The following is a 51,334-nucleotide window of genomic DNA, read 5'->3' on the forward strand; positions in this document are numbered from 1 at the left end:
TGGGCCATGTCCGACCGCGCCATCCCGCGCAGCCTGCGGATGATGGAAGGCTTCGGCGTGCATACCTTCCGCCTGATCAATGCCCAGGGCGTGGCGAGTTTCGTCAAGTTCCACTGGAAGCCGCGCCAGGGTGTGCACTCGCTTTTGTGGGACGAGGCTCAGAAACTTGCAGGCAAAGACACCGATTTTCAGCGCCGGGACCTGTGGGAAGCCATCGAGACGGGCGATTATCCGGAATGGGAACTGGGCGTGCAGATCGTGCCCGAGGCGGATGAACACAAGTTCGACTTCGACCTGCTCGACCCGACCAAGATCATTCCCGAAGAGCTGGTGCCGGTTACGCCGCTGGGCAAGATGGTGCTCAACCGTAACCCGGACAACTTCTTCGCTGAGGTGGAGCAGGTTGCCTTCTGCCCAGGCCATATCGTGCCGGGAGTCGATTTCACCAATGACCCGTTGCTGCAGGGACGGCTGTTCTCTTACACCGACACCCAGATCAGCCGTCTTGGTGGGCCGAATTTCCACCAGATCCCGATCAACCAGCCAGTTGCGCCAAACCACAACAATCAGCGCGATGCGCTGCATCAGCATGTGGTGCACAAGGGGCGAGCTTCCTATGAGCCTAATTCGATCGATGGCGGCTGGCCGAAAGAAACGTCACCGGCTGCCCAGGATGGGGGCTTCGAGAGCTACCAGGAACGCATCGACGCGCACAAGATCCGCCAGCGCAGCGAGTCGTTCGGGGATCACTTCTCCCAGGCGCGGTTGTTCTTCCAGAGCATGAGTCCGACCGAGCAGCAGCACATCATCAAGGCCTACAGCTTCGAGCTGGGCAAGGTGGAGCGTGAGCACATTCGCGCGCGCCAGGTGAATGAGATCCTTGCCAACATCGACCTGAAGCTGGCCGCCGCCGTCGCTGCCAACCTTGGCTTGCCGGCTCCCAAGGCCGGTACGGTGCAGGTCAAGGGTAGCCAGCTTGCGAAATCGCCGGCCTTGAGCCAGATGAACCACCCTGGCGTGGTCGGCATCAAGGGGCGCAAGATCGCGGTGCTGGTAGCCGATGGCGTAGACGGCGCAAGCGTCGACAAGCTGGTCAAGGCGCTGGAGGCCGAAAGCGCTCGGCCGAAGCTGCTGGGGCCAACTTCGGCGCCGGTCAAGACCGCGGATGGCAAGCAGTTACCCGTAGATGCATCAATGGAGGGGATGCCGTCGATCATGTTCGACGGGATTGTCGTGCCCAAGGGGGTGGACAAGGCCTTGGCTTCCAGTGGGCTGGCGAAGCACTTTCTGCTGGAGGGCTACAAGCATCTGAAGGCGATGGTGCTGACCAAGGACTTGATGAACAGTCTGGGGCTCAAGGAAGACAAGGGTTTGCTGCTTGGGGACGAGCAGAAGGTGGTCGATGCCTTTGTCAAAGCAGTTGAAGGGCATCGGGTGTGGGAGCGGGAAGCCGCTGCTGAGGCTGTGCCGGCCTAGGGGCTGCTTTGCAGCCCGTTCGCGACGCAAGGCCGCTCCTACAGGAAACCGCAAGCGCTTGTAGGAGCGGCCTTGCCGGGGCACCGGACCGGTCGGAAAGGGGCGCGTTGCGCCCCCGGATTCTCAACGCTGCTGCGGGACCAGTACCACCTGGGCCGGCATCGAGCGCTGAATCTCATGCTTCTGCTTCAGCTTGAACCCGCTGTCGAGCTTGTGCACGCGCTTCTCCAGCAGGTTCTTCAACCAAGGTGCATCCTGGGTGCGCGGCACCTGGAACACCACCTCGCACTGGTAATTGACCACGTCCTTGGCAATCTCGTCGAGCTGGCGACGCATTGCCCGAATGTCGGTGGTCTTCAACGCAATCACGGTGCTCGGCGCCGTAGGATCGATCACCCGTGCCTGGGGCTTGGATTCGGCTGCCTTCAAGGCCGCTTCTGCTTTCTCCAGCTCGGCCTTGCGCGCCTGGGTCACGGCATCGCCACCGGTCACTGCCGGTGCCTGCGGCATCAGCGCCCGGGCCCGGGCCAGCGCGGTGGCGGCGGCATTGACGTCGCCCTTCTGCAGCACGATCTGGCTGCGTTTCAGGTAGGCCTCTGCCAACTGGCGCTGGTTTTGCTCCAGGCGTGCGTCATCAGGCGCCTGCGCCTGCAGGGCAGCCAACTGGTCTTCGGCGGTGGCCAGCTCGTTGCTGGCGATACTCTGTTGCAGCTGCTGCCAGGCATCGGCTTGGGCAGGTGCATCGGCCTGCTCGACCGGCGCGCTGGAACACGCTGCCAGGAACAGGGAAAACGCGGCAACAAGCAGATAACGGGATGCGAACGGCTTCATTCCTGCGACTCTCTATTTGCGCAAAAAGCGAGCAAGTCTACACCCAGGTGCGCACGCTCGAAAATAAGTCTTACAGACCCTTTACCCGCTAAAAGGTTGCAGGGTGCACCGGCATGCACCCCGTTTTTCAGCGTTTTGGCAGAGCCAGGCTCAGCAAGAATAGCACCGCCGCGCAGACCACGATCGATGGCCCGGCCGGGGTGTCCTTGAACCAGGACATGGCCAGGCCGCCGCACACCGAGGTGATGCCGATCAGTGTGGCGGCCGCTGCCATCTGCTCTGGCGAGCGGGCGTGACGCTGTGCCGCCGCGGCGGGAATGATCAGCAGCGAGGTGATCAGCAGCACGCCGACGATCTTCATGGCCACGGCGATCACCACTGCGATCAGCAGCATCAGCGCCATGCGCAGGCCCGCCACCGGCAGCCCTTCGACCATGGCCAGTTCCTCGTGCACGGTGATCGCCAGCAACGGCCGCCACAGCGCGGCGAGCAGCAGCAGGACCAGCGCGCTGCCGCCCAGGATCCAGGCCAGGTCGCTGGTGCTGATGGCCAGCAGGTCGCCGAACAGGTAGGCCATCAGGTCGATGCGCACGTCGTGCATGAAACTCAGCACCACCAGGCCCAGCGACAGGGTGCTGGGGGCAAGGATGCCGAGCAGGGTATCGGACGCCAGTGGCTGGCGTTGCTGCAAGGTCACCAGCAGGATCGCCAGCAGCAGGCAGCCCACGGTTACCGCCAGGGCCGGGCTGACATCCAGCACAAAGCCCATGGCCACGCCCAGTAGCGCGGCGTGGGACAGGGTGTCACCAAAGTAGGCCATGCGCCGCCACACCACGAACGAGCCGAGCGGGCCCGCCACCACTGCCAGGGAAAGACCCGCAAGCAAGGCGTAGAGAAGAAAATCAGCCATGCTTGCAGTGCTCTCCGTGAACATGGGCGCCAGGGGCGACGACCGAGCCGTGCAGGTCGTGGCTGTGGTCGTGATGATGGTGGTAGACAGCCAGGCTTGGGGCGTTCTGGCCGAACAGCTCGACAAAGGCCGGGTCGTTGCTGACCTGCTCGGGGTGGCCCGAGCAGCACACGTGGCGGTTCAGGCAGACCACCTGGTCGGTGGCGCTCATGACCAGGTGCAGGTCGTGAGAGACCATCAGCACGCCGCAGCCGTGGCGGTCGCGCAAACGGGTGATGAGGTTGTACAGCTCGGTCTGGCCGACCACGTCGACACCTTGAACCGGCTCGTCGAGCACCAGCAGCTGCGGCTCGCGCAGCAGCGCCCGGGCCAGCAGCACGCGCTGCATCTCGCCGCCGGAAATGGTCTGGATCGGGCTGTCGATGACCTGTTCGGCGCCCACTTCCTGCAATGCCGACAAGGCAGCCGCACGGTCTACGCCGGGCACCAGGCGCAAGAAACGCAGCACCGACAGCGGCAGCGTGGCGTCCACCTGGATCTTTTGCGGCATGTAGCCGATACGCAGCTTCGGCTTGCGCCAGACCTTGCCGCGGTGTGGCTTGAGCAGCCCCAGCACGGCGCGTACCAAGGTGGTCTTGCCGGCGCCGTTGGGGCCGATCAGGGTGACGATCTGGCCGGGCGCCACCGACAGGTCGATGCTGTCGAGCACGGCCTCGCCGGCGAAGCTGACACCGACCTGCTCAAGGCGGATCAGGGCGTCGCTCATGCTGCGCTCCGGCAGTTGGCGCACAGGCCGACGATTTCCACTGTCTGGGTTTCGACGCTGAAGCCGACGCCCTTGGCGCTGTTGATGATGGCGTCGCTGATGCTGTCCTGCTCCAGCTCGATGGCCACATGGCAGGCACGGCAGATCAGGAACTGGCCCTGGTGCGCGTGCTCCGGGTGGCTGCAGCCGATGAAGGCGTTGAGCGAGGCGATGCGGTGCACCAGGCCGTTTTCCAGGAGGAAGTCCAGGGCGCGGTACACGGTCGGCGGCGCGGCGCGACGGCCATCCTGCTCGCTGAGCACGGCGAGGATGTCATAGGCACCCAGCGGCTTGTGGCTCTGCCATACCAGCTCCAGCACACGCCGGCGCAGTGCGGTCAGGCGCAGGCCCTGGCGCGTGCACAGGGCATCGGCTTCGGACAAGGCGCTGTGCACGCAATGGGAATGATCGTGGGGACGGTGAGCCAGCGGCGTGATGGACATGGGCAGCGACGGTTCTGGATGGAGACGTTATTATGTTACCTGTTTCTGACGAGTCGAGTATTCATCGTGTCCCGATTCCTTGTGCTTTTTGTCGCTTTCATCGCCTGCTCGGCACAGGCCGACGTGCGGGTGCTGACCAGTATCAAACCGCTGCAGCAGATTGCCGCCGCCGTCCAGGATGGCGTGGGCAGCCCTGACGTGTTGTTGCCGCCTGGCGCTTCGCCGCACCACTATGCCCTGCGCCCCTCCGATGTGCGCAAGGTCGGCGATGCCGACCTGCTGTACTGGATCGGCCCGGACATGGAGAACTTCCTGCCCCAGGTGCTGGGCAGCCGCAGCAAGCCGACCGTGGCCGTGCAGTCGCTGGCGGGCATGAAGCTGCGCCACTTTGGCGAAGACAGCCATTCCCATGAAGAGGCGGATCAGGACGACCACGACCATGATCACCGCCCGGGCAACCTGGATGCGCACCTGTGGCTGTCGTCGGTCAACGCCCGGGTGATTGCGGCGAAGATGGCGGCTGACCTGGCGACGGCCGACCCGGCCAACGCCGCGCGTTACCAGAGCAACCTGAAGGCCTTCGACGAGCGCATGGATGCCCTCGATGCACGGATCAAGGCGCGTGTGGCGGGTATCGCCGGCAAGCCCTATTTCGTGTTCCACGAGGCGTTCGACTACTTCGAGTCGGCCTATGGTTTGCAGCACACTGGCGTGTTCAGTGTGGCGTCCGAGGTGCAGCCGGGCGCGCAGCATGTGGCCGCGATGCGCAAGCGCCTGCAGGAAGTGGGCAAGACCTGTGTGTTCAGTGAGCCACCGCTGCGGCCGCGCCTGGCCGAGACACTGACGGCCGGGCTGCCGGTTCGCCTGGCGGAGCTGGATGCCCTGGGTGGTGCCGACCCGGTGGATGCCAAGGGCTATGAGCGCTTGCTCGAAAAGCTGGGTGGTGACCTGGCTGGGTGCCTGGAACAGTTGTAAGCCGGCACCTGCCTCTTCGCGGGCAAGCCCGCTCCCACAGGGACAGCACTAGCTTCGCTGTGGGAGCGGGCTTGCCCGCGAAGAGGCAGGCGCGGTTCAGAGGGCGAACGGCAGGTGCAGGGCGACTTGCTGGCGCTGCGCCAGGCGCACCTCGAACTCGCTCGGGTCATGGATCATCACATCCATCCCGGCAAACGATTCTGCGGCAATCAGGCGCGACAGCCAGAAGCGCACGCAGCCTACCCGCAACATTTCCGGCCACAGCTCGGCTTCGGCAGCGGTAAACGGCCGCAGCGCCGCATAGGCCGCCAGCAGCGCCTGGGCCCGTGGCATATCGATCGCGCCGTGCTCATCCAGGCACCAGTCGTTCACGGTGATGGCGATGTCATACAGCATCGGCCCGGAACAGGCGTTGTAGAAATCGATGACACCGGTCAGGTGGGTCCCTTCGAACATCACGTTGTCGCGGAACAGGTCGGCATGCAGGTTGGCCCGCGGCAAGGCCAGGATCTGCGCCTTGTGCGCGGTGATCTCGTCCAGCGCAGGCTGCAACAGGCTTGCCTGCTCGGCGCTCAGGCGCGGCAGCAGTTTGGCACCGGATGCCAGCATCCAGTCCAGGCCGCGGTCGGTGCGGCGCTCGATGATGCGTTCGCGGGTGGCCAGGTGAATGTGCGCCAGCAGCTCGCCAACCTGGGCGCAGTGCTGGGCGTTCGGTGCCTTGATGTGCTTGCCCGACAGCCGTGGCTGCAGCAAGGCCGGCTTGCCGCACAGCTCGCGCAGGGCATTGCCGTCACGGTCACGCAGGGCGTAGGGCACCGGCATGTCGGCGCCGTGCAGCACGTCGAGCAGTTCGATGAAGAACGGCATGTCCTCGACCGGGCCGCGTTCGACCAGCGTCAGGACGAACTCCCCCTGTTCGAGGCTGACGAAGAAGTTGCTGTTCTCGGTACCGGCGGCAATGCCCTGGAAGTCGAGCAGACGGCCCAGCTCGTACGGCGCCAGAAAGGTTTCCAGCTCAGGCCGGGTCACGGGGGTGAAGACTGACATGATGAAAAAAAGCCCATACGGGCACTTCCGCCGGGAAGTGCCGGGTTGATGTGAACGGTGCGCGCGTCAGATTACCACTCGAAGATCTTCCAGGACGGGATCAGCATGTCCGGTTGGTCGGAACGAATGAAATTGGCATCAGTGCCATCGGCGCGGACCAGGAAATACGGCTTGCCGTTTTTCGGCGTGATCTTGATCGCATACAGGAAGCCGTTCTGCCGGTATTCCTGGATGGTTTTATCGCCTTCCGTGCGAATGGTCACCTCGGGATCGGCCGAGGGGGCGTCTTCCGCCGCCAGGGTGACGACCGGCATGGTTGCCAACAGGCCGAGCAGTAACAGGCGATTGAGTGTACGCATGATAACCTAGTCCCTTTGTCGTCATTGATCCGGCTATTCTAGCTCCGGACCCGCCGAAAAGGTTGATTCTGCTCATGAGCCAAGCGCCCCTCGTCCTGGTGGACGGTTCCTCCTACCTCTACCGCGCCTTCCATGCGCTGCCGCCGCTGACCACTTCCAAAGGCATGCCGACCGGCGCGGTCAAGGGTGTGCTGAACATGCTCAAGAGCCTGCGCAAGCAATACCCCGACAGCCTGTTCGCCGTGGTCTTCGACGCCAAGGGCGGGACCTTCCGCGATGCCATGTTCGCCGAGTACAAGGCCAACCGCCCGAGCATGCCTGATGACCTGCGCGTGCAGGTCGAGCCGCTGCACGCCAGCGTCCGGGCGCTGGGCTACCCCTTGCTGTGCGTCGAAGGCGTCGAGGCCGATGACGTGATCGGCACCCTCGCCCGCAGCAGCGCGACCCAGGGCCGGCCGGTGATCATCTCGACCGGCGACAAGGATATGGCGCAGCTGGTGGACGGCCACGTGACACTGGTCAACACCATGACCGGCAGTGTGCTGGACGTGGCCGGCGTGCACGAAAAGTTCGGCGTTGGTCCGGAACACATCATCGACTTCCTTGCCCTGATGGGTGACAAGGTCGACAACATCCCGGGCGTGCCGGGCGTCGGCGAAAAAACCGCTGTTGGCCTGCTGACCGGAATCGGCGGCGGCCTGAGCGACCTGTACGCCAACCTCGACAAGGTTCCGGCCCTGGCCATCCGTGGTGCCAAGACCCTGCCCGCCAAGCTTGAAGAGCACCGCGACGCGGCGTTCCTGTCCTATGAGCTGGCCACCATCAAGTGCGATGTGCCGCTGGATGTGGAAGTCGAAGCGCTGGTCTGCGGCGAGCCTGACCGCGAGGCGCTGCTGGCGCTGTACACCGAGATGGAGTTCAAGAGCTGGATCGCCGACGTGCAGCGCGATGCAGCCAAGGTCGGCGATGCCGTCGCCGCGGTCGAAGTGCCGGCCGCCACGGTCGAGCCCAAGTACGAGACCATCCTCGACCAGGCGCGCTTCGACGCCTGGCTGGATAAGCTGCGCCAGGCGCCGCTGTTCGCCTTCGACACCGAAACCACCAGCCTGGACGCCCAGCAGGCGCAGCTGGTTGGCCTGTCGTTCGCCGTCGAGCCCCATGAAGCGGCCTATGTACCGCTGGCCCACGACTACGAAGGCGCGCCGGCCCAGCTGGACCGCGAGGCGGTGCTGCTGGCGTTGAAACCGCTGCTGGAGGACCCGGCCAAGGCCAAGGTCGGGCAGAACGCCAAGTACGACATCAACATCCTCGCCAACACCTCGCCCGCCATCGAGATGCGCGGCGTGGCCTACGACACCATGCTCGAGTCCTACGTGCTCAATTCCACCGCCACCCGTCATGACATGGACAGCCTGGCGCTGAAATACCTCGACCACACCACCATCGCCTTCGAGGACATCGCCGGCAAGGGTGCCAAGCAGCTGACCTTCAACCAGATCAACCTGGACAAGGCCGGCCCTTACGCCGCCGAGGATGCCGACATCACCCTGCGCCTGCACCACGCGCTGCAGGCGCGCCTGGCGCAGACGCCAAGCGTGCAGCCGGTGCTGATGGACATCGAGATGCCGCTGGTGCCGGTACTGGCCAAGATCGAGCGCCAGGGCGCATTGGTCGATGCGGCGTTGCTGCAGGTGCAAAGCGGCGAGCTGGGCGTGAAGATGGCCGAACTGGAGCAGCGCGCCTACGCGCTGGCCGGCGAGGAATTCAACCTTGGCTCGCCCAAGCAGCTGGGGGCGATCCTCTACGACAAGCTGGGCATGCCAGTGTTGAGCAAGACCGCCAAGGGCCAGCCATCCACCGCCGAAGCGGTGCTCGACGAGCTGGCCGAGCAAGGTTATCCGCTGCCTGAGGTGCTGATGCAGTACCGCAGCCTGAGCAAGCTCAAGAGCACCTACACCGACAAGCTGCCGGGGCAGATCAACCCGCGCACCGGGCGCATCCACACCTCCTACCAGCAGGCCGTGGCCGCCACCGGGCGCCTGTCGTCCAGCGACCCGAACCTGCAGAACATCCCGATCCGCACCGCCGAAGGCCGGCGCATTCGCCAGGCCTTCGTTGCCAGCCCCGGCTACAAGCTGGTGGCGGCGGACTATTCGCAGATCGAACTGCGCATCATGGCCCACCTGGCCAAGGACGAAGGCTTGCTGCACGCCTTCCGCAACGATCTGGACGTGCACCGCGCCACCGCCGCTGAAGTGTTCGGCGTGGCGCTGGAAGAGGTCACCACCGACCAGCGCCGCAGCGCCAAGGCCATCAACTTCGGCCTGATCTACGGCATGAGTGCGTTCGGCCTGGCCAAGCAGATTGGCGTCGACCGCAAACAGTCGCAGGATTACATCGACCGCTACTTCGCCCGCTACCCCGGCGTGCTGGCCTACATGGAGCGCACCCGCGCCCAGGCGGCTGAGCAAGGCTTCGTCGAAACCCTGTTTGGCCGCCGCCTGTACCTGCCGGACATCAACGCCAAGAACCCGGCCTTGCGCAAGGGGGCCGAGCGCACGGCGATCAACGCGCCGATGCAGGGCACTGCCGCCGACATCATCAAGCGCGCCATGGTCAACGTCGACAACTGGCTGAGCGCCAGCGGCCTGGACGCACGCGTGATCCTGCAAGTGCACGACGAACTGGTGCTGGAAGTGCGTGAGGACCTGGTCGAGCAGGTGAAAGATGAAATTCGCACGCACATGAGCAGCGCCGCACAGCTGGATGTTCCGCTGGTGGTCGAGGCAGGTGTTGGTTCGAATTGGGACGAAGCTCACTAATTGAGCAGGGAAAGGTGTGTAGGATCTGCGACGTAGCGACGCGGATCCTGGCATGGCTCGATGCCATTAGTTCGGGAGATTCATGAAACTATCGCAAATAGTTTTGAGGGCTCCGGAACTAAACCGGTGAAGCGGAACTCAGAGTAACTGAATGGCTGGTGAAGCCTTTCGATGCTCCTATGTTGTGTTAAGTGTTGGCAGATACCTGGACCCCGCCCTAGCGGTCCAGACTTGAACCCCGAACTTCCCCCTCCCCATACGAAGTCCGGGGTTTTTTTTGCCCGGAATTTGACCTGTGGCCTGTAGGCAACCTCTGTGGGAGCGGGTTTACCCGCGAATGCGATGTTGAATGTGCCGTCGCATTCGCGGGTAAATCCGCTCCCACAGTGTGTGACGCCAGTCATCAAACAGCTGGCTTGTCTTCCAGTTCCATCCAGTCCGCCAGCACCCGGTAGGCCTCTTCCAGGCCCAGGCGCTTGGGCGCCGAGAACAGCTGGATGGTTACGCCATCACCCCAGCCCTTGCGGATTTCCGACTGGACTTTGAGCAGGGTGTTCTTGCCCGCACCGTGGGTCAGCTTGTCGGCCTTGGTCAGCAGGATGTGCATCGGCATGCCGCTGGCCTTGGCCCAGTCGAGCATCATCTTGTCGAAATCGGTCATCGGGTGGCGCGTGTCCATCATCAGGATCACCCCACGCAGGCACTCGCGGCTGCCGAGGTACGCCTCCAGGTGTTTCTGCCAGTGCTGCTTGAGCGGAATCGGGACTTTTGCATATCCGTAGCCCGGCAGGTCGACCAAACGCCGTTCATCGTCCAGACTGAAGAAATTCAACAGCTGGGTGCGCCCTGGGGTTTTCGAGGTACGCGCCAGGCTGGCATGAGTCAGGGTATTGAGGGCGCTGGATTTGCCGGCGTTGGAACGGCCGGCGAAAGCCACCTCGTAACCCTGGTCGTCCGGGCATTGTTCGACCTTGGCAGCGCTGAGGGCGAATTTGGCTTTCTGGCAGAGGCCGAGGATGGGGTTCTTGACTTGCATGGGATATCCGATGTGGGTGTTGCCAAAGCCTAGGCCGGCAAGCGGTGTCGTTTCCGTTTGGATGGCGGAAGTATATAATGCCCCAGTTTTTGTGTGCTCATTCTTCCAGCGAAGGGGAATGCGCATGGGGTGTCGAACAATAGCTCGCGCATCAGAACGCAGCGCGTCCCCCAACCCTGTCAGGTCGTTTCGCATGGCGAAATGGCTGCTAGCTGTCGGTATGTTCCTGCCGTTTTTCAGCGCACAGGCTACACAGGATCCCGAGGCGTTGTACAACCGCACGTGTGCGGCCTGTCACGCCGGGCAGTTGCCACAGGCACCCAAGAAGGGTGACCCGGCAGCTTGGGAGCCAAGGCTGGCGCAAGGCATGGAGCAACTGGTGGTGCATGTTACCCAGGGTTTCAAGGCTATGCCGCCGCGTGGATTGTGCATGGACTGCAGTGCCGAGGACTACCGTTTGGTCATCCTTTGGATGAGCGGCAGTCCCGATACATAACATTTCACCCTTAGCCGTGTTGGATTAGCTGATGAACAAACTAGTCGTGAGTCTGCTGTTGACCCTGGGTGTCGCAGGTGCGGCCACTGCTGCAGAACCCATCAAAGGCGATGCCGCCGCCGGCCAGGCCAAGACTGCCGTCTGTGGTGCCTGCCACAACCCTGACGGCAACAGCCTGGCGCCGAACTTCCCGAAACTGGCCGGCCAGGGCCAGCGCTATCTGGAAAAACAACTGCACGACATCAAGTCGGGCAAGCGCACCGTGCTGGAAATGACCGGCATGCTGGCCAATTTCAGTGACCAGGACCTGGCCGACATCGCCGCCTGGTTCTCCAGCCAGAAGGGCAGCGTCGGTGCCGCCGATCCCAAGCTGGTCGAACGCGGCCGCGCGCTGTTCAATGGCGGCAACCTGGAAAAAGGCATGCCGGCCTGTACCGGCTGCCACTCGCCCAACGGCGCGGGTATCGCCCTCGCCGGCTTCCCGCACCTGGGCGGCCAGCATTCGCAGTACGTGACCAAGCAGCTCACCGACTTCCGTGAGGGCAACCGCACCAACGACGGCGATGCGATGACCATGCGCACCATCGCCGGCAAGTTGAGCAATCACGAGATCGAAGCACTGGCCAGCTACATCCAGGGCCTGCATTAACATTCGGTTAATGCTGCAACGCTAAAGATGAAAGGGCGGCGCGGACCGCCCTTTTTTCTGTCCGCAGCCGTTACACTACAGAACTCGGGCCCTTCGCCACCGGTCTCAGCACAGGTCGCGTCGAGGCGACCAATGAATGCTCAGGAGTAAAGCATGCGTAAACTGATTCTCAGCGCCGCGCTGGTCGCTGCCAGCGTCTTCGGTATGACTGCCGTCCAGGCCGCCGAGCCTGCCACCGCCGGCAAGGAATACATCGAGCTGAGCAACCCTGTTCCGGTGTCGCAGCCAGGCAAGATCGAAGTGGTCGAGCTGTTCTGGTACGGCTGCCCCCACTGCTACCACTTCGAGCCGACCATCAACCCGTGGATCGACAAGCTGCCCAAGGACGTCAACTTCAAGCGCGTACCGGCCATGTTCGGTGGCCCGTGGGACGCTCACGGCCAGATGTTCCTGACCCTCGAAGCCATGGGCGTCGAGCACAAGGTTCATGCTGCTGTCTTCGACGCCATCCAGAACCAGCACAAGCGCTTGGTCAAGCCTGAGGAAATGGCCGACTTCCTCGCCACCCAAGGCGTAGACAAGGACAAGTTCCTCGCCACCTTCAACTCGTTTGCCATCAAGGGCCAGGTCAACCAGGCCAAGGAACTGGCGAAGAAGTACGAAATCACCGGCGTACCGAGCATGGTGGTCAACGGCAAGTACCGCTTCGACCTGGGTACCGCTGGCGGGCCGGAAGGCGTGCTGAACGTCGCCGACCAACTGATCGACAAGGAGCGCGCCGCTAAGTAAGCGGCGTACCCCATGCGCCGCTTCAGAACCGCGCGTGGCATTGGCCTGCACCAGCCGCAGGTCAACGAGCATCACTTGCAGGCCCCAGGCCTGCCCGAGGATGGTCGTCTGCGGCTGCTCAGCTTCAACATCCAGGTGGGTATCAGTACCGAGCGCTACCGGCATTACCTGACGCGCAGCTGGCAGCACCTGCTGCCGCACACGGGTCGGGCCGGTAACCTGCAGAAAATCGGGCAACTGCTCAGTGATTTCGACCTGGTGGCCCTGCAGGAGGCCGATGGCGGCAGCCTGCGCTCAGGCTACGTCAACCAGGTGGAGCACCTGGCTCAGCTGGGAGCCTTCCCTTACTGGTACCAGCAGCTCAATCGCAACCTCGGGCGTTTCGCTCAGCACAGCAATGGCGTGCTCAGCCGCCTCAAGCCGCAACTGCTCGAAGATCACCCGCTGCCTGGACCCGCCGGCCGTGGTGCGATCCTGGTGCGTTTCGGTGAGGGGGAAGACGCGCTGATCGTGGTCATGATGCACCTGGCCCTGGGGGCCAAGACGCGTGCTCTGCAACTGGCCTACATCCGAGAGCTGATTGGTGGTTACCGCCATCAGGTGTTGATGGGTGACATGAACACCCACGCCAGCGACCTGCTTGAACACTCGCCCCTGCGTGATCTGGGCCTGATCGCCCCCCAGGTCGAAGCCACCTTCCCCAGCTGGCGCCCGCAGCGCTGTCTGGATCACATCCTGCTCAGCCCGAGCCTGACCCTGGAGCGGGTCGAAGTGCTGGCACAGCCAATATCAGACCACCTTCCCGTTGCGGTAGAGATCCGATTGCCTGATGCACTGACTGTGGATACGCTGCCGGTCTTGAGCTAAATCAGCTAAAGCGCGGCAAGCCCTCAAGTGTTCGCGGGGCGCGCCGACAGCGTGTCATTACAGCCCACAGATGCATTACCCGTCGCGGATCCAGGCATGACCGAAGAAGCCGAGCGCTGGAAAGAAAAATACCTAAAAAGCATCGAACAGCAGGAAAAGCTCGAGCGCCGCTGGAATGCGCGCCTCGACCTGCTACGCCGTGGCCTGGTGCGCAGTACCCTGGCGGCCGAAGGCAGCGACAAGGTCGTCGACCAGTGCATGAAGGAAATGCGCGAGGTCATCCGCAGCGACAACATGGACGCCGGCCTCGCCGGGCTGATCCCGCGCCTGGAAAAGGCCGTGCTGGACTCCGAGCAGCGCCGGGAAACCCGCATGAATCAGGTCAGTGATGCCCTGAACGCGTTGGTTACCCAGCTTCAGGGCTTGCCGTTGCCCGGTGAGGTTGCCCGGCCGCTGAAAAAACTGGCAAAGAAGCTCGATGGTGGTGTCGCCCAGTCACGTGAACTGCCACCCCTGCTGGGTGAGCTCAGTGGCCTGCAAGGCCGCGCCCTTTCCTCCTTGAGCAAGGCGGATGACGAGGCCAGGCCGGGCTTCCTGCAGCGCCTGTTCGGCAACCGCGATAATGAGCCGCAGGCAGAGAGCGCACAGGCAGCGCAGCCTCAGTCGGAAATCGCCCCGGCCGCCGCTCAGCCGCAGCCGGATGGGCCTGTGCTGGTTGACTTGCTGCCGCGTGATGCGGACGAGCTGCAACCGTTAGAGGCGGCAGCCCCTGCTCAGCTGCCTGAGGAGGCGCCTGATGCAGCCGAGGCGCAAGCGCTCGCAGAGTCGCATGCGGTTGAACAAGAGGTCGTGGCCCCAGCCGAACCCGTGATCCAGGCAGACGAGCCTGGCGACGTGCAAGCGCAGCCAGAGCAACTGGCGGCCCCGGTGCCGGCGACACTCGAAGAAATGTTCGGTGAGGACGGCCCCTACTCCCTTCCCGATGCGGTTGAGCCGCCCTACAGCCAGGTCGCTGCGCATATAGAACAGACGCTGATCGGCCTGCTGGACGACCTCAGCCTACCGGAACGCCACAAGGCTCAGGCCCTTGAGATGCGTGAGCGGGTGGCACGCGGGCTGAACTGGTATGAACTGATCCCGGTCCTCGATGACCTGGCCGTGCTCATGCTGGCGATCACCGACAGCGGGCAGCACGAATTCGAGACATACCTGCAGCAACTCAACGAACGCCTCGACAGCTTCCAGAGCCATCTTCACGAAGCCAGTGCCGGCCATGCCGACAACAGTTCCGCCGCGCGTGAACTGGACAGCCAGCTGCGCGAACAGGTCGATGGCCTGCAAAGCAGTGTGCAGGGCGCAGTGGATGTGGACAGCCTCAAGCACATCCTGGAAAGCCGTCTGGAAGGACTGCTTGGCACCATGGACGAGCACCAGCTCGAGCGTGATCGCCGCGAGCAGGAGCTTGCCGGGCGCCTGCAGGGCCTGGCCGAGCGCGTCGCCAGCATGGAGCAGGAAGCGCTTGGCTATCGCGAACACCTGGAAGAGCAGCGGCAGAAGGCGCTGATCGACCCGCTGACGGGGTTGCCCAATCGCGCGGCCTGGACCGAGCAGGTGGAGCGCGAAATGCTCGACTGGCAGGAAAACGGCGGCCACCTGGCCATGGCCATCCTTGACCTGGACCACTTCAAGCGGATCAACGACAGCTATGGCCACCTGGCCGGCGACAAAGTGCTGAAGATCGTTGCCGACCAGTTGCGCAAACGCCTGCGCCCGCGTGATTTCATCGCCCGGTTCGGCGGCGAAGAATTCGTGCTCTTGCTACCGCAGACGTCTCCGGCAGCCGCTGCCCAGGTTGCCGAAGTACTGCGTGCAGCGATCGAGGCCTGCCCGTTCCATTTCAAGGGCGAACGTGTGGTCATCACCACCTCGATCGGTTTGAGTACCTTCCGTTCCGGCGAGCGTGGCGACCAGGTGCTCAAGCGCGCCGATGCCGCGTTGTACCGCGCAAAGGACCAAGGCCGAAACCGCGTGCTGTCGGCGTAAATAGATACCCCATTCAGCCCCTGTCTGATTCTGACAATGACGCCCCGCCTACCTGATAGTCAGGCCGGCGAAGTCGTTCAGACCGGAGTAGAAAAATGAAGATGAGTAATGGGCTCGTGATGCTCGCCTTGGGCGCGACTTTCCAGGGCGCCGCCTTCGCCAATGATGACCTGTTGACGGCTCATGTGTCGGCAGATGGCAAGGTGCTCAGGCAGTGGCCGCAGTGGATAACCGAAGTCGATTACCAGCCGAAGGAAAATTACTTCAGCCAGTATGCGCTGAAGCTGAACACGCGAATCGTGCATAAGGACCCGGGCTTTTGCAGTGTTTCGCCGATCGATGCCAGTACTTATGCGCGGCAATTGCACGGGCAGGCGAAGGTGATTGGCAAGCCTTTGGCCGAGAAGGTCGATGTGATGACCCAATTGGTCGACAAGCAGGGGGCGAGCGGTGACAACTCGCTGGAGTTCCTGGTGATGTGCAGCCGTTGACATAACGGCGGTAGAAGCACCGAAACCGGAGGAGCACGTTATACTGTAGCGCTGTCGTCAATGACCCTACCTATGTGTTCCTCTCCCATGAAAACGCTTTTTGCCGGGCTTTTGTTTCTCATTCTTGCCGGTTGCTCGACCGGCCTGCGCATCGACCGCAGCCACCCTTCCGCCAACCAGGACAACCGTATCCAGTTCGTTGTCCTGCACTACACCAACGCCTCGCTGGAGCGTTCGCTGGCCTTGCTCACCCACGGCGAAGTCAGTGCCCACTACCTGATTGGCGACGGCCCCGGCACTGTCTACCAGCTGGTCGACGAGAACCGCCGAGCCTGGCATGCCGGTGACAGCCAATGGCAGGGGCGCACCTGGCTCAATTCCAGCTCCATCGGCATCGAAATCGTCAATCCCGGGTTCGACGAAACGGCCAATGGCCGGGTCTGGTACCCGTACAGCGAGGCGCAGATCCAGTCGTTGATCGCTTTGCTCAAGGACATCGTCAAGCGCAACAACATCGAGCCGCGGCACATCATCGGCCACAGCGACATTGCTCCATCGCGCAAGCTTGACCCAGGCCCGTTGTTCCCCTGGAAGCGCCTTGCCGATGCAGGCCTCGGCGTGTGGCCCGAGCCCAATGCCGTGGCCCGCCAGCAGGCTTACTTCAACGTCAACCCACCGACCATCGGCTGGTACCAGCAGGAGCTGGCGCGCTTTGGATATGCCATCGAGCAGACCGGGCAGCTCGATGTGAACACGCGGCATGTCATCGCCGCCTTCCAGATGCACTTCCGCCCGCAGCGTTTCGATGGCATGCCGGACGCGCAGACCGCAGCCATGCTGTCGGTGCTCAACCGCATGCGTTAAAGCGAATTGCATTCGGGCGCCAAACGGCAGAGCCGATTCTCATTCCAGTTGCTATACCTTGTTAATCAACTGGATGCTGCCCATGTCTGCCCTGATTTCTGCGTTGCGCCAATTTTTTTACCGCCCCTGGATGCTGGCCTCCCTGGCAGCATTGGCCAGCGCCGCAGTATTGCTGACCGCCAGCATCGGTATCGCGCTGCAGCAGATGAAGGAAAGCGAGAGCGCGCAGATGAATGCCCAGGGCGAGCGCTTTCTCGACCGCCTGGAGCAGGTGTTCGGCCAACTGCGCGAGGGCGTCGACGAACTGCAGGCGCAGTCGCTGCGCGGCTGCAGCCCGGCAATGATCTCGGTGTTGCAACAGGTCGGCCTGGGTTCGCGCTTCATTTATGAGGCGGCCTATGTCGATGCCAATGTCGCTTGCTCCAACCGGGGTGGGGCAAGGGCCTTCGTGCCAACGCGAGCACCGGATATCCAGGGCCCCACCTATAGCTACTGGCTCAATACAACCACTGAACCCAACGAAAACCTCGCCGCCCTTATGCTCGCTCGGGGTAATTTTCTGGTCTCCACTTCACGCGGGCACTTGACCGATGTAGTCGACCTGCCACCGGGCGGCAGCTTGCTGGTGGTGCTGGATAACGGCACCCGCGCAATCCCTGTGCTGGGCCCGCCCCAGGCCTGGCCGCCGACCAGTGGCTGGCCACCGCCCAGCCAGAAGTCCCTGTTCGAGCTCCGCGATCGGTTGGTCTATCGCATGCCGACCAAGTCGCCGGACTATCAGTTGGTGCTGATCGCGCCGCGGGCCAGTCTGCCGTTGCGCATGAACGGCATGCTCTGGCTGTTGTTCCCGGGCAGTGTGCTGGCAGCCTGCTGCATTGGCTGGCTGGTGCTGCAGTTGATCCTGCAGCGGCGCTCGATGAGCTCCGAACTGCAGAATGCCCTGCGTCGGGGCGAGCTGCAGGTGTTGTATCAGCCGATCATCGAACTCGACAGCCGCCGCTGTGTCGGTGCAGAGGCCCTGGTGCGTTGGCGCCGCCCGGACGGTTCGCTGACCAGCCCGGACCTGTTCATACCCCTGGCGGAAAACACCGGGCAGATCCGGCAGATCACCGATTTTGTACTGCAACGCGTGCTGGAGCAGTTGGGGCAGCTGCTGCGCTCCCATCGCAACCTTTATATCTCGGTGAACCTGGCGGCCTGCGATGTGATGGTGCCGCGCATTGGTCGGGTGGCGGCGCGGCTGCTGGCGCTGCACCGTGTGGCAGCCAGCCAGATTGCCTTTGAAGTCACCGAGCGTGGCCTGATCGATGTGGTTGTGGCGCGGGATAACCTGCAAGCCCTGCGTGCGGTCGGGCACCAGGTGCTGATCGACGATTTCGGCACGGGCTATTGCAGCCTGGCCTACCTGCAGACCTTGCCGGTGGACTGCCTGAAGATCGACAAGGCGTTCATCGATGCACTGGGGCACGATGCCGCCAGCAGCGGCGTGGCGCCGCACATCATCCGCATGGCCCATGACCTGCATTTGCGGGTGATTGCCGAGGGCATCGAGTGCGAGGCGCAGGCGGTGCTGCTCAACAGCGAGGGGGTCAACTATGGCCAGGGATGGTTGTTCGCCCACCCGCTGAACGCCCGGCAGTTTGCCGAACTCGTGACCCGCGGCCGGCAGCCGCGGCGGGCAAGGATTGACGATGAGCCCTGAGTAGTCCTGCACCGGCCCTTTCGCGGGGCAAGCCCGCTCCCACAGTATCGCGCCACTTTGAATGTTGTGCGCATCCTGTGGGAGCGGGCTTGTCCCGCGAAAGGGCCGGTTCGGGAGAATGCTAGACCGGCAAGGCCATGTAGAACTGTGTGCCCTGCCCTGGCCGGGAAAACACCCCCATGCGCCCGCCATGCAATTGCACAATCTCCTTGCACAGTGCCAGTCCCAACCCGGCGCCACCTTTCTTGCGCCCCACCTGTACGAACGGTTCGAAGATCCGCCCCTGCTGCCCGTAGGCAATGCCCTCACCATTATCCTCGACACTGATGATCACCCGCTCCGCATGCCGCCGCGCATGCAGGCGGATGCGCCCGCCGCTGGCGGTATGGCGAATGGCGTTGTGCAGCAGGTTGTCCAGTACCCGGTCGAGTTGCGCCACGTCGGCCTGAATACGTGGCAGCGGTGGCTCCAGGGCTTTGATCAGCTCGATCTGCTTGTTTGCGGCCTGCTCGCCGAAGCGTGCTTGCGCCCTGTCGAGCAGTTCGTCGATGGCGCATGGGGCAAGCTCAAGCTTCTGCAAGCCGCTCTGGTAGCGCGAGAAATTGAGCAGGTCGTTGATCAGTTGGGTCAGGCGCTGCATTTCTTCGCCGATAGTCTCCAGCAGATCGTTCTCGCGTGCCTCGGGTGGGAACTTCAACCGTTCACGCAACAGGCCGAAAGCCATGTGCATGCCCGTCACCGGAGTGCGCAGTTCATGGGAAGCACGGAGTACGAACTCGCTGCGTACGCGCTCGAAGGCGCGTTGCTCGGTGACATCGTGCAACACCATGACCGCGCCCAGGATCGGCCCTTGCGGATGGCTGACCGGGGTCAGGCTGTAGGTCAGCAGGCGGGATTCTTCATCGACCTCGATGCTCAGGTCGTCCGGTGGGCGATCCAGGCTGCCGCCACGCAGCACCTGGCGCAGCTGTTGCTCCAGCTCCGGGCGCTGCAGGGCTTCGGCCAGGCCACTGCCGACGCGACTGTTGTTCCAGCCCAGCTGCCGCTGTGCAACCGGGTTGAGGTGCTCCAGCTGCCCTTGGCGGTCGATGATCAGCAAGCCGTCGTCGATACTGTCGAGTACGGCCTGCAGGCGCTGCTGGCCAGCCAGCAGTTCGTCGACATTGGTTTCCTGATGCTTGCGCAGGGCCTCGGCCATCAGCCCGAAGCGGCGGGTCAGCTGGTTGAGTTCGATGGCTTGGGTGACCGGCAGGGTGATTTCGAAATCCCCTTGGCCGAGCTGGTCGGCAGCCTTGGCCAGGGCTTCGATCGGCTGGCCGAAGCGGCGGGCGATATTGTGTGCGGTGACGAAACCGAGCACCAGCACCACCAGCCCCATCAGGCCCAGCACACCGCTGACCAGCAAGGCGCGGTCACGGGTGTGCTCTTCGCTGCGGGTGATGTAATCGAGGGCCTGTTTGTGCGAATCGACCAGGTCGCTGCGCACTTGGTTGAACGCTGCCCCCAGTGGCTGATCAATACCCATGCTGCGGGCCGGTGCCGGGCTGTCGCGGTAAGCCTGCAGGAAGGCCTGGTAGTTGCTGCTGGCCTTGCTGAAACCGGTGCGTTCGCCGCCTTGCGTCAGGCCCTGGTTGAGCAGTTGCTGAAAGTCGTCCTGCAGGGTTCGCAGGTTTTCCGGGGCAGTGTCCTCGTCCAGCAGCAATATCAGTTGCTCGCCGAGGTTCTGCCGCAGTTTCAAGCCCACTTCCAGCGCATGGGTGGTTTCGCGCACCGACTGCTGCTGCACCGTGGCCATCTGCAGCACGCTCACCAAGCCCAGCAACAGGCCCAGCAGGGCCACGGTCACCAGGGCAGAGATGCTGAGAAAGAGCCGCGTGCGCAGCTTCATCGGCAGCCTCATAGGTTGTACTGCTTGCGTTTGCGGTAGAGCGTGGAGGCGTCGATGCCGAGGGTCTTGGCAGCCTGGTCGAGGGTGTCGCTGGCGGCAAGTACCGCGCCGATGTGCGCCCGTTCCAGTTCATCCAGGCTCATGGCCGCGCCTACCCGGGGCGCATTGCCTGCGGGCTGTTCGCCCATGCCGAGGTGGACGATTTCGACGCGCTCCTGCGGGCAGATGATGCTGGCACGTTCGATGACGTTGCGCAGTTCGCGGATGTTACCCGGCCAGCGGTAGTTGAGCAGCGCACTGCGCGCTTCGTCGCTGAAGCCACGGGCCGGGCGGGAGTACTCCTTGACGAAGCGGGCCAGGAAGCGGTCGGCCAGGGTCAGGATGTCCTCGCTGCGCTCGCGCAGCGGCGGCAGGTGCAAGGTAATGACGTTGAGGCGGTACAGCAGGTCTTCACGGAAGCGGTTCTCGCGCACCATGTCGTCCAGGTTGAGGTTGGTCGCCGCGAGAATGCGCACGTCGGCGCGTCGGGTGACCGGGTCGCCGACCCGCTCGTACTCCTTGTCCTGGATGAAACGCAGCAGCTTGGGCTGCAAGGTCAGGGGGAAATCGCCGATTTCATCGAGAAACAGTGTACCGCCGTCCGCCTGGCTGACCCGGCCCAGCGTGCTTTCGCTGGCGCCGGTAAAGGCCCCGCGGGTATGGCCGAACAGTTCGCTCTCCATCAGTTCGGCATTCAGCGACGGGCAGTTGATGGTCACGCAGGCCTTGCGCGCCCGCTTGCTCCAGCCGTGGATGGCGCGGGCCAGTTCGCCCTTGCCGGTACCCGATTCGCCGAGGATGAGGATGTTGGCATCGGTGGTGGCCACCTGGCGGGCGGTTTCCAGTACCGCCATCATCGCCGGGCTGTGCGAGTCGAGGCCGTCCTTGGGCTTGCGCACTTCGCCTTCGAGGGCTTCCAGGCGCGCCGAAAGCTGGCGGACTTCCAGCTGCTTGGCGGTGGCCAGGCGCAGTTGGTCGGGGCTGCAGGGTTTGACCAGGTAATCGGCGGCACCGGCCTGGATGGCATCGACTGCGGTGTCGATCGCCGAATGAGCGGTGACGATCACCACCCGCATCCACGGTGCCTGAATACGCATTTGCGCCAGTACGTCGAGGCCATTGTCCTCGCCCAGTCGCAGGTCGAGGAAACACAGGTCGAACACCTGGCGCTGGAGCAAGGCCTCAGCCTGTGCGGCGCTGTTGGCGGTGGCCACGCTGTAGCCTTCGTCTTCCAGGCAGTAGCGGAAGGTGCGCAGGATCGCGGACTCGTCATCCACCAGCAGAATGCGGCCTTGGTTGTCCTGGGCTGATTCCATTTCCTGCGCTCCTTCGGGTAGGTCTTCAATTAGTGTGGGGAAAATCGGGCAAGTTGCACGGTCAATTGTGAAGGAATCGGTCCTTTGCATGCTAGCCAATGGCCAAGCCTTACCGTGACGCCGGATATCTCGATGATTTCCTTAGAGCAGCGCGCTGGCACATTGGTTGCGATGATTTTCTGCTTTTGCCAACTAAAAGGAGGTACAGCCGTGTCCCATGCCATCCGAATGGCCGTGTTGGCGGCCACCCTGCTGTCCGTTTGCACACCAGCGTCGGCAGACCCTGTTCAGGAAGCTCGCCTGGAGGGGGCGCTGCAAACCGCGTTGGCCCTCAACCCGATGCTTAACCCATTCAGCATCAAAGTCGAGGTCGATGGCCAGCGGGCTCACCTTACCGGGGAGGTCGAGAACGATGTCGAGCGGCAGCTGGCCGAACATGTAGCCCTGGCCACACGGGGCATCGAGCAGGTCGACAACCAGTTGCGGGTCAACGCCGAACTGGTCGAGCGCCCACTGGAGCTGCGTGCTTACGCCCAGCGCCTGGAAGATGCGACCTTGGCGGCCGTGATCCGGGCGCGCCTGCTGTGGAGCCGGGCCACGGAAAAGGCGCCCATCGAAGTGCAGAGCAGCGATGGCGTGGTCACCCTGCGTGGCAAGGTCGACAGTGCCGAGGCCAAGGAGCTGGCGGGCGTGGTGGCACGCACCACCGACGGCGTGCACCTGGTCAACAACCTGGTCAGCCTGGATAGCGCAGCCATGGCCAAGGCAAGGGAGAACCCTGCAGGCGCGGCGAGCGGGCCGCAGCCGAGCGACAGCTGGGTAGTCGACAAGATTCAGACCAGTTACCGCTTCAGCCGCAATCTGGACGGCCTGAATATCAAGGTGGCCAGTGAACATGGCATGGTCAGGCTGACCGGCGAGGTGGTCAGCAGCGAGCAGAAGACCATTGCCGTGGATATCGCTCGTCAGATCATCGGCGTACGGGGGGTCGATGCCGATCTGCTCAAAGTGGCAACCAAGGTCGAGGGCTGAATCGTGCAATTCGCACGACGCCTGAAGGGGCATCGTGCAGGATACGTCCTCAGTGACAATGCGCATTGATTGTATCTTATTGATTTATAAGGGTTTTTATTGATTTGCCGGGCTGGCATGCAGGCTGCAATTACCTGTTCAGGTTTGAACAAAAAAATTACAGCAGGAGAAGCCGGCATGAACCGCCAATCCGTCCACCGCTCGCTGAATGCCGCACTCCCCGTGCGCCAGTTCCTGTTCTTTGGGATGGCTGTGCTGCTGAGCTTGGCCGCTGGCCTCTTCTACTACAGCTGGCAGACCGCGCGACTGGCTGATCAGGTCGCGGCGCAAACCGCGCTGATATCGCAGATCCAGGCGACCCGTGCCAATACCTTGGTGAAGGCGGCCGAACCCGCCGGGCAGCAGCCTGCCGCCAATACCTCGCCGGCCACTGTAGACAACGTCGTGCCCCAGCAGCGCTGGGTGTTCTGAGGCGCTGGCTGGACCCATTTCAAAAAAGAAAGGAGAAGCATCATGCTGAGTTGGGCTATCACTTTCCTCATCATCGCCATTGTCGCTGCTGTGCTTGGCTTCGGTGGTATCGCTGGCGCCGCTACGGGTATCGCGAAGATCCTGTTCATTGTCTTCCTGGTCCTGTTCGTAGCCTCCTTCTTCTTTGGACGTGGCCGAGGTTGACGATGAGCAGGAAGCTATCCACAGCCCTGGCTGCTGCTGCCCTGATGTTGGGCAGCAGTGCAGCGGTGCTGGCGGCCAATGATGGCCAGGTCCGGGTCGAGCAGTTGCTCGGCTCGGACCCTGAATACCGGGAAACCTGGCAAGACACGATCAAAGGCGAGGAACGCTTGCCCGATTGGGTGATCAACCTGAGCGGCAGCGGCCAGGAGCAGATGTCTGCCGTGACTGAAGACGGCGACAAATATCTGGTCGGCCCGCTGTGCGAGTCGCCGCAGAACTGCACCTACAAGCGCCTGATCGTGGCGTTCAGCTGGGACAAGGACGACGCCTACGGGATGCTGGTGGAAGTGCCCGAGGGCTTGCCGAGTGACAAGTCGCCAACCCGCCATGCGCAGTACCGCTGGCTGGGTGATCCGGACGACGGCATGAAGGCGATGTTGCAGGAGCAACTCAAGCGCGATCCGAAGTGGTACTGACCAGCGGTCGCGCGCTGTCATCTAATGGAAGCGGAACCTTTTTATCTTTCTCGCTTCTATGATGCGCCGCCCCGAGGAGGGGTAGCGCATGACCAAGGGGCCGGGCTGTTCTGATTGTTGCAGGATCGGAGTGGCCTAGGGGTACAGGGAGTACCTCCAGCACTGGGCCGGGTCAGGCAAAGGCAGAATCGGAAGCTTCAGGTCAGGCGTGTCGAAAAACACGTGCACCCGGCCTGGCTTCCGAGGCGCCATCCCGCCGTTTTGCTAAATCCTTTCAGGATTTCTCTCTTGAGACACATTTTGTCTTAACCGTACGTCAAATTTTTTTCGCTCAATACGGGTGCCGCGCAAGTGTCATTTCGGCCATTCGGATTGTCGAACAAGCCGTTTTTATCCCTGCCAATACACCGCCAAAACTGCCTAAATATGGCGGTTTGGTCTTGTTCGGATTTCCGAACGTTATAAATCAATGACTTACGTGCGGCGTATTTTGACTCCGATGTCTATGCCGTATCGGCATGGGGTATGCGTTTCCGGCATTAGATTTCAGCCTTCCCCGTCGCAATAGTTGCCGCCTTTTTCGCTGGCCCGAGCGCCCTGTCGCTCGCTCGCGGTGTCCTTACATGAGGTCTCCGGACGGAAGCCAAAAGCTCCCCGTGACGTTGCCAACGGCTTTGTTACGCGCTTTTCCGGTCGGTGCCCGTGACCACTACAACAAAGGGTAAAGACATGAAGAAGGCAAAACTGAGCCTCGCCTGGCAGATCGTCATCGGTCTGGTCCTGGGCGTTGCAGTCGGCGCGCTGCTGAACCACTTCAGCGCGGAAAAGGCCTGGTGGATCAGCAACGTCCTCCAGCCCGCCGGTGACATCTTCATTCGCCTGATCAAGATGATCGTTGTCCCGATCGTGATTTCGTCGCTGATCGTGGGTATCGCCGGGGTTGGCGATGCGAAGAAACTCGGCAGCATCGGTCTGAAGACCATCCTCTACTTCGAGGTGGTGACCACCATCGCCATCGTTGTCGGCCTGGTGTTGGCCAACTTGTTCCACCCGGGCGCCGGCATCGACATGAGCACCCTGGGTACCGTCGACATCTCCAAGTACCAGGCCACTGCGGCTGAAGTGCAGCATGAGCACGCGTTCATCGAGACCCTGCTCAACCTGATCCCGTCGAACATCTTCGCGGCGCTGATGCGTGGTGAAATGCTGCCGATCATCTTCTTCTCGGTCATGTTCGGCCTTGGCCTGTCGAGCCTGCAGGCCGACCTGCGCGAGCCGCTGGTGCGTACCTTCCAGGCCGTGTCGGAGACCATGTTCAAGGTCACCCACATGATCATGAACTACGCCCCGATCGGTGTGTTCGCCCTGATTGCCGTGACTGTTGCCAACTTCGGTTTCAGCTCGCTGCTGCCGCTGGCCAAGCTGGTGCTGCTGGTGTACTTCGCCATCGCCTTCTTCGCCTTCATGGTGCTGGGCCTGGTCGCGCGCCTGTTCGGCTTCTCGGTGATCAAGATCATGCGCATCATGAAAGATGAGCTGATCCTCGCCTACTCCACTTCCAGCTCCGAAACCGTGCTGCCGCGCGTGATCGAGAAGATGGAGAAGTACGGTGCGCCGAAGTCGATCTGCTCGTTCGTGGTACCGACCGGCTACTCGTTCAACCTCGACGGTTCGACCCTGTACCAGAGCATCGCGGCCATCTTCATCGCCCAGCTGTACGGCATCGACCTGTCCTGGAGCCAGCAGTTGCTGCTGGTGCTGACCCTGATGGTCACCTCCAAAGGTATCGCCGGGGTACCGGGCGTATCCTTCGTGGTACTGCTGGCGACCCTGGGCAGCGTGGGCATCCCGCTGGAAGGCCTGGCCTTCATCGCCGGTGTCGACCGCATCATGGACATGGCGCGTACCGCCCTGAACGTGATCGGCAACGCCCTCGCAGCCCTGGTCATTGCGCGTTGGGAAGGCATGTACGACGCCGCCAAGGGCGAGCAGTACTACGCCTCGCTGATGGCGGACAAACAGCAGGCTGCAGTCATTGGCGAAGCTGCCAAGCGCTGAGCCTGATGTGCTGAACCTGAAAGCCCCGACTCGTCGGGGCTTTTTGTTGTCTGTGGTTTTATCCGGTCTGCTGGCAGTTCGGCGATCTCTGTGGGAGCGGGCTTGCCCGCGAACACGGGCGAAGCCCGTGCCATCCACCGCGTTGTCTGCTTCGCGGGCAAGCCCGCTCCCACAGGGTTCAGCGTCAGCCGAGAGTTCTCCAGTCACAGGCCCCGATACGCTATCATTCGAGCATTTTTCAGGGGGAACACACGGATGCTCAACGGCCTTTGGCTCGGCTTTTTCCTGGTGGCGGCCGTCTCCGCCCTGGCCCAATGGCTGGTCGGTGGCAACGCTGGCATTTTCGCCGCGATGGTCGAGAGCATCTTCGCCATGGCCAAGCTGTCGGTGGAGGTCATGGTCCTGCTGTTCGGTACCCTGACCCTCTGGCTGGGTTTCCTCAAGATCGCCGAAAAGGCCGGCATCGTCGAATGGCTGGCCAAGGTGCTGGGGCCGCTGTTCGCCCGCCTGATGCCGGAGGTGCCACCCGGCCACCCGGCCCTGGGCCTGATCACCATGAACTTCGCCGCCAATGGCCTGGGCCTGGATAACGCCGCAACGCCGATCGGCCTCAAGGCCATGCGCGCGCTGCAGGAGCTCAACCCCAGCAGCACCACGGCCAGCAATGCGCAGATCTTGTTCCTGGTGCTGAACGCCTCGTCGCTGACCCTGCTGCCGGTGACTATCTTCATGTACCGCGCCCAGCAAGGTGCCACCGACCCCACCCTGGTGTTCCTGCCAATTCTGCTGGCCACCAGTGCCTCAACGCTGATCGGCCTGCTGTCAGTGGCAGTGATGCAGCGCCTGCGCCTGTGGGACCCGGTGGTGCTCGCCTACCTGATCCCTGGCGCGCTGCTGCTGGGCGGTTTCATGGCCTTCCTGGGCACCTTGTCGGCCGCTGCGCTAGCCAGCCTGTCGTCGATCCTAGGCAACCTGACGCTGTTTGGGGTGATCATCCTGTTCCTGGTAATCGGCGCGTTGAAGCGGGTGCAGGTGTATGAAGCCTTTGTCGAAGGCGCCAAGGAAGGTTTCGACGTAGCCAAGAGCCTGCTGCCGTATCTGGTGGCGATGCTGGTAGCGGTCGGTGTACTGCGCGCCTCTGGGGCGCTGGAGCTGGCGCTGGACGGCATTCGCCACGCGGTCAACTGGATGGGCCTGGATACCCGCTTCGTCGAGGGCCTGCCCACCGCGCTGGTGAAGCCGTTCTCTGGCAGTGCCGCGCGGGCCATGCTGATCGAGACCATGCAGACCCACGGTGTCGACAGCTTCCCGGCGCTGGTCGCGGCAACCATTCAGGGCAGCACCGAAACCACCTTCTACGTGCTGGCGGTGTATTTCGGCGCCGTGGGCATCCAGCGGGTGCGCCACGCCGTCGGCTGCGCCCTGCTGGCCGAGCTGTCCGGTGTGATTGCGGCCATCTGCGTCTGCTACTGGTTCTTTGCCTGAGCCTGATTCTGAGCCTGGGCGCTTTGCGCCACGGTCCAGTTCACCACCAACCCGGCCAGCTGATCGCTGGCCGCGCCAAAACCGGCGACCACGGCTGATACCTGGGTGTCGGTCAGCGGCTGGCGCACTTCGAAGCGCTTGCTGCTGAGGATGCGCTGGCTGCGGCCTTGCACCAGGCGTGCGTCGTAGCGGATTACCACTTCCACCTTGCCGCCCGGCTGATATTCGCTCTGGAACGCCTGCAGCTCGCCGCTCAGCTCGTAGTCGGCTTGCAGGTTGCTGTCGTCTGCGCTCAGGCGTTGCACCCGGCCGTCGCGCTGGAAGCCATCGAGCAGGCGGTTGCGCACCAGCAAAGGCACCGGGTCGCTCCAGCGGGCGCCCTTGTAGCTGCTGATCACATCCCCTTGAGGGATCACGGCGATGCGTGGCCCGGCCAGTACTTCGCTGGCCAGCGGCTTGTTCAGGCGCAGTGACCAGTCCACCGGGGTATTGCTGTGGCTGGCCTGGTTGACCGGCAGGCGGTAGATATCCACAGGTTCGCTCTGCGGCAGGATCGAGCAGGCGCCGGCCAGGCTCAGGGCGGCCGCCAGGGCCAGCAGGCGCAGCGAAGGGATCATGGCTGGAACTCCTTGTTGTTGTCGCGGCCCAGCAGGTAGCCGCTCGGGTCGGCCTCCAGGCGCCGGGATATGCCCTTGAGCGAGTTGAGGGTTTCGCGCAGTTCGCGGATGGCCGGGGTCAGCTGGTTGAGCCCCTGGGCGCCGTCATCGATGGACTGGCGGTTGTCCTGCAGCAGGTTGTTGATGGTCGCAGCGCTTTGCGCCAGCGACTGCATGGCCTGCTCGGCACTGCCAACGGCCTGTTTACCCTGGGTGCCAAGCAGGCCGTTGGCGTTGCGCATCAGCGCCTGGGTTTCGGCCAGGGTGGCGTTGGCCTGCTTGCCGACCTGGGCCAATTGCTCGATGGCGTCGCTGATACCGCCCTTCTGGTTGGCGAAGGCGCCAGTGGTCTGCTCCAGGTTGGCCAAGGTGTTGCTCAGGCGGTCGATGTTGCTTTCCGAGAACATCTGGTTGGCGTTGTGCAGCAACAGGTTGATGTTGGTCACCAGGTCGCTGCTGTCGTTGAGCAGGCGGGAGATCGGCGAGGGGGAGGCGACGATCACCGGCAGCTTGCCGTCCTTGCCCCTGAGTTCCGGGCTGTGCGGCGTGCCGCCGCTGAGCTGGATGAACGAGTTGCCGGTGACCCCGGCCAGGGTCAGTTTGGCCTGGGTGTCTTCCTTGACCGGGGTGTCGCCGCTCAGGCGCACCCGGGCCAGCACCCGGCGCGGGTCTTTCGGGTCCAGGCGCAGGCTGGTGACATCGCCGACCTTGATGCCGTTGTACTGCACCGGGCTGCCACGGGACAGGCCCGAGACGGCTTCGTTGAAGATGACTTCGTAATCCTTGAAGGCGTCGTCGACGCTGGACTTGGTCAGCCACAGGCCGAACAGCATGGCGCCAGCCACCACCAGGACGGTGACCAGGCCAATCAGGACGTGATGAGCTCGGGTTTCCATTGTTCAGCGCTCCTGCCCGGCGTTGGCGGCGGCGTGTTCGGCCGCGCGCCCGCGTGGGCCGTGAAAGTATTCGTGGATCCAGGGGTCGTTGGTCTGTTCGACCTCGGCCAGGGGGCCGGCGACCAGCACCTTCTTCTGTGACAACACGGCGATGCGATCGGTGATGGTGTAGAGGGTGTCGAGATCGTGGGTGATCAGGAACACGCTCAGGCCCAGGGCATCGCGCAAGGTCAGGATCAACTGATCGAAGGCAGCGGCGCCGATCGGGTCGAGGCCGGCGGTGGGCTCGTCGAGGAACAGGATGTCCGGGTCCAGCGCCAGGGCGCGAGCCAGGGCCGCGCGCTTGATCATGCCGCCGGAGAGCGACGAGGGGTATTTGTCGGCGGCGGAAATCGGCAGGCCGGCCAGCGCCAGCTTGACCCCAGCCAGGTGCTCGGCATCGGCGCGCGACAGGCCGGCATGCTCGATCAACGGCAGGGCGACGTTTTCGGTGACGGTCAGGGATGAAAACAGTGCGCCCTTCTGAAACAGCACGCCGAAGCGGCGTTCGACCAGCGAACGCTGTTCCTCGCGCAAACCGGCCAAGTCTTCGCCGAATACCTTGACCTGCCCCTCGTTGGGGCGCCGCAGGCCGATGATGCTGCGCAGCAATACCGACTTGCCGCTACCCGAACCGCCGACCACCGCGAGGATTTCGCCGCGGTACAGGTCCAGGTCGAGGTCCTTGTGTACCACCTGGCTGCCAAAGCGATTGCAGATGCCCCGCGCTTCGATCACCGCTTCCCGGCCATTCACCAGCCCATCTCCATGCAGAACAGTGCCGCCACCGCATCCAGCACGATGACCACGAAAATCGATTGCACCACGCTGGAGGTGGTGTGGGCGCCGACCGATTCGGCGCTGCCGCTGACCTTGAAGCCTTCGAGGCAGCCGATGGCGGCGATCAGGAAGGCAAAAATCGGCGCCTTGGCCAGGCCGACGAGGAAGTGCTGCACGCCGATGTCGGTTTGCAGCAGCGACAGGAACATCGCCGGCGAAATGCCCAGTGACAGGGCGCAGACCACCGCACCACCGACGATGCCGCAGATCATCGCGACGAAGGTCAGCAGTGGCAGTGAGATCAGCAGCGCCAGTACCCGTGGCACCACCAGCAGCTCGATCGGGTTGAGGCCCAGGGTGCGGATGGCGTCGACCTCTTCATTGGCCTTCATCGAGCCGATCTGCGCGGTGAAGGCGCTGGCGGTGCGCCCGGCCATCAGGATGGCAGTCAGCAGCACGGCGAATTCGCGCAGGAACGAGAAGGCCACCAGGTCGACGGTGAAGACCGTGGCGCCAAAATCGGCCAGTACCGTGGCCCCGAGGAAGGCCACCACGGCGCCCACCAGGAAAGTCAGCAAGGCGACGATGGGGGCAGCGTCCAGCCCGGTCTGCTCGATGTGCGCGATGACCGGAGTGACGCGCCAGCGGTGTGGCTGCAGCAGGCGACGCAGCAGGGTCTCGATGATCAGGCCAAGAAAGCCGAGCAGCTGCATGGTGTCTTGCCACAGCGTGCCGACCGCGCAACCGATACGCTCCAGGAGCACCAGCAGCACGTTGCGCTCCGGCTCCTTGACCGGGATGCAGTAGTCCTGCACCGAACAGTAGACATTCTTGAGCAGGGCGCGGCTGGCTTCGGGCAGGTCGTTGGTGCAGTGCGACAGGCGCTCGGAGCCGAGCAGCTCGGCCAACAGCGAGGCACCGGCAGTGTCCAGGCGGCCCAGCTGGCTGAGGTCGGCAATGGTGTCGGCGCCATACTGCGTGCGCAGGCGCTCGCTGTCACGTTTGAGGCTGGCGTAGTGGGCCAGGGTCCAGTCACCGGCGATCCGCAGGCAGGCTGGCTGGCAGCTGGTGTCCAGGGTGGCGCTGGGGGTGGTCATAGGCTCCATGCATCCGACTGGGCTAGAGGCTGATCATAGCGCAGCGGGCATGGAGCGGTTTGTTGAATATGTGCTGTCCTGCGCCGATGTCACGGCGCAGGCAAGTCGTCCACTACCTTGAAGCGCAGCACGCCGATCACCTGGCCATCCTCGGTCAGCACCCGCACCTGCCACTTGCCCACCGGGTTGGGCGGGAAGTTCTGCTTGTGGGTCCAGGCGCGGTAGCCTTCCTTGCGCCCGCCGTGGATGTCCAGGGCAATGCGATCGACCTCCTGGCCGTCCTTCTGCCACACGTGGTAGATGCGCTCGTCCAGGCCTCGCGGTGCGTTGATCGCGGTATAGGCGTAAAGGCCATTGCTGCGAATGCGGCTGGCGGCAATTTCCTCGAGCGATTCGCCGGGCTGGCGATTGAGTACTTCGGTGCTCACCGCCACGTCCGTCATCCACAGCGTTGCCGGTGGCACCCACGAGCGCAGCAGCCAGCCGCCAGCGCCTACGGCCAGCGTAACCACCACCAGTGCCACGCCGCGGCGCCAGGTATTGACCGGGAAACTGCTGACCAGGCTTGGGAACGACAGTGCCATGGCAGCGATCAACGCCAGCTTGAAGCTCTGTGCGGTAGTCAGGTGCAGGATGATCGGCAGCGCGGTGAGCAGCGCGGCGAACAGCGTCAGGGTGTGCAGCGCGAGGAACAGCCAGCGCCGGGGCGCCAGCCACTTGTAGTAGAGCGGATCGATGATCGAGATGAGCCCGGCGGCGCCAAGCAGGCCGGTGAACACCAGCTGGCCGCTGTTCCAGGTGGTGGTGATGAAGAAGAACGGCAAGACGAAGAACAGGCTTTCCTGGTGGATCATCTGTGTCGCATAGCGCAGCAGCGGCTGCGGGATCTCGCGGTTGAAGGTGCGCGCGAACAGGCCGGTGAGGGTGTTTTCCAGCATTAGCCAGACCCAGCTGACCAGCATGAGGATGGCGATCCAGCTGGCCAGGCTGGCCTGGCGGTCGACCAGAATGAAGCTGCCGATGCCGGAGAGGAAACCACCGAGCGCAATGACGCCGGGGTAGCGTTTGAGCAGCTCGATGACGCGCTGGACGAAATGGGGTATTGGGGGCATGGGTCTACAACAGGAGTTTGAGGTGGCTGTGCCGGCCTTTTCGCGGGTAAACCCGCTCCCACAGGTCGTGCACTGATCATGAAACCTGTGCGGTTCCTGTGGGAGCGGGTTTACCCGCGAAAGGGCCGGTACTGGCAAAAGGATACCGCCGATTCACTACTGCCGTGTAGCACCACTGGGTCGTTCCGGCTTCTGTCGCCGCCAGCGCAACAGCCCAAGCGCCAATATCAGCCCCAGCAGCAAGGCCACCAGCCCATAAAGCTCGTCATACCCCAGCAACGGCTTCTCGATCCGCAGGTAACCCTCATCCTTGAGCAATTCCTTCAAGGCCGCATTGGCCTCTTCCAGCGTCACCTGGCGCAACTTGCGCGCCGGGTCGGCAAAGCGACCGTTGTTGTAATCGTTCAGCGCCCCCCAGTAGTAATCGGCCAGCGCACTGTTGCCCTGGGTGCTCCAGCTTTCCTTGGCCACGGCGGCATCCTTGATGCGGGCGAAGGTATCCGGGTCGAGGCCTTCCTTGCGCAGGTGGTCGAACAGCTGCTGCATCACCTTCACAGCCTGGTCGACATCTTCGCGCTCGAGGTCGGCATTGAGGCTGAGCATGCCGCTGTCGCCAAAGCTCTCGCGTTGAACGGACGGCCCGTACGACAGGCCGTTGCGCAGGCGCAGCTGGTCATACACCGCCCAGTCGAGGTAGCGCGACAGCAGGTCGAGGGTTTGCTGATGGTCACTGTCCAGGACCGGTTCGATGAACAGCCAGTGCAACTTGACGCTGTCGCCCAGCAGGCCCCGGGTCAGGTCGCGGCGCTGTTCGGCCTGTTGGCTGATGCTTTCGAGGGTGCGCCGCTCTTCCGGCTCGGTGGCCGGCAGCTCACCAAAGGTGCGTTCCAGATAGGCTGGCAACAGGCGATCCAGGCCGCCCACCACGATCAGGGTCATGTTGTTGGCGGCGTACCAGTGCTCACGCAGGGTTTTCACCTGCTCCAGGGTCATGTCCGCGACGTTGGAGCGTTCAGCGCATTTCAGGCCCAGCTCGGTGGCCAGCTGGTCGCTGGCCGGGTGGCCGATGTCCTGGCGGTCGAGCCAGCGCTGCAGGTGGCCATAGTGGCCGCCATCCTCGCGTTCGATGATGTGCTTGGCCGTGGCCAGGGCCTTGGCGTCGATGCGGGTGTCGCGGACGATTGCCAGCAACAGGTCGAGGACCTTGCGCTGGTTGCGTGCCGGTGCCTCGATGACGAAGGTGGTGTCGGCGCTGCTGGTATAGGCATTCCATTCGCCGCCCAGGCTCTGCAGGCGCTCCTCCAGGCCGCCTTCACCGGTCTCGTCGATGCCGGTGAACAGCAGGTGTTCAAGCAGGTGCGGCAATTCTTTCTGCTCGCAGCCAAAGTCATCCAGGCCAACCCCCACCACCAGGCGGATCGCCACATGGTCGCGTTCGTAACCGGATTTCAGGATCACCTGCAGGCCATTGGGCAACAGGTAACCCTCGACCCGCGAGCGGTCGAGGGCAAATGAGGGCAGGCTGCAGATCAGCAGGCAAACGAACATCAGGCAACGCATGGGCGAGCGACGGTCTCCAGGTGTGCGAGATCAGGACAGGTGGGCATCTTCCGGGACGCTGTCGAGCAGCAGCCCGCCGGTGTCCGAGCCACCCAGTACCACATAGGCACTGCTGCAGAACAAAGAGTTCAACCGCTTCATATCGGCAATCAGCTCCAAGTGTAGCGAACTGGTCTCGATACTTTGCACGACCTTACGCTGCAAACGGCTGACGTGGGCGTGCGCCAGGCGCCGTTCCTGGGCGCGGAAACGGCGTTTTTCGCGCAGCAGCAGGCGTGCGCTCTCCGGATCGGCGCTGAGGAACACCGACAGGCCCAGGCGCAGGTTGGCCAGCAACTGCTCCTGCAGCCCGGTGAGTTCTTCAAGGCCGACCTGGGAAAACTCCCGGCGCTGGCTGGTTTTCTGCTGCTGCACCTTGCGCAGCATGCGTTCGATCAGGTCGCAGGCCAGCTTCAGGTTGATCGCCAACTCGATGACTTCTGCCCAGCGCCGGTTGTCCTGATCGCTGAGGTCTTCCCGCGGCATCTGCGCCAGGTACAGTTTGATCGCACTGTAGAGTGCCTCGGCATCTTCGCCCAAGGCCCGTACCTGCTGGGGGATGGCAGTGTGGGTACCGCGCAGGGCGCCAAGCATGGCTTCCAGCAGGCTGTCGACGATGTCGCCCAGGCGCAGGGTTTCCCGCGCGGCATTGGCCAGGGCCAGGCTGGGCGTGGTCAAGGCCGAGGCATCGAGATGGCGCGGGCGTATCTGGCCGTTGGTGGTCTCGCGTTCGGGCAGCAGCGCATTGCACAGGCGGCCCATGGGTTTGACCGTTGGCAGCATGATCAGGCAGCGCAGCGTGTTGTAGAGCAGGTGGAAACCGATCACAAGCTCCTGAGGGCTGAAGCTCAGGCTGTCCATCCACTCCACCAGTGGGTGCAGCACAGGGATGATCAGCAGCAGGCCGATCAGCTTGTACAGCAGGCTACCCAGAGCCACGCGGCGGCCGGCGGCGTTCTGCATGCTGGTGCTGATGAAGGCCAGCAGGCCGCTGCCGATGTTGGCGCCGACGACCAGGCCGATGGCCACCGGCAGGCTGATCACCTCAGCGCCGGCCAGGGTGGCGGTGAGTAGCACGGCAGCCAGGCTGGAATACGAGACCATGGCGAACAGTGCGCCAACCAGGGCGTCGAGCAGGATATCGCCAGTCAGCGAGGCGAACAGCACCTTCACCCCTTGCGCATGGGTAATCGGCGCCGCGGCCTGCACGATCAGCTGCAGGGCCAGGATGATCAAGCCCAGGCCGATTGCCACGCGGCCCAGCTGGCCCACACGGGTCTGCTTGCGCGAGAGGAAGAAGATCACCCCGAGGAACACCAGCAGCGGCGACAGCCACGACAGGTCGAAGGTCAGTACCCGGGCCATCAGCGCGGTCCCGACATCGGCGCCGAGCATGATCGCCAGCGCCGGGGTCATGGCCATCAGGCCCTGGCCGACGAAGGACGTGACCAGCATGGCAGTGGCGTTGCTGCTCTGCACCACGGCAGTGACCACGATGCCGGCAATGAACGCCAGCGGTCGGCGGTTCATGTTCTGGCTGAGCACGCGGCGCAGGTTGGAGCCGAACACCCTGAGGATGCCGGTACGGACGATATGCGTGCCCCACACCAGCAAGGCCACGGCGGAGAGCAGGTTGAGCAGGGTCAGCATGGTCGAGCCCCCCTTTGTTATCGGGCTCCAGTGGCGGAGCCAAAATGGATGAAGCTGTAAGCCTGGCCCGGGGGTGGGTGTTTTGATCCAGTGCTTACTCAAGCTTTAGTTGTTTTGCGAAGCTCGCGCCAGCTTGGCACGCTCTGCAAGCATTTGAAATGTTTGTGTGATGAAAGCCTGTACATGAAAAAGGGCCCCGGAGGGCCCTTTACACTGCGTCGGATCTTATTGACCCGGAATGTCCTTGCGCAGTTTCACCGGCTCATGCTCCTTGCCCTGCTTGCGCGCCAAGGCAGTACGCATGCGGATGTTGATCGCCTCCACGGCCAGCGAGAAGGCCATGGCGAAGTAGACGTAGCCCTTCGGCACGTGAACATCGAAAGATTCGGCGATCAGCACGGTACCGACGACGATCAGGAAGGAAAGTGCAAGCATCTTCAGCGAAGGGTGTTTGTCGATGAAGTCGCTGATGGCGCCGGCGCAGGCCATCATCACCAGCACCGCGACGACGATTGCGGCAATCATTACCGGCACGTGCGAGACCATGCCGACGGCAGTGATCACCGAGTCCAGCGAAAACACGATGTCGATGATGGCGATCTGAATGATGGTGTACAGGAACTTGCCGCCAGCCCCCTTGGGTTCGTCGGCGCTCTCTTCCTCGCCTTCCAGGCCGTGGTAGATCTCTTGCGAGCTTTTCCACAGCAGGAACAGGCCGCCGCAGAACAGGATCAGGTCACGCCCGGAAATGCCCTGGCCGAATACCACGAACAGGTCGGTGGTCAGGCGCATGACCCAGGTGATCGACAGCAGCAGCATGATGCGGGTGACCATGGCCAGGGCCAGGCCGAAGATCCGGGTGCGCGGCTGCATGTGCTTGGGCATGCGGCTGACCAGGATCGAGATCATGATGATGTTGTCGATCCCGAGGACGATCTCAAGTGCCGTCAGGGTAAAAAAGGCAACCCAGATTTCCGGGCTGGTCAGCCATTCCATGTGTATTCCTTCAAACGATAAAGGCGATGCACCCCGACCGGGGGCATCGCGTTGGGTGATGCGTGTTAATTAAAGACTACTGAACAGCGGGAAAATGCCCATCAGCAGCGCGGCGAACATTATGCATAGGCACACCAGCACTGCCCACTTGAGTGTGAAGCGCTGGTGGTCGCCGAACTCGATACCGGCCAGGGCCACCAGCAGGTAGGTCGAAGGCACCAGCGGGCTGAGCAGGTGTACCGGCTGCCCGACGATCGAGGCACGGGCCATTTCCACCGGGCTGATGCCGTAGTGGCTGGCCGCTTCCGACAGCACCGGCAGCACGCCGTAGTAGAAGGCGTCGTTGGACATGAAGAAGGTGAACGGCATGCTCACGATCGCGGTGATCACTGCCAGGTAGGGGCCCAATGCTTCAGGGATGACCGCCAGCAGGCTCTTGGACATGGCCTCGACCATGCCGGTACCCGACAGGATGCCGGTGAAGATGCCGGCGGCGAAGATCAACCCGGTCACGGCCAGCACGCTGCCGGCGTGGGCGGCGATGCGGTCTTTCTGCTGCTGCAGGCACGGGTAGTTGACGATCATGGCGATACTGAAGGCGATCATGAACAGCACCGGCAGCGGCAGCACGCCGGCGATCAGCGCGACCATCAGGGCGGCGGTCAGGGCACCGTTGAAGTAGATCAGCTTGGGGCGGCGCGCTTCAGGGAACTGCGACACGCTGATTTCGCTGTGGTCGATGTCATCGGTCGGAAGGTGCAGCTCACCCAGGCGGGCACGTTCGCGCTTGCCGTACAGGTAGGCGATGGCAAGGATCGCCAGCACACCGAAGAGCATGGCCGGGATCATCGGCACGAAGATGTCCGACGGGTCTACATGCAGGGCACTGGCGGCGCGGGCGGTGGGGCCGCCCCACGGGGTCATGTTCATCACACCGCCGGCGAGGATGATCAGGCCGGCCATGATCCGAGGGCTCATGCCCAGGCGGCTGTAAAGCGGCAGCATGGCGGCGCAGCAGATCATGTAGGTGGTGGCACCGTCACCGTCGAGTGAGACCACCAGGGCCAGCACGGCGGTGCCGACCGAGACTTTCAGCGGGTCGCCCTTGACCAGCTTGAGGATCTTGCGCACGGCCGGGTCGAACAGGCCGGAGTCGATCATCAGGGCGAAGTAGAGGATGGCGAACATCAGCATCACGCCGGTGGGCGCGAGCTTGCTGATGCCTTCGAGCATCATTGGGCCGATCTTGGCGGAAAAACCGCCGAACAGGGCGAACAGGATCGGTACCAGGATCAGCGCGATCAAGGCCGACAGGCGCTTGGTCATGATCAGGTACATGAAGGTGATGACCATGGCAAAGCCGAGGAAGGTCAACATGGCAATACTCCAGGCGTGGCGCGGCGAAAGGACGGTCGATTCGGGCGGATCAGCGCTTTTGGCGCTGCGCGGGGAGCATGCGGAGGGGTAGGACGCAAAGGCGGGCGCAGGAATACATCAGAATCACCATTGTTGTTGTTGATGGGCCGGGCGCGGAATGTTCCGGATGCCCTGGCTGACCGGTCTTGTGCCGGTAGTGGGGGCTATCCTAGGGGGGCAAGCTTTCAGCCAGCTTTCGCCGAGAAAACGGCGACGGGAGGTAGGTGATGCAGGATTTTACTGAGGGTGGCTGCCATTGCGGCGCCTTGCGTTATCGGCTGCAGGGTGACCTGACGGATGTTGCCCATTGCCATTGTTCGATCTGCCGGCGCGTAAGCGGCGGTTTGGTGGTGACCTGGGTCACCCTGCCCCGTTCGGGTTTCCGCTGGTTGGCGGGGCGGCCCCAGTGCTATGTGGCACCGGCCAGTTGCAAGCGGTATTTCTGTGGGGAATGCGGGGCGCATTTGGCGTTGGTCACGGAGCATAGTCCGGGAAGCATCGATGTGACGGTGGCGACGCTGGACCATCCGGAGCTGGCGCCAGCCAAGAGGCATATCTGGGCTAAAAGCCGGTTGCCCTGGCTGCATCTGGATGAGGGGTTGCCCTCGGAATCTGAGGAGAGGCTGTAGCCTTGGGCTGCCTTTGCCGGCCATTTCGCGGGGCAAGCCCGATCCCACAGGTTCGAGGCTTGCGCTGGACCTGTGGGAGCGGGCTTGCCCGCGAAGAGGCCGGTACAGGATTCAGGGTAGCTGCAGGCCGCCAGCTGCCTTGTGCAATGCCCGCAAATGCTCGCCGATCTGCTTCACATTGGCCTCGACCGCAGCAATTTCCTTCGCCCGAGAAGGCTGCAGCAGCGCCCTCACCTCTTTGTCCAGGTCGCTGCTCAGGCGCAACAGCTTGGCCTGCCGCTCGGTACTGACCTGCTCCAGTTGCTTGCGCTCTTCCGGCTGCGGCAACCCATAGCCCTTGGCATCCAGCAACTCGGCCGGGCGGCTCAGGAAGCCGCTGTTGGCGAGCATCTGCTTCAGGGTTTCGTCGGCCTTGTTGATGCTGCCGTCCTTCAGCGCTGCAGCGTTCAGGTACCGCTGTTTCACTTCGTCCTGAGCCAGCAGCAATTGCCGGCGCAGGCTGGCCTGCTCGAGCAGCAGCAAGGCCGCACTGGTGCGCAGATCTGCCTTGTCGAACCACGGGCGCCTTTGTTCTGCATCCTGGGCCAGCCAATCCTCGACCTCGGTCTGCTTGATCGGCAGCTGCTTCCTCAGCACATCGAACATGGCCTGGTAGCGGTCGCGATAGGAGTCGAAGCGATAACCCAGGCGCAGGGCTTCACGGGGGTCATCAAGCACGCTGGTATCGGCCAGCCCCCTCCCCTTCAGCACAGCCAGCAGGCCATTTGGCATGATGTTGTCGAGGTCGTTGAGGCGTGGGTTGGCAGTACCGCTGCGCAGCAGCTTCAACGACTCCACGGCGCAGTTGTTGGACAGGAACCAATAGTTGCCGTCGTAGCTCCAGTGCATCTCGGCGGCCTGGCGTACCAGGTTTTCGATCTCGTCGCGGTTGAGCTTGAGCGGTACCGAGGCCAGGCTGCGCAGTTCAGTCTTGGTGTATTCGTCGATCACCTGGCCCAGCGGCAGCACGAACAGCCGTGAGGGATAGACGCCGACCAGGCCGTCCCAGCTGGATAGCTGCACATCGTTGACGAATGCACGGTAAGACAGCACCAGGCTCTGGTCGAGGTCCAGGCGGCAGTCCGGGCCACGCGGGCGACCGGGTTTGCAGATCACCAGGCGCAGCATGCTGTGGCCCCAGCGGCTGACCAGGTTCTGGTTGGCTTCAGCCAGCAGGAAGTCGACCTGGTAGACCCGTTCTGGGTCGATCTCGCCCAGCGGCTGACGGGCGAAGTCACTGCCGGCATTGATGAACGGCAGGCCCTTGGCGCAGGTGTTCTGCTGTGGCGCCCAGTCAAAGTGGTCACGCAGGTACTGGTTGAGCGCCGGGCGACGGCAGCCGTAGCTCGGGTCCAGGAGGAAATACTCCATGTTGACCGCGATGTATTCCTTGGGGCTGCTCAGTTCATAACTGTCGGGGCTGCGCATGAACTGGGCGTTGTGCTGCTCTCGCTCACCACGTCGGCCAACGTATTGCGGCCAGCCAGCCAGGTCGAGCAGACGCGGGTCGTCGCTGAGGGTAAAGCGGCGTTCGGCTTGACCTCGGCATTCTTCCAGCTGGCCGACCTTGCCCAGCGTGCCTTGCTGTCGCGCGCAGCGGGCGATCAGCGAGCGCTCGGCGCTGGGCCACAGGCGTGCACGATCGTAGATGTGGGTGAGTTCGTGCAGGACAGTGGCCAGCAGCTCCTCGCGCACAGTGCCATGAGGGCGGTTGGTGCGCTTAGTGGCGGCACTGCCGTCAGTCAGGCCCGGCAGCAAGCTGCGGTTGAGTTCGAGGGTCGACACCAGCGAAGCCTGGCCATAGGCATCGGCTGGCATGTTGTCGCTCCAGCTGACCCGGACGCGCCGGTCCAGCCGTTGCTTGAATTGTGGGGGCAGCTTGCCCATGGCCTCGTCGAGCAGGGCCTGGCTGGCTTGGGTCTGTTGCGGATCGAGGCCTGCCGCCTGCAGTTCGAGCTGCAGGTCGGCCAGGGCGGGCGTGCCCAGCAGCGTCAAAGCGCCGCCGAGCAGCCAGGCACGCACGCGGTTCACAGCGCGAGAATGGCTTCGGCCAGTACTTGGTCGCTGGCGTCGCGCGCTTCAGGTACGCGCTCGCGCAGGGTGCTGAAAGCGGCTTCGAGCTGCGCGCCACGGATATCGCCATTGCTGGCGACGAAGCTGGCGGCGTCGTCATGGGCTTCGCGCACGACTTTGGCGTCGCGGATCGAAGTGGTGGTGTCAGAAGTGAAATCGATCGAGCGGCCAAAGGCGCGCACGATGATGTTGCTGGTGGCCACCAGGGTCTGTGCATGGGCCAGGTCGGCCAGCAGCAACATGCCGAGGGTAGCGGCAATCAGCGGTTTACGCATGGAGCATCTCCGAAAAATACAGGGAGTCAGGGGTAGTTATTGGACGAGAATTGCTTCTGCCAGTTCAAGGTCGCCGACGGAGTGCCGGGCGCAGTTGTGGCGCAACGAGTCGAGTGCCGCTTCCAGGCGTGCACCGCGGATCAGGCCATCGCTGGCAACGAATGCCGCAGCATCGTCGCGGGCCTGCCTGACCAGTTTACGGTCGAAGGGGGCGGCGGTGACCTGGCTGGTGACGTAACCGGTGATGACCAGGCCTTGGGTGGTGGTGTCCATGGCGTGGGCGCTGGCCATGCCAATGGCGGTGAGCAGCAACGGCAACAGATAACGCATGAGCTTTCTTGACGGCTTGGGAAATGAACGGCGAAGGCTATCCCAGGCGCGTGAGCCGAAGCCAACGCACCTGCTGTGCAGCGCCTTGATCAGATCGCGAGGATGGCCTGAGCCAGCTGCGCATCACTGGCTTGCAGCTGCGGCATGGTCGAACGGATGTGCAGGAAGGCACTTTCCAGCCGCGCACCACGAATGGCGCCTTGGGTGCCGACGAAGCTGGCGGCGTCATCACGTGCGGCCTGCACGATCTTGTCATCACGGAACGACGAGGTCAGGTCGGAAGTGGCGTCGGTGGAGGCGGCGACGGCGCGTACCACGGCATCAGTGGTGACAACGAAGCTGCTGGCATTGGCGGTGCTGGCCAGGCCGAGCAGCAGGGCGGCGCCAATCAGGTATTTACGGGACATGTTCTTGGACTCCTGGATAGGGTTCTGCTGTATCGGACGCTTGCACAGCCCGTCGCGGTACGTTTTTGACAACTGGTTCTACCAGACTGTTTGGCGAAGCGTATCACGCGGTGCTGTATCTGGATGTTAACGCGAGCCGCAGCGAGCAACTGTTATGGTAATTTTTGACTTCCTGAAAACTGTACATGTTTCTCTTAGAACGGCTCTGAGACGCAGCTTTCGGGCAATAAAAAACCCGCTGCAGTCGCCTGCAACGGGTTGGGGAATTCGCGGTGCCGGCCGTAGCCGGCGAACCGGAGCTTAGCGCCAGAAAGGCTTGCTCAGCTCTTCGTAACGCTGCGACTCGCTGATACCGGCGTCGGCCAGCAGGCGGGCGTCAAGGCGAGCCAGTTGACGGCGGCTGGCCATGCGGCGCTGCCACAGCAGCAGGGTGGAAATAGCACGCAGTGGCAGGGAAGCCTGGGACTGCTGGGCGTTGCTTTCAAAAACCAGACCGGAACTGAGGGTACGTTCCATGATGTTTCATCCTTCCGCTTATGGCGGGATTAGGTAGTGATTTAACTGATGCCAATGATCCTCCTCTGCCGTCCATAACAGTAGATACAGTTCAATGGTAATGCGATGGGCCAGTTAACTGTTTAACCAGACTGTTGCACTCGAAATAGGCGTAACTGTACTGGTCTGCACTGTGGTGGTGCGTTTTTGCTTGGTCGTGGGGATTTACAAGATGAAAAGGCCTGAAAATACCAGTACAGAAGTACAGTTTTAATCAGTAAAGGGCGGGAGGTGTTCCGATGGGCGGGTTTGACTGTACTGGCCCTGTCGCCGGCGTGGCGACGACAAGGCCCGAACAGTTGAGGCGAGTGGATCAGCTGGCGAGCATGCGCCCGGTTTCTTCCAGGTTCTCGTGCCAGCTCAGGGCTTCACGCAGGATGTGCGGGGTATGGCCGCCACGCTGGCAGGCGCGCTCGAAGTAATCGTTCAGCGCTGCGCGGTAGTCCGGGTGCACACAGTTGTCGATGATCGCCCGAGCGCGCTCGCGCGGTGCCAGGCCACGCAGGTCGGCCAGGCCCTGCTCGGTGACCAGGATGTCGACGTCGTGCTCGGTATGGTCAACGTGGCTGACCATTGGCACCACGCTGGAAATGGCACCGCCCTTGGCGATCGACTTGGTGACGAACACCGCCAGGTGGGCGTTGCGGGCGAAGTCACCCGAACCACCGATGCCGTTCATCATCCTGGTGCCACAGACGTGGGTCGAGTTGACGTTACCGTAGATGTCGAACTCCAGCGCCGTGTTGATGCCGATGATGCCCAGGCGGCGGACCACTTCGGGGTGGTTGGAGATTTCCTGCGGGCGCAGGACCAGCTTGTCCTTGTAGCGCTCAAGGTTGCCGAACACGTCGGCATTGCGGCGGGTCGACAGGGTGATCGAGCTGCCCGAGGCAAAGCTCAGCTTGCCGGCGTCGATCAGGTCGAAGGTCGAGTCCTGCAGCACTTCGGAGTACATGGTCAGGTCTTCGAACGGCGACTCGATCAGGCCACACATCACCGCGTTGGCGATGCTGCCGATACCTGCCTGCAGCGGGCCGAGCTTGTTGGTCATGCGGCCAGCTTCCACTTCTTGCTTGAGGAAGTTGATCAGGTGGTCGGCGATACCCTGGGTTTCGTCATCCGGTGGCAGCACGGTGGATGGCGAATCCGGTTGGTCGCTGATGACGATGCCAACGATCTTGGCCGGGTCGATCGGGATCGCGGTGCTGCCAATGCGGTCGTCGACCTTGACCAGCGGGATTGGCGTGCGGGTCGGGCGATAGGTCGGGATATAGATGTCGTGCAGGCCTTCGAGGTTGGCGTTGTGCGACAGGTTGATCTCGACGATCACTTGCTTGGCAAAGATCGCGAAGCTGGCCGAGTTGCCTACCGAAGTGGTCGGCACGATGTGGCCCTGCTCGGTGATGGCCACGGCTTCGATGACCGCGATATCCGGCAGCTTGAGCTGCTGGTTGCGCAGCTGCTCGACGGTTTCCGACAGGTGCTGGTCGATGAACATCACCTGGCCGTCGTTGATGGCCTTGCGCAGGGTGCTGTCCACCTGGAACGGCATGCGACGTGCCAGCACGCCGGCTTCGGTCAGCTGCTTGTCGAGGTCGTTGCCCAGGCTGGCGCCGGTCATCAGGCTGATTTTCAGTGGCGACTGCTTGGCGCGTTCGGCCAGGGCATGCGGCACAGCCTTGGCTTCGCCGGCGCGGGTGAATCCGCTCATGCCGACGGTCATGCCGTCCTCGATCAGGCCAGCGGCATCAGCCGCACTCATTACCTTGCTGTGCAGGGAGGACAAGCGGATACGATCACGGTACATGGATTGTTATCTCGGGCTACTGAAACTACTGAAGCGCAGTCTAGAGATTTCGCCCATTGCCGTCCCACGACCATGGTCGTATGAGAAGCCTTGAAGTAGAGCCGTTGATCCGGATCAATAAAAGAAAAGCCCCGGCAGATTCTGACCGGGGCTTTCTTTATATCAGCGGGTTTGCAGCGGTAGCTGTCACTCCACTGCCTTGACCATGTCTTCGATGACCTTTTTCGCGTCACCGAACACCATCATGGTCTTGTCCAGGTAGAACAGTTCGTTGTCCAGGCCGGCATAGCCGCTGGCCATGGAGCGCTTGTTGACGATGATGGTCTTGGCCTTGAATGCCTCCAGGATCGGCATGCCGGCGATCGGCGACTTCGGATCGTTCTTCGCCGCCGGGTTGACCACGTCGTTGGCGCCCAGCACCAGCACCACGTCGGCCTGGCCGAACTCGGCGTTGATGTCTTCCATCTCGAACACCTGATCGTACGGCACTTCGGCTTCAGCCAGCAGAACGTTCATGTGCCCAGGCATGCGCCCTGCTACCGGGTGGATCGCGTACTTCACGGTCACGCCGTTGTGGGTCAGCTTCTCGGTCAGTTCCTTGAGCGCGTGCTGGGCACGGGCCACCGCCAGGCCGTAACCCGGGACGATGATCACGCTGTCAGCGTTGCTCAGCAGGAAGGTGGCGTCGTCGGCCGAACCGGACTTCACCGGGCGCTGTTCTTTCGAACCTTGCGCCGCGCCGGCATCGGTATCGCCGCCAAAGCCACCGAGGATGACGTTGAAGAACGAACGGTTCATCGCCTTGCACATGATGTACGAGAGGATCGCACCGCTTGAGCCGACCAGGGAGCCGGCGATGATCAGCATCGAGTTGTTCAGCGAGAAGCCGATACCGGCCGCTGCCCAGCCCGAATAGCTGTTGAGCATCGACACCACCACCGGCATGTCGGCGCCACCGATCGGAATAATGATCAGCACGCCCATGATGAAGGCCAGGACCAGCATCAGGGTGAAGGCACTGTAGTGGCCAGTAAAGGTGAAGAGCAGGCCCAGGGCGATGGTGGTCAGGCCGAGGATCAGGTTCAACTTATGCTGACCAGCAAACTGTACCGGTGCGCCCTGGAACAGGCGGAACTTGTACTTGCCCGACAGCTTGCCGAAGGCGATGACCGAACCGGAGAAGGTAATGGCACCGATGGCTGCGCCCAGGAACAGTTCCAGGCGGTTGCCGGTGGGGATCGGGTCGCTGATGGCGGCAACGATGCCCATCGACTGCGGCTCCAGCACGGCTGCGATGGCGATGAATACCGCCGCCAGGCCGATCATGCTGTGCATGAAGGCGACCAGTTCAGGCATCTTGGTCATCTCGACGCGCTTGGCCATGATCGAGCCAGCGGTACCGCCGACCAGCAGGCCGACGATCACGTAGCCGATGCCGGCAGTCGCCAGCTCAGCTCCAAGCTTATAGATAAGTCCAACCGTAGTGAGGATGGCGATCCCCATGCCGATCATGCCGAACAGGTTGCCGCGCCGCGAAGTGGTCGGGTGCGACAGGCCCTTGAGCGCCTGGATGAAGCACACCGAGGCGACGAGGTAGAGGAGCGTTACCAGATTCATGCTCATGCTTACTTCTGCGCCTCGGTCTTGGTTTTCTTCTTGAACATCTCAAGCATGCGGCGGGTGACCAGGAAGCCACCGAACACGTTGACCGCAGCCAGGGCCACCGCGAGGGTGCCCATCAGCTTGCCTGCCGGGGTTACGGTCAGGGCCGCCGCCAGCATGGCACCGACGATGACGATTGCCGAGATGGCGTTGGTAACCGCCATCAGCGGGGTGTGCAGCGCCGGGGTAACGTTCCACACCACGTGGTAGCCCACATAGATGGCCAGCACGAAGATGATCAGGTTGTAGATGCCATGGGAAATCAGCATGTCTTCCATTGTCGTGCTCCTTAGCCGTTCTTGCGGACGACCTGGCCATCGCGGCACATGAGGCAGGCCGCGACGATGTCGTCTTCGAGGTTGATGACCAGTGCGCCGTCCTTGTCGAACAGCAGCTTCATGAAGTCCAGCAGGTTGCGCGCATACAGTGCCGAGGCATCGGCGCCCACCTGAGCCGGCAGGTTGGTCGGGCCGACGATGATCACTCCGTTCTCCTGCACCACCTGGTCGGCAACGGTCAGCGGGCAGTTGCCGCCCTGGGCTGCCGCCAGGTCGATGACCACCGAGCCGGGCTTCATCTGCGCCACGGTATCGGCGCTGAGCAGCGTCGGTGCCTTGCGGCCAGGGATCAATGCGGTGGTGATGACGATATCGGCCTGCTTGGCGCGCTCGTGCACCGCCTGGGCCTGGCGTTGCATCCAGCTGGCCGGCATCGGCCGGGCATAGCCGCCGACGCCTTCGGCGCATTCACGTTCCTCATCGGTCTCGTAAGGCACGTCGATGAACTTGGCGCCCAGCGACTCGATCTGCTCCTTCACCGCCGGGCGAACGTCGGACGCCTCGATCACCGCACCCAGGCGCTTGGCCGTGGCAATGGCCTGCAGGCCGGCAACCCCCGCCCCGAGGATCAGCACGCGCGCGGCCTTAACGGTACCTGCGGCGGTCATCAGCATGGGCATGAAGCGTGGGTAGTGGTGGGCGGCCAGCAGCACGGCCTTGTAACCGGCGATGTTGGCCTGAGACGACAGCACGTCCAGGCTTTGTGCCCGTGAGGTGCGGGGTGCGGCTTCCAGGGCGAAAGCGGTGATCCCGCGTTCGGCCATCTTGCCGATCAGTTCGCTGTTGAAGGGGTTGAGCATGCCCACCAGGAGGCTGCCACTGTTGATCAGGGCCAGTTCCTGGTCGTTGGGAGCGACCACTTTGAGGACCAATTGGGCGCCGTAGGCATCGGCTGCGCTCCCCAGTGAAGCGCCCACGGCCTCATAGGCACTGTCCGGAATGCTGGCGTTGAGCCCTGCCCCCCGTTGGACGGTGACCTGATGGCCCTGGCCAATCAGTTTCTTGATGGTTTCTGGGGTCGCAGCGACCCTTGTCTCACCGGTCTGCGTCTCGAGAGGAACACCAATGTGCACGACTATTTCTCCTGCGGTGACCTTTTGTCTTTGTAAAAGCCAGCACACTGCGGATGGCGCGCTGGGACGGCTGTTGAGCGCCGAGCCCGCCGAATCCAAGGCGGGCGAAGCATTTTGCAGACGAACCCGGGGGCCTTCAACCGGTTCTGGAGCGAAACGAAGTTAAAACTACAAGTCACCCTGTGACCGTATGTCGCAAGTGATAGGCTGCAGCCCGTCAACCATGGGCTATTGGCAGATTAGGGTAAAATTTGAAATTTTTTGCGATGATTTCGCGGATGGGCTGGTGAGTGTCGTAAAACCCTCTGAAAGCCGCGTGTTTAGCGGCTTCGATGGGTTTTTCGATTCACCTGAACAGTTTTCGCTAATGCGACAAAAACGTATATCTGTAGGTGTTTAAAATAATTGACTACAAGGGTAGGTCAGCGCTGTCGCCTCTGTGCGAGGCGGTATAGAGCTGTGCCTGGCTCACCAGCCAGTCACGGAAGGCTCGCAGTGACGCTGACTCGACCTTGCGTTCGGGAATCATCAGATAGTAGGCCTTGTCGCTGGACAGCGCGTACCTGTTAGCGACCACCAGCCTGCCCTCCTCCAGTTCGCGCTGGATCAGGAAGGGTGGGATCAGCGCGACGCCCATCTCGTGCATGGCCGCCTGGGCCAGCATCGAGAATAGTTCATAGCGCGGGCCTGTCATGTCGCCCGCGATATTCAGGCCCAGGCCATTGAACCACTGGCGCCAGGCGTAGGGCCGGGTGGTTTGCTGCAGCAGCGGCAGGCTGGCGATGCGCTGAGCGTCGAGCATGCCCTGCCCGCCCAACAAGGCCGGGCTGCACACCGGCATGGGGTTCTCGCCCATCAGGCGATGGGACTGGGTGCCGGACCAATCGGCATCACCGAAGTAGATGGCGGCATCGAACGGGGTGTCGGCGAACAGGAACGGGCGGGTGCGGTTGGTCAGGTTGACGGTGACCTCGGGGTGACGTTGCTGGAAGTCCTTGAGGCGTGGCAACAGCCATTGAGTGCCGAAGGTGGGCACCACGGCCAGTTCGATCACGTTGGCGCCCTGCTGACGCATCACCGACAACGTGTCGCGTTCCACCGCATCGAGCTGCGCTGCAACCTGTCGGCTATAGGAAAGCCCGGCTTCGGTCAGTTTCACGCCACGGCGTGAGCGCCTGAACAGTTCGACGTTGAGGAACTCCTCCAGCCCAGCGATCTGGCGACAGACGGCACCCTGGGTCAGGGCCAGCTCCTGGGCTGCCTTGGTAAAGCTCTCGTGACGTGCGGCCGCTTCGAAGCAGACCAGTGCGGTGGTGCTGGGGATCTTGCGGCGCATGTACGACAACCTCACTTATAGAGCCGTGAATATGGCGATTTCGAGTATCACGGAGTGACAAAATATCACTTATGCGTGCGCAATCCTCGTTTGTCGTGTTGCCAGATCAGGCCTAGGATCAATGGCACAAGAAACCGCTCCCCTATTTCGAGGATTTCGCTCATGGCCGGTAAAGCAAGCTTCAACTGGATCGACCCGCTGCTGCTGGATCAGCAGCTCACTGAAGAAGAGCGCATGGTGCGTGACAGCGCTTATCAGTTCGCCCAGGACAAGCTGGCCCCGCGCGTACTGGAAGCCTTCCGTCACGAACAGACCGACCCGGCGATCTTCCGCGAGATGGGTGAAGTCGGCCTGCTTGGTGCGACCATTCCCGAGCAATACGGCGGCAGCGGCCTGAACTACGTGTGCTACGGCCTGATTGCCCGCGAAGTGGAGCGCATCGACTCCGGCTACCGTTCGATGATGAGCGTGCAGTCTTCGCTGGTGATGGTGCCGATCAATGAGTTCGGTACCGAGGCGCAGAAGCAGAAGTACCTGCCCAAGCTGGCCTCCGGCGAGTGGATTGGCTGCTTTGGCCTGACCGAGCCTAACCATGGCTCCGACCCGGGCTCGATGATTACCCGTGCCAGGAAGGTCGATGGCGGCTATCGCCTGAGTGGCAGCAAGATGTGGATCACCAACAGCCCGATCGCCGATGTGTTCGTGGTCTGGGCCAAGGATGATGCCGGCGATATCCGCGGCTTCGTGCTGGAGAAAGGCTGGCAAGGGCTCAGTGCTCCGGCGATCCACGGCAAGGTCGGCCTGCGCGCATCGATCACCGGTGAGATCGTCATGGACAACGTATTCGTCCCTGAAGAGAACATCTTCCCGGATGTGCGTGGCCTCAAAGGTCCGTTCACCTGCCTGAACTCGGCGCGGTATGGTATCTCCTGGGGGGCGCTGGGGGCAGCCGAAGCCTGCTGGCACACCGCTCGCCAGTACACCTTGGACCGTCAGCAGTTCGGTCGCCCGCTGGCTGCCAACCAGCTGATCCAGAAGAAGCTGGCCGACATGCAGACCGAAATTACCCTGGCCCTGCAAGGCTGCCTGCGACTGGGGCGGATGAAGGATGAAGGCACTGCGGCGGTGGAGATCACTTCGATCATGAAGCGCAACTCCTGCGGCAAGGCCCTGGACATTGCCCGCATGGCCCGTGACATGCTCGGCGGCAACGGCATCTCCGACGAGTTCGGTGTGGCGCGCCACCTGGTCAACCTTGAGGTGGTCAACACCTATGAGGGTACCCATGACGTGCATGCGCTGATCCTCGGGCGTGCGCAGACCGGCATCCAGGCCTTCTACTGATAAGGAGCCAGTCCATGGGCGCGCTATCTCATCTGCGGGTGCTGGACCTCTCCCGTGTGCTGGCGGGGCCTTGGTCTGGCCAGATCCTGGCGGACCTTGGTGCTGACGTAATCAAGGTCGAGCGCCCGGGTAGTGGCGACGACACTCGCGCCTGGGGGCCACCCTTCCTCAAGGATGCCCGGGGTGAGAACACCAGCGAAGCGGCCTATTACCTGTCGGCAAACCGCAACAAGCGCTCGGTGACCATCGACTTCACTCAGCCAGAAGGCCAGCGCCTTGTGCGCGAGCTGGCGGCCAAGTCGGATATCGTCATCGAAAACTTCAAGGTCGGTGGGCTGGCGGCTTATGGGCTGGATTACCCAAGCCTGAAGGCGATCAACCCCAAGCTCATCTATTGCTCGATCACTGGCTTCGGCCAAACCGGGCCGTACGCCAAGCGCGCGGGGTATGACTTCATGATCCAGGGGCTGGGTGGGCTGATGAGCCTGACCGGCCGCCCGGATGGGGAGGAAGGTGCCGGGCCGGTGAAGGTGGGTGTTGCACTGACCGATATTCTTACCGGGCTGTACTCGACGGTGGCGATTCTGGCCGCCCTCGCCTACCGCGATCAGCATGGCGTTGGGCAGCACATCGATATGGCGCTGCTCGATGTACAGGTGGCTTGCCTAGCCAACCAGGCGATGAACTACCTGACCACGGGTAACCCGCCGCGGCGCCTGGGCAATGCTCACCCTAATATCGTCCCTTACCAGGACTTCCCGACGGCGGATGGCGATTTCATCCTCACCGTGGGTAACGATGGTCAGTTCCGCAAGTTTGCCGAGGTGGCTGGGCAGCCGCAGTGGGCAGATGACCCTCGCTTCGCTACTAATAAGCAGCGGGTGGCGAACCGGGCCGAGCTGATTCCACTGATTCGCCAGGCGACGGTATTCAAGACTACCGCCGAATGGGTGAGCCAGTTGGAGGCTGCCGGGGTGCCGTGTGGGCCGATCAACGACCTGGCGCAGATGTTCCAGGATCCACAGGTGCTGGCTCGGGGGCTGGCGGTAACAATGCCCCATGCGCTGGCTGGGAGCGTGCCGCAGGTAGCCAGCCCGATTCGGCTGTCCGAAACGCCTGTGGAGTATCGGCGTGCGCCCCCGCTGCTGGGCGAGCATACCGAGGCGGTGCTGGGTGATGTGCTGGGAATGGATGCGGATGCTGTAGGGCGTTTGCGCAGCGCTGGCGTGCTCTGACGCTACATAGAGCTATTGAAGAGCGGGGAGGCCGTCAGGCCTCCCCGCTTTGCTTTTCAGCGATATTGAAGTTTCTTGAAATTAAGGGTTGACGCGCTTTCGAATCCCCTTATAATGCGCCCCACTTCCGACGTAGTCGAAACGAAAAATTCCTTGAAATTCAATGAGTTGGACGATTCAGGTAGTATCGGAAGTGCTTCGATCGAATGATCGATAGCGGTTGAAGTGAAGGTTGACAGCGGTTTTAAACGCTGTATTATGCGCCTCCCGCTACGAGAGATCGCAGCGAGTCAAGTGTTTGAAGCTAAACGAGTTTCTCGCAAAAAACTTCAAAATAAACGCTTGACAGCAAATGAGGAAAGCGTAGAATGCGCGCCTCGGTTGAGACGAAAAGCTCTTAACCAAACGCTCTTTAA

General features: G+C 62.7%; 47 protein-coding genes and 1 pseudogene (1 of these 48 only partly in view). 20 read left to right on the forward strand and 28 right to left on the reverse strand.

Annotated elements, in window-relative coordinates; genetic code table 11:
- Positions 1-1,476: the 3' portion of a catalase HPII gene (gene katE / locus ACIPZ5_RS06080; protein WP_400807274.1), read on the forward strand. 654 nt of this gene lie to the left of the window's left edge; only the last 1,476 of its 2,130 coding nucleotides appear in the window; the start codon falls outside the window, past its left edge; its stop codon occupies positions 1,474-1,476.
- Positions 1,477-1,599: 123 nt separating this feature from the next.
- Here katE and ACIPZ5_RS06085 read toward each other — a convergent pair whose 3' ends face one another.
- The 4 genes from ACIPZ5_RS06085 to zur all read right to left on the reverse strand — a co-directional run bounded on the left by ACIPZ5_RS06085 (position 1,600) and on the right by zur (position 4,465).
- Positions 1,600-2,307: a PA5502 family lipoprotein gene (locus tag ACIPZ5_RS06085; protein WP_343594732.1), complete on the reverse strand. Its 708-nt coding sequence runs from the start codon at positions 2,305-2,307 to the stop codon at positions 1,600-1,602.
- A gap of 127 nt (positions 2,308-2,434) precedes the next feature.
- Complete coding sequence (gene znuB, locus ACIPZ5_RS06090) at positions 2,435-3,217, reverse strand: zinc ABC transporter permease subunit ZnuB (protein WP_261942173.1); 783 nt, start codon at positions 3,215-3,217, stop codon at positions 2,435-2,437.
- Positions 3,210-3,983 (reverse strand): zinc ABC transporter ATP-binding protein ZnuC, encoded by a 774-nt coding sequence (gene znuC, locus ACIPZ5_RS06095; RefSeq protein WP_085676619.1) that lies wholly within the window; start codon positions 3,981-3,983, stop codon positions 3,210-3,212. Before znuC ends, znuB begins: the two co-directional genes overlap by 8 nt.
- Positions 3,980-4,465, reverse strand: coding sequence for a zinc uptake transcriptional repressor Zur (zur, locus tag ACIPZ5_RS06100; RefSeq protein ID WP_261942174.1), 486 nt, complete (start codon positions 4,463-4,465; stop codon positions 3,980-3,982). Before zur ends, znuC begins: the two co-directional genes overlap by 4 nt.
- An 18-nt stretch (positions 4,466-4,483) precedes the next feature.
- On the opposite strand from zur, the gene ACIPZ5_RS06105 reads away from it, so the two are divergent.
- Positions 4,484-5,440 carry a zinc ABC transporter substrate-binding protein gene (locus ACIPZ5_RS06105; protein WP_400807278.1) on the forward strand — a complete coding sequence of 319 codons (957 nt, stop codon included), beginning with the start codon at positions 4,484-4,486 and terminating at the stop codon, positions 5,438-5,440.
- A gap of 96 nt (positions 5,441-5,536) precedes the next feature.
- On the opposite strand, the gene ACIPZ5_RS06110 is transcribed toward ACIPZ5_RS06105, so the two are convergent.
- Positions 5,537-6,487 (reverse strand): homoserine kinase, encoded by a 951-nt coding sequence (locus ACIPZ5_RS06110; protein WP_400807281.1) that lies wholly within the window; start codon positions 6,485-6,487, stop codon positions 5,537-5,539.
- A 71-nt stretch (positions 6,488-6,558) separates the two neighbouring features.
- The gene (locus ACIPZ5_RS06115; RefSeq protein ID WP_027917186.1) at positions 6,559-6,846 is read right to left on the reverse strand and encodes a DUF2782 domain-containing protein; all 288 of its coding nucleotides are present in this window, start codon (positions 6,844-6,846) and stop codon (positions 6,559-6,561) included.
- Positions 6,847-6,920: 74 nt separating this feature from the next.
- Here ACIPZ5_RS06115 and polA point away from each other — a divergent pair, with 74 nt between their 5' ends.
- On the forward strand, positions 6,921-9,668 hold the full coding sequence (gene polA, locus ACIPZ5_RS06120; protein ID WP_343594741.1) for a DNA polymerase I: 2,748 nt from the start codon (positions 6,921-6,923) through the stop codon (positions 9,666-9,668).
- A 403-nt stretch (positions 9,669-10,071) separates the two neighbouring features.
- Here polA and yihA read toward each other — a convergent pair whose 3' ends face one another.
- On the reverse strand, positions 10,072-10,704 hold the full coding sequence (yihA, locus tag ACIPZ5_RS06125) for a ribosome biogenesis GTP-binding protein YihA/YsxC (RefSeq protein WP_027917188.1): 633 nt from the start codon (positions 10,702-10,704) through the stop codon (positions 10,072-10,074).
- A gap of 193 nt (positions 10,705-10,897) precedes the next feature.
- Here yihA and ACIPZ5_RS06130 point away from each other — a divergent pair, with 193 nt between their 5' ends.
- From ACIPZ5_RS06130 to ACIPZ5_RS06165, 8 genes and pseudogenes are all read left to right on the forward strand, one after another.
- On the forward strand, positions 10,898-11,200 hold the full coding sequence (locus ACIPZ5_RS06130; protein WP_027917189.1) for a cytochrome c5 family protein: 303 nt from the start codon (positions 10,898-10,900) through the stop codon (positions 11,198-11,200).
- A gap of 31 nt (positions 11,201-11,231) precedes the next feature.
- Entirely contained in the window at positions 11,232-11,849 is a 618-nt protein-coding gene (locus ACIPZ5_RS06135; protein WP_079230207.1) for a cytochrome c, read from the forward strand.
- Between the two features lie 153 nt (positions 11,850-12,002).
- Positions 12,003-12,638 carry a thiol:disulfide interchange protein DsbA gene (gene dsbA / locus ACIPZ5_RS06140; protein ID WP_343594746.1) on the forward strand — a complete coding sequence of 212 codons (636 nt, stop codon included), beginning with the start codon at positions 12,003-12,005 and terminating at the stop codon, positions 12,636-12,638.
- Between the two features lie 34 nt (positions 12,639-12,672).
- Positions 12,673-13,505 (forward strand): annotated as a pseudogene (locus ACIPZ5_RS06145) (endonuclease/exonuclease/phosphatase family protein).
- Between the two features lie 96 nt (positions 13,506-13,601).
- Positions 13,602-15,548 (forward strand): diguanylate cyclase, encoded by a 1,947-nt coding sequence (locus ACIPZ5_RS06150; RefSeq protein ID WP_400807286.1) that lies wholly within the window; start codon positions 13,602-13,604, stop codon positions 15,546-15,548.
- Between the two features lie 101 nt (positions 15,549-15,649).
- The gene (locus ACIPZ5_RS06155; protein WP_400807289.1) at positions 15,650-16,039 is read left to right on the forward strand and encodes a hypothetical protein; all 390 of its coding nucleotides are present in this window, start codon (positions 15,650-15,652) and stop codon (positions 16,037-16,039) included.
- Between the two features lie 72 nt (positions 16,040-16,111).
- On the forward strand, positions 16,112-16,903 hold the full coding sequence (locus ACIPZ5_RS06160; protein WP_400807290.1) for an N-acetylmuramoyl-L-alanine amidase: 792 nt from the start codon (positions 16,112-16,114) through the stop codon (positions 16,901-16,903).
- A gap of 82 nt (positions 16,904-16,985) precedes the next feature.
- Positions 16,986-18,605 carry an EAL domain-containing protein gene (locus ACIPZ5_RS06165; protein ID WP_027917195.1) on the forward strand — a complete coding sequence of 540 codons (1,620 nt, stop codon included), beginning with the start codon at positions 16,986-16,988 and terminating at the stop codon, positions 18,603-18,605.
- 121 nt (positions 18,606-18,726) lie between these two features.
- Here ACIPZ5_RS06165 and ACIPZ5_RS06170 read toward each other — a convergent pair whose 3' ends face one another.
- Together ACIPZ5_RS06170 and algB are read right to left on the reverse strand one after the other, a co-directional pair.
- Entirely contained in the window at positions 18,727-20,505 is a 1,779-nt protein-coding gene (locus tag ACIPZ5_RS06170; RefSeq protein ID WP_343594757.1) for a KinB sensor domain-containing domain, read from the reverse strand.
- Positions 20,502-21,848: a sigma-54-dependent response regulator transcription factor AlgB gene (gene algB / locus ACIPZ5_RS06175; RefSeq protein WP_261942185.1), complete on the reverse strand. Its 1,347-nt coding sequence runs from the start codon at positions 21,846-21,848 to the stop codon at positions 20,502-20,504. The genes ACIPZ5_RS06170 and algB overlap by 4 nt, the downstream gene beginning before the upstream one ends.
- A gap of 228 nt (positions 21,849-22,076) precedes the next feature.
- Here algB and ACIPZ5_RS06180 point away from each other — a divergent pair, with 228 nt between their 5' ends.
- From ACIPZ5_RS06180 to ACIPZ5_RS06205, 6 genes are all read left to right on the forward strand, one after another.
- The gene (locus ACIPZ5_RS06180) at positions 22,077-22,880 is read left to right on the forward strand and encodes a BON domain-containing protein (RefSeq protein ID WP_400807323.1); all 804 of its coding nucleotides are present in this window, start codon (positions 22,077-22,079) and stop codon (positions 22,878-22,880) included.
- Positions 22,881-23,057: 177 nt separating this feature from the next.
- Positions 23,058-23,351 (forward strand): hypothetical protein, encoded by a 294-nt coding sequence (locus ACIPZ5_RS06185; RefSeq protein WP_261942186.1) that lies wholly within the window; start codon positions 23,058-23,060, stop codon positions 23,349-23,351.
- Between the two features lie 42 nt (positions 23,352-23,393).
- On the forward strand, positions 23,394-23,555 hold the full coding sequence (locus ACIPZ5_RS06190; RefSeq protein WP_003252966.1) for a DUF1328 domain-containing protein: 162 nt from the start codon (positions 23,394-23,396) through the stop codon (positions 23,553-23,555).
- Between the two features lie 2 nt (positions 23,556-23,557).
- The gene (locus ACIPZ5_RS06195; protein WP_085676634.1) at positions 23,558-24,031 is read left to right on the forward strand and encodes an inhibitor of vertebrate lysozyme family protein; all 474 of its coding nucleotides are present in this window, start codon (positions 23,558-23,560) and stop codon (positions 24,029-24,031) included.
- A gap of 729 nt (positions 24,032-24,760) precedes the next feature.
- Positions 24,761-26,089, forward strand: coding sequence for a glutamate/aspartate:proton symporter GltP (gene gltP / locus ACIPZ5_RS06200; protein ID WP_261942187.1), 1,329 nt, complete (start codon positions 24,761-24,763; stop codon positions 26,087-26,089).
- 255 nt (positions 26,090-26,344) lie between these two features.
- Positions 26,345-27,574, forward strand: coding sequence for a nucleoside recognition domain-containing protein (locus ACIPZ5_RS06205; RefSeq protein WP_400807295.1), 1,230 nt, complete (start codon positions 26,345-26,347; stop codon positions 27,572-27,574).
- On the opposite strand, the gene ACIPZ5_RS06210 is transcribed toward ACIPZ5_RS06205, so the two are convergent.
- The 9 genes from ACIPZ5_RS06210 to ACIPZ5_RS06250 all read right to left on the reverse strand — a co-directional run bounded on the left by ACIPZ5_RS06210 (position 27,556) and on the right by ACIPZ5_RS06250 (position 37,776).
- Positions 27,556-28,191 (reverse strand): ABC-type transport auxiliary lipoprotein family protein, encoded by a 636-nt coding sequence (locus ACIPZ5_RS06210; protein ID WP_343594763.1) that lies wholly within the window; start codon positions 28,189-28,191, stop codon positions 27,556-27,558. The two genes, ACIPZ5_RS06205 and ACIPZ5_RS06210, sit on opposite strands and share 19 nt — an antisense overlap.
- On the reverse strand, positions 28,188-29,126 hold the full coding sequence (locus ACIPZ5_RS06215; RefSeq protein ID WP_343594765.1) for an MlaD family protein: 939 nt from the start codon (positions 29,124-29,126) through the stop codon (positions 28,188-28,190). Before ACIPZ5_RS06215 ends, ACIPZ5_RS06210 begins: the two co-directional genes overlap by 4 nt.
- Before the next feature lie 3 nt (positions 29,127-29,129).
- On the reverse strand, positions 29,130-29,921 hold the full coding sequence (locus ACIPZ5_RS06220) for an ABC transporter ATP-binding protein (protein WP_261942188.1): 792 nt from the start codon (positions 29,919-29,921) through the stop codon (positions 29,130-29,132).
- Positions 29,918-31,051 carry an MlaE family lipid ABC transporter permease subunit gene (locus ACIPZ5_RS06225; RefSeq protein WP_343594768.1) on the reverse strand — a complete coding sequence of 378 codons (1,134 nt, stop codon included), beginning with the start codon at positions 31,049-31,051 and terminating at the stop codon, positions 29,918-29,920. Before ACIPZ5_RS06225 ends, ACIPZ5_RS06220 begins: the two co-directional genes overlap by 4 nt.
- Before the next feature lie 80 nt (positions 31,052-31,131).
- Positions 31,132-32,154, reverse strand: a complete 1,023-nt coding sequence (locus ACIPZ5_RS06230; RefSeq protein ID WP_343594770.1) for a DUF5924 family protein — start codon at positions 32,152-32,154, stop codon at positions 31,132-31,134.
- Positions 32,155-32,310: 156 nt separating this feature from the next.
- Positions 32,311-33,714, reverse strand: a complete 1,404-nt coding sequence (locus ACIPZ5_RS06235) for a M16 family metallopeptidase (protein WP_400807301.1) — start codon at positions 33,712-33,714, stop codon at positions 32,311-32,313.
- 30 nt (positions 33,715-33,744) lie between these two features.
- Positions 33,745-35,403: a Na/Pi cotransporter family protein gene (locus ACIPZ5_RS06240; protein WP_343594774.1), complete on the reverse strand. Its 1,659-nt coding sequence runs from the start codon at positions 35,401-35,403 to the stop codon at positions 33,745-33,747.
- Between the two features lie 225 nt (positions 35,404-35,628).
- Entirely contained in the window at positions 35,629-36,399 is a 771-nt protein-coding gene (locus ACIPZ5_RS06245) for a TerC family protein (RefSeq protein ID WP_343594776.1), read from the reverse strand.
- 69 nt (positions 36,400-36,468) lie between these two features.
- On the reverse strand, positions 36,469-37,776 hold the full coding sequence (locus ACIPZ5_RS06250; RefSeq protein WP_261942194.1) for a CitMHS family transporter: 1,308 nt from the start codon (positions 37,774-37,776) through the stop codon (positions 36,469-36,471).
- 266 nt (positions 37,777-38,042) lie between these two features.
- On the opposite strand from ACIPZ5_RS06250, the gene ACIPZ5_RS06255 reads away from it, so the two are divergent.
- Positions 38,043-38,444 carry a GFA family protein gene (locus tag ACIPZ5_RS06255; protein WP_343594779.1) on the forward strand — a complete coding sequence of 134 codons (402 nt, stop codon included), beginning with the start codon at positions 38,043-38,045 and terminating at the stop codon, positions 38,442-38,444.
- Between the two features lie 111 nt (positions 38,445-38,555).
- Here ACIPZ5_RS06255 and ACIPZ5_RS06260 read toward each other — a convergent pair whose 3' ends face one another.
- The 10 genes from ACIPZ5_RS06260 to ACIPZ5_RS06305 form a co-directional block, all read right to left on the reverse strand.
- On the reverse strand, positions 38,556-40,514 hold the full coding sequence (locus ACIPZ5_RS06260; protein ID WP_400807305.1) for a DUF4105 domain-containing protein: 1,959 nt from the start codon (positions 40,512-40,514) through the stop codon (positions 38,556-38,558).
- Positions 40,511-40,831 (reverse strand): DUF2388 domain-containing protein, encoded by a 321-nt coding sequence (locus ACIPZ5_RS06265; protein WP_085676648.1) that lies wholly within the window; start codon positions 40,829-40,831, stop codon positions 40,511-40,513. Before ACIPZ5_RS06265 ends, ACIPZ5_RS06260 begins: the two co-directional genes overlap by 4 nt.
- A gap of 36 nt (positions 40,832-40,867) precedes the next feature.
- Complete coding sequence (locus tag ACIPZ5_RS06270; RefSeq protein ID WP_261942197.1) at positions 40,868-41,161, reverse strand: DUF2388 domain-containing protein; 294 nt, start codon at positions 41,159-41,161, stop codon at positions 40,868-40,870.
- 89 nt (positions 41,162-41,250) lie between these two features.
- On the reverse strand, positions 41,251-41,568 hold the full coding sequence (locus ACIPZ5_RS06275) for a DUF2388 domain-containing protein (protein ID WP_261942198.1): 318 nt from the start codon (positions 41,566-41,568) through the stop codon (positions 41,251-41,253).
- A 300-nt stretch (positions 41,569-41,868) separates the two neighbouring features.
- Positions 41,869-42,084, reverse strand: a complete 216-nt coding sequence (locus ACIPZ5_RS06280; RefSeq protein ID WP_054884336.1) for a DUF1127 domain-containing protein — start codon at positions 42,082-42,084, stop codon at positions 41,869-41,871.
- A gap of 352 nt (positions 42,085-42,436) precedes the next feature.
- Entirely contained in the window at positions 42,437-43,930 is a 1,494-nt protein-coding gene (locus tag ACIPZ5_RS06285; protein WP_343594789.1) for an acetyl-CoA hydrolase/transferase family protein, read from the reverse strand.
- 186 nt (positions 43,931-44,116) lie between these two features.
- Positions 44,117-45,553: an NAD(P)(+) transhydrogenase (Re/Si-specific) subunit beta gene (locus tag ACIPZ5_RS06290; protein ID WP_261942200.1), complete on the reverse strand. Its 1,437-nt coding sequence runs from the start codon at positions 45,551-45,553 to the stop codon at positions 44,117-44,119.
- 2 nt (positions 45,554-45,555) lie between these two features.
- Positions 45,556-45,870: an NAD(P) transhydrogenase subunit alpha gene (locus ACIPZ5_RS06295; protein ID WP_400807309.1), complete on the reverse strand. Its 315-nt coding sequence runs from the start codon at positions 45,868-45,870 to the stop codon at positions 45,556-45,558.
- 11 nt (positions 45,871-45,881) lie between these two features.
- Complete coding sequence (locus tag ACIPZ5_RS06300) at positions 45,882-47,003, reverse strand: Re/Si-specific NAD(P)(+) transhydrogenase subunit alpha (RefSeq protein ID WP_343594793.1); 1,122 nt, start codon at positions 47,001-47,003, stop codon at positions 45,882-45,884.
- 409 nt (positions 47,004-47,412) lie between these two features.
- Positions 47,413-48,339 carry a LysR family transcriptional regulator gene (locus ACIPZ5_RS06305; RefSeq protein ID WP_343594795.1) on the reverse strand — a complete coding sequence of 309 codons (927 nt, stop codon included), beginning with the start codon at positions 48,337-48,339 and terminating at the stop codon, positions 47,413-47,415.
- A gap of 162 nt (positions 48,340-48,501) precedes the next feature.
- On the opposite strand from ACIPZ5_RS06305, the gene ACIPZ5_RS06310 reads away from it, so the two are divergent.
- Positions 48,502-49,683, forward strand: coding sequence for an acyl-CoA dehydrogenase (locus ACIPZ5_RS06310; RefSeq protein WP_085676655.1), 1,182 nt, complete (start codon positions 48,502-48,504; stop codon positions 49,681-49,683).
- 14 nt (positions 49,684-49,697) lie between these two features.
- Entirely contained in the window at positions 49,698-50,918 is a 1,221-nt protein-coding gene (locus tag ACIPZ5_RS06315) for a CaiB/BaiF CoA-transferase family protein (RefSeq protein ID WP_343594799.1), read from the forward strand.
- Positions 50,919-51,334 lie beyond the last annotated feature (416 nt).

The organism is Pseudomonas sp. NPDC089428 (assembly GCF_044749325.1).
Classification (GTDB): Bacteria; Pseudomonadota; Gammaproteobacteria; order Pseudomonadales; family Pseudomonadaceae; genus Aquipseudomonas.

Coding starts and splice junctions, on each gene's coding strand:
- ACIPZ5_RS06085 (WP_343594732.1), bottom strand. CDS start 2,307: ATGAAGCCGTTCGCATCCCGTTATCTGCTTGTTGCCGCGTTTTCCCTG.
- znuB (WP_261942173.1), bottom strand. CDS start 3,217: ATGGCTGATTTTCTTCTCTACGCCTTGCTTGCGGGTCTTTCCCTGGCA.
- znuC (WP_085676619.1), bottom strand. CDS start 3,983: ATGAGCGACGCCCTGATCCGCCTTGAGCAGGTCGGTGTCAGCTTCGCC.
- zur (WP_261942174.1), bottom strand. CDS start 4,465: ATGTCCATCACGCCGCTGGCTCACCGTCCCCACGATCATTCCCATTGC.
- ACIPZ5_RS06105 (WP_400807278.1), top strand. CDS start 4,484: ATGGAGACGTTATTATGTTACCTGTTTCTGACGAGTCGAGTATTCATC.
- ACIPZ5_RS06110 (WP_400807281.1), bottom strand. CDS start 6,487: ATGTCAGTCTTCACCCCCGTGACCCGGCCTGAGCTGGAAACCTTTCTG.
- ACIPZ5_RS06115 (WP_027917186.1), bottom strand. CDS start 6,846: ATGCGTACACTCAATCGCCTGTTACTGCTCGGCCTGTTGGCAACCATG.
- polA (WP_343594741.1), top strand. CDS start 6,921: ATGAGCCAAGCGCCCCTCGTCCTGGTGGACGGTTCCTCCTACCTCTAC.
- yihA (WP_027917188.1), bottom strand. CDS start 10,704: ATGCAAGTCAAGAACCCCATCCTCGGCCTCTGCCAGAAAGCCAAATTC.
- ACIPZ5_RS06130 (WP_027917189.1), top strand. CDS start 10,898: ATGGCGAAATGGCTGCTAGCTGTCGGTATGTTCCTGCCGTTTTTCAGC.
- ACIPZ5_RS06135 (WP_079230207.1), top strand. CDS start 11,232: ATGAACAAACTAGTCGTGAGTCTGCTGTTGACCCTGGGTGTCGCAGGT.
- dsbA (WP_343594746.1), top strand. CDS start 12,003: ATGCGTAAACTGATTCTCAGCGCCGCGCTGGTCGCTGCCAGCGTCTTC.
- ACIPZ5_RS06150 (WP_400807286.1), top strand. CDS start 13,602: ATGACCGAAGAAGCCGAGCGCTGGAAAGAAAAATACCTAAAAAGCATC.
- ACIPZ5_RS06155 (WP_400807289.1), top strand. CDS start 15,650: ATGAGTAATGGGCTCGTGATGCTCGCCTTGGGCGCGACTTTCCAGGGC.
- ACIPZ5_RS06160 (WP_400807290.1), top strand. CDS start 16,112: ATGTGTTCCTCTCCCATGAAAACGCTTTTTGCCGGGCTTTTGTTTCTC.
- ACIPZ5_RS06165 (WP_027917195.1), top strand. CDS start 16,986: ATGTCTGCCCTGATTTCTGCGTTGCGCCAATTTTTTTACCGCCCCTGG.
- ACIPZ5_RS06170 (WP_343594757.1), bottom strand. CDS start 20,505: ATGAGGCTGCCGATGAAGCTGCGCACGCGGCTCTTTCTCAGCATCTCT.
- algB (WP_261942185.1), bottom strand. CDS start 21,848: ATGGAATCAGCCCAGGACAACCAAGGCCGCATTCTGCTGGTGGATGAC.
- ACIPZ5_RS06180 (WP_400807323.1), top strand. CDS start 22,077: ATGGCCGTGTTGGCGGCCACCCTGCTGTCCGTTTGCACACCAGCGTCG.
- ACIPZ5_RS06185 (WP_261942186.1), top strand. CDS start 23,058: ATGAACCGCCAATCCGTCCACCGCTCGCTGAATGCCGCACTCCCCGTG.
- ACIPZ5_RS06190 (WP_003252966.1), top strand. CDS start 23,394: ATGCTGAGTTGGGCTATCACTTTCCTCATCATCGCCATTGTCGCTGCT.
- ACIPZ5_RS06195 (WP_085676634.1), top strand. CDS start 23,558: ATGAGCAGGAAGCTATCCACAGCCCTGGCTGCTGCTGCCCTGATGTTG.
- gltP (WP_261942187.1), top strand. CDS start 24,761: ATGAAGAAGGCAAAACTGAGCCTCGCCTGGCAGATCGTCATCGGTCTG.
- ACIPZ5_RS06205 (WP_400807295.1), top strand. CDS start 26,345: ATGCTCAACGGCCTTTGGCTCGGCTTTTTCCTGGTGGCGGCCGTCTCC.
- ACIPZ5_RS06210 (WP_343594763.1), bottom strand. CDS start 28,191: ATGATCCCTTCGCTGCGCCTGCTGGCCCTGGCGGCCGCCCTGAGCCTG.
- ACIPZ5_RS06215 (WP_343594765.1), bottom strand. CDS start 29,126: ATGGAAACCCGAGCTCATCACGTCCTGATTGGCCTGGTCACCGTCCTG.
- ACIPZ5_RS06225 (WP_343594768.1), bottom strand. CDS start 31,051: ATGGAGCCTATGACCACCCCCAGCGCCACCCTGGACACCAGCTGCCAG.
- ACIPZ5_RS06230 (WP_343594770.1), bottom strand. CDS start 32,154: ATGCCCCCAATACCCCATTTCGTCCAGCGCGTCATCGAGCTGCTCAAA.
- ACIPZ5_RS06235 (WP_400807301.1), bottom strand. CDS start 33,714: ATGCGTTGCCTGATGTTCGTTTGCCTGCTGATCTGCAGCCTGCCCTCA.
- ACIPZ5_RS06240 (WP_343594774.1), bottom strand. CDS start 35,403: ATGCTGACCCTGCTCAACCTGCTCTCCGCCGTGGCCTTGCTGGTGTGG.
- ACIPZ5_RS06245 (WP_343594776.1), bottom strand. CDS start 36,399: ATGGAATGGCTGACCAGCCCGGAAATCTGGGTTGCCTTTTTTACCCTG.
- ACIPZ5_RS06250 (WP_261942194.1), bottom strand. CDS start 37,776: ATGTTGACCTTCCTCGGCTTTGCCATGGTCATCACCTTCATGTACCTG.
- ACIPZ5_RS06255 (WP_343594779.1), top strand. CDS start 38,043: ATGCAGGATTTTACTGAGGGTGGCTGCCATTGCGGCGCCTTGCGTTAT.
- ACIPZ5_RS06265 (WP_085676648.1), bottom strand. CDS start 40,831: ATGCGTAAACCGCTGATTGCCGCTACCCTCGGCATGTTGCTGCTGGCC.
- ACIPZ5_RS06270 (WP_261942197.1), bottom strand. CDS start 41,161: ATGCGTTATCTGTTGCCGTTGCTGCTCACCGCCATTGGCATGGCCAGC.
- ACIPZ5_RS06275 (WP_261942198.1), bottom strand. CDS start 41,568: ATGTCCCGTAAATACCTGATTGGCGCCGCCCTGCTGCTCGGCCTGGCC.
- ACIPZ5_RS06280 (WP_054884336.1), bottom strand. CDS start 42,084: ATGGAACGTACCCTCAGTTCCGGTCTGGTTTTTGAAAGCAACGCCCAG.
- ACIPZ5_RS06285 (WP_343594789.1), bottom strand. CDS start 43,930: ATGTACCGTGATCGTATCCGCTTGTCCTCCCTGCACAGCAAGGTAATG.
- ACIPZ5_RS06290 (WP_261942200.1), bottom strand. CDS start 45,553: ATGAGCATGAATCTGGTAACGCTCCTCTACCTCGTCGCCTCGGTGTGC.
- ACIPZ5_RS06295 (WP_400807309.1), bottom strand. CDS start 45,870: ATGGAAGACATGCTGATTTCCCATGGCATCTACAACCTGATCATCTTC.
- ACIPZ5_RS06305 (WP_343594795.1), bottom strand. CDS start 48,339: ATGCGCCGCAAGATCCCCAGCACCACCGCACTGGTCTGCTTCGAAGCG.
- ACIPZ5_RS06310 (WP_085676655.1), top strand. CDS start 48,502: ATGGCCGGTAAAGCAAGCTTCAACTGGATCGACCCGCTGCTGCTGGAT.
- ACIPZ5_RS06315 (WP_343594799.1), top strand. CDS start 49,698: ATGGGCGCGCTATCTCATCTGCGGGTGCTGGACCTCTCCCGTGTGCTG.